At 69.1% G+C, this 57671-nt stretch carries 34 protein-coding genes and 1 pseudogene (1 of these 35 cut by a window edge); 19 read left to right on the plus strand and 16 right to left on the minus strand.

The genetic code is table 11. From position 1 onward, the window contains the following. Positions 1-92 precede the first annotated feature (92 nt). Both ABZY57_RS02850 and ABZY57_RS02855 read right to left on the minus strand, forming a co-directional pair. Positions 93-755, minus strand: a complete 663-nt coding sequence (locus tag ABZY57_RS02850; protein ID WP_214953432.1) for a TrkA family potassium uptake protein — start codon at positions 753-755, stop codon at positions 93-95. After that, on the minus strand, positions 752-1420 hold the full coding sequence (locus ABZY57_RS02855) for a TrkA family potassium uptake protein (protein ID WP_327255350.1): 669 nt from the start codon (positions 1418-1420) through the stop codon (positions 752-754). Before ABZY57_RS02855 ends, ABZY57_RS02850 begins: the two co-directional genes overlap by 4 nt. A 218-nt stretch (positions 1421-1638) precedes the next feature. On the opposite strand from ABZY57_RS02855, the gene ABZY57_RS02860 reads away from it, so the two are divergent. The 3 genes and pseudogenes from ABZY57_RS02860 to ABZY57_RS02870 all read left to right on the plus strand — a co-directional run. Next, positions 1639-3693 (plus strand): APC family permease, encoded by a 2055-nt coding sequence (locus ABZY57_RS02860; RefSeq protein ID WP_356507444.1) that lies wholly within the window; start codon positions 1639-1641, stop codon positions 3691-3693. A 118-nt stretch (positions 3694-3811) separates the two neighbouring features. Continuing rightward, positions 3812-5146, plus strand: coding sequence for a TRAM domain-containing protein (locus ABZY57_RS02865; RefSeq protein ID WP_356507446.1), 1335 nt, complete (start codon positions 3812-3814; stop codon positions 5144-5146). A gap of 449 nt (positions 5147-5595) precedes the next feature. After that, positions 5596-5697, plus strand: a pseudogene (locus tag ABZY57_RS02870) (IS481 family transposase); the annotation flags it as partial. Between the two features lie 731 nt (positions 5698-6428). Here ABZY57_RS02870 and ABZY57_RS02875 read toward each other — a convergent pair. After that, positions 6429-8660, minus strand: coding sequence for a DEAD/DEAH box helicase (locus tag ABZY57_RS02875; protein ID WP_356507448.1), 2232 nt, complete (start codon positions 8658-8660; stop codon positions 6429-6431). Then, complete coding sequence (gene brxD / locus ABZY57_RS02880; RefSeq protein ID WP_356507450.1) at positions 8660-9994, minus strand: BREX system ATP-binding protein BrxD; 1335 nt, start codon at positions 9992-9994, stop codon at positions 8660-8662. The genes ABZY57_RS02875 and brxD overlap by 1 nt, the downstream gene beginning before the upstream one ends. A gap of 149 nt (positions 9995-10143) precedes the next feature. On the opposite strand from brxD, the gene ABZY57_RS02885 reads away from it, so the two are divergent. Together ABZY57_RS02885 and ABZY57_RS02890 are read left to right on the plus strand one after the other, a co-directional pair. Continuing rightward, positions 10144-11967 (plus strand): DUF262 domain-containing protein, encoded by a 1824-nt coding sequence (locus tag ABZY57_RS02885; protein ID WP_356507452.1) that lies wholly within the window; start codon positions 10144-10146, stop codon positions 11965-11967. Continuing rightward, positions 11964-13010 (plus strand): CBS domain-containing protein, encoded by a 1047-nt coding sequence (locus ABZY57_RS02890; protein WP_356507454.1) that lies wholly within the window; start codon positions 11964-11966, stop codon positions 13008-13010. The genes ABZY57_RS02885 and ABZY57_RS02890 overlap by 4 nt, the downstream gene beginning before the upstream one ends. Positions 13011-13019: 9 nt before the next feature. Here ABZY57_RS02890 and pglZ read toward each other — a convergent pair whose 3' ends face one another. The 4 genes from pglZ to ABZY57_RS02910 all read right to left on the minus strand — a co-directional run bounded on the left by pglZ (position 13020) and on the right by ABZY57_RS02910 (position 20495). Next, positions 13020-15923: a BREX-2 system phosphatase PglZ gene (pglZ, locus tag ABZY57_RS02895; RefSeq protein WP_356507456.1), complete on the minus strand. Its 2904-nt coding sequence runs from the start codon at positions 15921-15923 to the stop codon at positions 13020-13022. Continuing rightward, entirely contained in the window at positions 15920-19816 is a 3897-nt protein-coding gene (locus ABZY57_RS02900; RefSeq protein WP_356507458.1) for a DUF6079 family protein, read from the minus strand. Before ABZY57_RS02900 ends, pglZ begins: the two co-directional genes overlap by 4 nt. Positions 19817-20001: 185 nt before the next feature. Further along, complete coding sequence (locus tag ABZY57_RS02905) at positions 20002-20265, minus strand: hypothetical protein (RefSeq protein ID WP_356507460.1); 264 nt, start codon at positions 20263-20265, stop codon at positions 20002-20004. Beyond that, a complete protein-coding gene (locus tag ABZY57_RS02910; RefSeq protein WP_356507462.1) occupies positions 20262-20495 on the minus strand; it encodes a hypothetical protein in 234 nt (77 codons plus the stop codon). Before ABZY57_RS02910 ends, ABZY57_RS02905 begins: the two co-directional genes overlap by 4 nt. A gap of 186 nt (positions 20496-20681) precedes the next feature. Between ABZY57_RS02910 and ABZY57_RS02915 the strand changes: the two genes are divergently transcribed. After that, positions 20682-21524: a helix-turn-helix transcriptional regulator gene (locus tag ABZY57_RS02915; RefSeq protein WP_356507464.1), complete on the plus strand. Its 843-nt coding sequence runs from the start codon at positions 20682-20684 to the stop codon at positions 21522-21524. After that, a complete protein-coding gene (locus ABZY57_RS02920; RefSeq protein WP_356507466.1) occupies positions 21506-21715 on the plus strand; it encodes a DUF397 domain-containing protein in 210 nt (69 codons plus the stop codon). The genes ABZY57_RS02915 and ABZY57_RS02920 overlap by 19 nt, the downstream gene beginning before the upstream one ends. 70 nt (positions 21716-21785) lie before the next feature. Here ABZY57_RS02920 and pglX read toward each other — a convergent pair whose 3' ends face one another. Then, on the minus strand, positions 21786-25415 hold the full coding sequence (gene pglX / locus ABZY57_RS02925) for a BREX-2 system adenine-specific DNA-methyltransferase PglX (protein WP_356507468.1): 3630 nt from the start codon (positions 25413-25415) through the stop codon (positions 21786-21788). Then, complete coding sequence (pglW, locus tag ABZY57_RS02930) at positions 25412-30067, minus strand: BREX system serine/threonine kinase PglW (protein ID WP_356507470.1); 4656 nt, start codon at positions 30065-30067, stop codon at positions 25412-25414. Before pglW ends, pglX begins: the two co-directional genes overlap by 4 nt. Positions 30068-30397: 330 nt before the next feature. Here pglW and ABZY57_RS02935 point away from each other — a divergent pair, with 330 nt between their 5' ends. After that, positions 30398-32521, plus strand: a complete 2124-nt coding sequence (locus ABZY57_RS02935) for a DUF2075 domain-containing protein (protein WP_356507606.1) — start codon at positions 30398-30400, stop codon at positions 32519-32521. 55 nt (positions 32522-32576) lie between these two features. Here ABZY57_RS02935 and ABZY57_RS02940 read toward each other — a convergent pair whose 3' ends face one another. Both ABZY57_RS02940 and ABZY57_RS02945 read right to left on the minus strand, forming a co-directional pair. Next, a complete protein-coding gene (locus tag ABZY57_RS02940) occupies positions 32577-32705 on the minus strand; it encodes a DUF6408 family protein (protein ID WP_234392375.1) in 129 nt (42 codons plus the stop codon). A gap of 190 nt (positions 32706-32895) precedes the next feature. Beyond that, positions 32896-34788, minus strand: a complete 1893-nt coding sequence (locus tag ABZY57_RS02945; protein ID WP_356507472.1) for a DUF2075 domain-containing protein — start codon at positions 34786-34788, stop codon at positions 32896-32898. 320 nt (positions 34789-35108) lie between these two features. On the opposite strand from ABZY57_RS02945, the gene ABZY57_RS02950 reads away from it, so the two are divergent. Beyond that, a complete protein-coding gene (locus tag ABZY57_RS02950; protein ID WP_356507474.1) occupies positions 35109-36149 on the plus strand; it encodes a beta family protein in 1041 nt (346 codons plus the stop codon). Positions 36150-36258: 109 nt separating this feature from the next. Here the strand turns inward: ABZY57_RS02950 and ABZY57_RS02955 are convergent, their stop codons facing one another. Together ABZY57_RS02955 and ABZY57_RS02960 are read right to left on the minus strand one after the other, a co-directional pair. Beyond that, positions 36259-37941 (minus strand): SWIM zinc finger family protein, encoded by a 1683-nt coding sequence (locus tag ABZY57_RS02955; protein WP_356507476.1) that lies wholly within the window; start codon positions 37939-37941, stop codon positions 36259-36261. Between the two features lie 479 nt (positions 37942-38420). Then, entirely contained in the window at positions 38421-39035 is a 615-nt protein-coding gene (locus tag ABZY57_RS02960; RefSeq protein ID WP_356507478.1) for a sigma-70 family RNA polymerase sigma factor, read from the minus strand. A 396-nt stretch (positions 39036-39431) separates the two neighbouring features. Here ABZY57_RS02960 and ABZY57_RS02965 point away from each other — a divergent pair, with 396 nt between their 5' ends. Further along, positions 39432-40271, plus strand: coding sequence for an alpha/beta hydrolase (locus tag ABZY57_RS02965; protein WP_356507480.1), 840 nt, complete (start codon positions 39432-39434; stop codon positions 40269-40271). A gap of 183 nt (positions 40272-40454) precedes the next feature. Continuing rightward, a complete protein-coding gene (locus ABZY57_RS02970; protein WP_356507482.1) occupies positions 40455-41288 on the plus strand; it encodes an alpha/beta hydrolase in 834 nt (277 codons plus the stop codon). Between the two features lie 95 nt (positions 41289-41383). Here ABZY57_RS02970 and ABZY57_RS02975 read toward each other — a convergent pair whose 3' ends face one another. After that, positions 41384-44530: a BTAD domain-containing putative transcriptional regulator gene (locus tag ABZY57_RS02975; RefSeq protein WP_356507484.1), complete on the minus strand. Its 3147-nt coding sequence runs from the start codon at positions 44528-44530 to the stop codon at positions 41384-41386. Positions 44531-44757: 227 nt separating this feature from the next. Between ABZY57_RS02975 and ABZY57_RS02980 the strand changes: the two genes are divergently transcribed. Next, positions 44758-45906 (plus strand): serine hydrolase domain-containing protein, encoded by a 1149-nt coding sequence (locus tag ABZY57_RS02980; protein ID WP_356507486.1) that lies wholly within the window; start codon positions 44758-44760, stop codon positions 45904-45906. A gap of 105 nt (positions 45907-46011) precedes the next feature. Here the strand turns inward: ABZY57_RS02980 and ABZY57_RS02985 are convergent, their stop codons facing one another. Then, positions 46012-46959: a methionyl-tRNA formyltransferase gene (locus tag ABZY57_RS02985; protein ID WP_356507488.1), complete on the minus strand. Its 948-nt coding sequence runs from the start codon at positions 46957-46959 to the stop codon at positions 46012-46014. Between the two features lie 260 nt (positions 46960-47219). Between ABZY57_RS02985 and ABZY57_RS02990 the strand changes: the two genes are divergently transcribed. The 7 genes from ABZY57_RS02990 to ABZY57_RS03020 all read left to right on the plus strand — a co-directional run. Next, positions 47220-48587, plus strand: coding sequence for a lysine N(6)-hydroxylase/L-ornithine N(5)-oxygenase family protein (locus ABZY57_RS02990; RefSeq protein WP_356507490.1), 1368 nt, complete (start codon positions 47220-47222; stop codon positions 48585-48587). Between the two features lie 263 nt (positions 48588-48850). Then, positions 48851-49912, plus strand: a complete 1062-nt coding sequence (locus tag ABZY57_RS02995) for an iron ABC transporter permease (RefSeq protein ID WP_356507492.1) — start codon at positions 48851-48853, stop codon at positions 49910-49912. Further along, complete coding sequence (locus ABZY57_RS03000) at positions 49909-50970, plus strand: iron chelate uptake ABC transporter family permease subunit (RefSeq protein WP_356507494.1); 1062 nt, start codon at positions 49909-49911, stop codon at positions 50968-50970. The genes ABZY57_RS02995 and ABZY57_RS03000 overlap by 4 nt, the downstream gene beginning before the upstream one ends. Positions 50971-51010: 40 nt before the next feature. Beyond that, the gene (locus ABZY57_RS03005; protein WP_356507496.1) at positions 51011-51871 is read left to right on the plus strand and encodes an ABC transporter ATP-binding protein; all 861 of its coding nucleotides are present in this window, start codon (positions 51011-51013) and stop codon (positions 51869-51871) included. A gap of 106 nt (positions 51872-51977) precedes the next feature. Beyond that, positions 51978-53039: an iron-siderophore ABC transporter substrate-binding protein gene (locus ABZY57_RS03010; RefSeq protein WP_356507498.1), complete on the plus strand. Its 1062-nt coding sequence runs from the start codon at positions 51978-51980 to the stop codon at positions 53037-53039. Between the two features lie 2 nt (positions 53040-53041). After that, the gene (locus ABZY57_RS03015; protein WP_356507500.1) at positions 53042-54829 is read left to right on the plus strand and encodes an ABC transporter ATP-binding protein; all 1788 of its coding nucleotides are present in this window, start codon (positions 53042-53044) and stop codon (positions 54827-54829) included. A 58-nt stretch (positions 54830-54887) separates the two neighbouring features. Continuing rightward, positions 54888-57671 carry the 5' portion of an amino acid adenylation domain-containing protein gene (locus tag ABZY57_RS03020; protein ID WP_356507502.1) on the plus strand. 8244 nt of this gene lie beyond the right edge of the window, so only the first 2784 of its 11028 coding nucleotides appear in the window; it begins with the start codon at positions 54888-54890; its stop codon lies off the right edge, out of view.

A 57671-nucleotide genomic window follows, 5' to 3' on the forward strand; every position in this document is an offset into this window, starting at 1 on the left:
CGCCGACGCCCCACGCCGGCCGCCGGCGCGGGGCCGGGGGCGGCCGCCGGTGGGGGCCGCCCCCCCCTTCGGCGGTTCAGCGGGACCCCGGGTCAGTCCGCGGCCTGGAGGAGGTCCTCCAGCTGCTCCTCACGGGCCTGGGCGGCCACGAAGAGGAGCTCGTCGCCCGGCTCCAGGGTCTCCTCGCCGTGCGGCGTGAGCACCCGGTTGCCCCGGATGATCGTGACCAGCGAGGTGTCCTCGGGCCAGGTGATCTCGCTGATCTGCTTGCCCGCGACCTGGGAGTCGGCGGGCAGGGTCAGCTCGACGAGGTTGGCGTCGCCGTGGCTGAAGCGCAGCAGCCGGACCAGGTCGCCGACGCTGACGGCCTCCTCGACCAGCGCCGACATCAGGCGCGGCGTGGAGACGGCGACGTCGACGCCCCAGGACTCGTTGAAGAGCCACTCGTTCTTCGGGTTGTTCACCCGCGCCACGACCCGGGGGACCCCGTACTCGGTCTTGGCGAGGAGGGAGACGACCAGGTTGACCTTGTCGTCACCGGTCGCGGCGATGACCACGTTGCAGCGCTGGAGCGCCGCCTCGTCGAGCGAGGTGATCTCGCAGGCGTCGGCCAGCAGCCATTCGGCCTGCGGCACCCGCTCCACCGAGATGGCGGTCGGGGCCTTGTCCACGAGGAGCACCTCGTGGCCGTTCTCCAGGAGCTCGCCCGCGATGGAACGGCCCACCGCGCCGGCTCCGGCGATCGCGACCCTCATGCGTGTGCCTCCTCAGGCCCCTCGGCGAAGGCGGCCTCCACCTTGTCGATCTCGTCCGTCCGCATCATCACGTGGACGAGGTCGCCCTCCTGGAGGACGGTCGCCGACGTCGGCAGCATGGCCTCGCCCAGCCGGGTGAGGAAGGCGACGCGGACGCCGGTCTCTTCCTGCAGCCGGCTGACCTTCTGGCCGATCCAGGCGGTGGAGGTGTGCACCTCCGCGAGCTGGACACCGCCGCTCGGATCGCGCCACAGCGGCTCGGCGCCGGAAGGCAGCAGCCGGCGCAGCATCTGGTCGGCCGTCCACCGCACGGTGGCGACGGTGGGGATGCCCAGGCGCTGGTAGACCTCGGCGCGCTTGGGGTCGTAGATGCGGGCGGCGACGTTCTCGACGCCGAACATCTCACGGGCCACCCTGGCGGCGATGATGTTGGAATTGTCACCACTGCTCACCGCGGCGAAGGCGCCCGCCTCCTCGATGCCGGCCTCGCGCAGCGTGTCCTGGTCGAAGCCGACTCCGGTGACGCGGCGGCCGCCGAATCCGGCTCCCAGCCGGCGGAATGCGGTGGGGTCCTGGTCGATGACCGCGACCGTATGCCCCTGCTGTTCCAGGGTCTGCGCGAGGGCGGAGCCCACTCTTCCGCAGCCCATAATGACGATGTGCACGGCCGTCCTTCCGGCTGTCAGCGGCTCGCTGGGTTCCAGCCTCATTGCTGCTCTGGCTTAACAGGGTCTCAGACCATGGCCCAAGCTACACACGGGCGGTCACCAGTGTGACCATTTGCGCGGGAGGTGGCGCTCCATTGCCCTGGATGCGGAGGGACTTCCCGTCGTAGTGGGGTGGGGGTTCGTCAGGCCGATTTCGAACGCTTACGATCCTCTGCGTGTCCAAACTGACCGACGTGCCCAAACGGATCCTGATCGGCCGGGCGCTACGAAGCGACCGCCTCGGGGAAACCCTCCTTCCCAAGCGGATCGCCCTCCCCGTGTTCGCGTCCGACCCGCTCTCCTCGGTGGCATATGCCCCGGGCGAGGTCCTGCTGGTCCTCTCGATCGCAGGCGTGTCGGCGTACCACTTCAGCCCCTGGATCGCCCTCGCGGTCGTCGTGCTGATGTTCACCGTGGTCGCCTCCTACCGGCAGAACGTCCACGCCTACCCCAGCGGCGGCGGTGACTACGAGGTCGCCAACACCAACCTCGGGCCGAAGGCCGGTCTCACCGTCGCGAGCGCCCTGCTCGTCGACTACGTCCTGACGGTCGCCGTGTCGATCTCCTCCGGAGTCGAGAACCTCGGCTCCGCCGTCGATTTCGTCATCGAGCACAAAGTGCTCTCCGCGATCCTCATGATCCTGCTCCTCACACTGATGAACCTGCGCGGCGTGAAGGAATCCGGGAACCTCTTCGCCATCCCCACCTACGTGTTCGTCGGCGCCGTCTTCGTGATGATCGCCTGGGGCGCCTGGCGCGGCCTGGTCCTGAACGACACCATGCAGGCCCCGACGGCCGACCTGGAGATCAAACCCGAGCACGAGGGGCTCGCCGGCTTCGCGCTGGTCTTCCTGCTGCTGCGCGCCTTCTCCTCCGGCTGCGCCGCGCTCACGGGCGTCGAGGCCATCAGCAACGGCGTGCCCGCCTTCCGCAAGCCCAAGAGCAAGAACGCGGCCACCACCCTCGCCCTCATGGGCGGCCTGGCCGTCACCATGTTCTGCGGGATCATCGCCCTGGCCATGGCGACCGACGTCAAGATGGCCGAGAACCCCTCCGAGGACCTCCTGGAGAACGGCACCCCGGTCGGCCCCGACTTCGTCCAGCACCCGGTCATCTCCCAGGTCGCCGAGGCCGTCTTCGGCAACGGCAGCTTCCTCTTCATCGTGCTCGCCGCGGCCACCGCGCTGGTCCTCTTCCTCGCCGCGAACACCGCGTACAACGGCTTCCCGCTGCTCGGCTCGATCCTCGCCCAGGACCGCTACCTGCCGCGCCAGCTGCACACCCGCGGCGACCGCCTCGCCTTCTCCAACGGCATCGTGCTGCTCGCGGGCGCCGCGATGCTGCTCGTGTGGATCTACGACGCCGACTCGACGAAGCTGATCCAGCTCTACATCGTCGGCGTGTTCGTCTCCTTCACGCTGAGCCAGATCGGCATGGTCCGGCACTGGAACCGCCACCTGCGCAAGGAGCGCGACCCGGCCGCGCGCCGCCGGATGCACCGCTCCCGGGCGATCAACACCTTCGGCGCCTTCTTCACCGGCATGGTGCTGGTGGTCGTCCTGGCCACCAAGTTCACCCACGGCGCCTGGGTCGCCCTGCTCGGCATGGTCATCTTCTACGGAACGATGACCGCGATCCGCAAGCACTACGACCGGGTCTCCGAGGAGATCGCGGCGGCCGAGGGCCCGAGCGACGACAGCGTGCGCCCCTCGCGGGTCCACTCCATCGTCCTGGTCTCCAAGGTCCACAAGCCCACCCTGCGCGCCCTGGCCTTCGCCAAGCTGACCCGCTCGGACCGGCTGGAGGCGCTCAGCATCAGCGTCGACCCGATCGAGACCAAGGCGCTGCGCGAGGAGTGGGAGCGGCGCGGCATCAACGTCCCGCTCAAGATCCTGGACTCCCCGTACCGCGAGATCACCCGCCCGGTCGTCGAGTACGTGAAGGGCCTGCGCAGCGAGAACCCGCGCGACGCCGTCAGCGTGTACATCCCCGAGTACGTGGTCGGACGCTGGTACGAGCACCTGCTGCACAACCAGAGCGCCCTGCGCCTCAAGGGCCGGCTCCTCTTCACCCCCGGCGTGATGGTCACCTCGGTGCCCTACCAGCTGGAGTCCTCGGAGCTGGCGAAGAAGCGGGCGAAGAAGCGCGCGGAGTGGAACGCCCCGGGCGCGGTGCGCCGCGGGCCGGTCGACACCCCGCGTCCGCGTCCGAAGGACCCCGCGGCGAAGTAGTCCGCAGCCCCGGAACCGGGGTGGCGAACGGCCGGACGAGATCCACGTAAACTGGTGGGTCGGTCGTCCGGCCGTTCCTTTTTGATCTTCTGATCCACATCCTTGGAGTCTCCCCACCATGACGAGCGAGCAGAACGAGAAGCAGTCACTGGTCGGGGAGGAGTACGAGGTCGAGGTCGGCCCCGTCGCGCACGGCGGGCACTGCATCGCCCGGACCGCCGAGGGCCGCGTCCTGTTCGTCCGGCACACGCTGCCCGGCGAGAAGATCGTCGCGCGCGTGACCGAGGGCGACGTCGACTCCCGCTTCCTGCGCGCCGACGCCATCACCGTCCTCGACCCCTCCAAGGACCGCACCCCGGCCCCCTGCCCGTACGCCGGCCCCGGCAAGTGCGGCGGCTGCGACTGGCAGCACGCCAAGCCGGGCGCCCAGCGCCGGCTCAAGGGCGAGGTCATCGCCGAGCAGCTGCTGCGGCTCGCCGGCCTCACCCCGGAGCAGGCCGGCTGGGACGGTACGGTCATGCCGGCCGAGGGCGACAAGGTGCCCGCAGGGCAGGTCCCGCAGTGGCGCACCCGCGTGCAGTACGCGATCGACGAGGACGGCGTCGTGGGCCTGCGCAAGCACCGCTCGCACGAGATCCAGCCGGTCGACCACTGCATGATCGCGGCGCCCGGCGTCACCGAGCTCGGCATCGAGGCGCAGGACTGGCCCCAGATGGAGACCGTCGAGGCCATCGCCGCCACCGGCTCGAGCGACCGCCAGGTCGTCCTGACCCCGCGCCCGGGCGGCCGCCTCCCGCTGGTCGAACTCGACAAGCCGGTCTCGGTCCTCCGGGTCGAGGAGAAGGACGGCGGGGTCCACCGCGTCCACGGCCGCCCCTTCGTGCGCGAGCGCGCGGACGGCCGCACGTACCGCGTGGGCATGGGCGGCTTCTGGCAGGTCCACCCCCAGGCCGCCGACACCCTGATCAAGGCCGTCATGCAGGGCCTGATGCCGCGCAAGGGCGAGATGGCCCTCGACCTCTACTGCGGCGTCGGCATCTTCGCCGGCGCCCTCGCGGAACGCCTCGGCGACACCGGCGCGGTGCTCGGCATCGAGTCCACGAAGCGCGCGGTCGAGGACGCCCGCCACAACCTCACCGACTTCCCCCGCGTCCGCATCGAGCAGGGCAAGGTCGAGCAGATCCTCCCGAAGACCGGCATCACCGAGTGCGACCTGGTCGTCCTGGACCCGCCCCGCGCGGGCGCCGGCAAGCAGACGGTCCGCCAGGTCGCCGGCCTCACCCCGCGCCGCATCGCCTACGTGGCCTGCGACCCGGCAGCCCTCGCCCGCGACCTGGGCTACTTCCAGGAGGCGGGCTACAAGGTCCGCACCCTGCGCGCCTTCGACCTCTTCCCGATGACGCACCACGTGGAGTGCGTGGCGATCCTGGAGCGGGTGGCGAAGGACGCCTGACCTGCGGTTTTTCGGAATTCTTCAGCTGCTCGACTTGTTTCCGCGCACGCGACGCGTGAAGGTCTGTTGGAGCTTGCGAGGACTGCTTGACCTGCGGTTTCAGTGCGGAGAGCCGCGGTCGTTGCTAGCGGTGCCCGGGCACTCCTCAAGCTTCTGACGTTCGAATGACGCACGTTCTGAAGCCCCATCACATCGGCCCGGCCACGTCCAAGCACGGGGCCGGGCCGATGTGATGGGGCTCGGGATTGGTAGGTAAGCAGCCCTTTGCTGTCCGAACATCTAAGTAGTAAGCGGTCCCCGTAACGGCATCTCTGAGTCAGTGCCCGACTGTGCAAGCCTTTCGAGACTGGGGAGTGGATGGCATCGTGGTCCATGGGACTCGTACTCCAAGCGAGGCGCCTCACGCTACGTGGGCATGCTGTGTCGGTTAGCAGCTGGGGACCTTCGGCCGGCCAACCGGCGAGCCGATCTGCCGCTTCGAACGCGCCCGGTCGGGCGAACTGGCCGATGTCGACATCAAGAAGCTCGGCAGCATCACCGGCGGCGGCGGGTGGTGACCGTCGGCAGGCGGGCCGGCGAACGCAACGGCCGGGCTACCACCTGGGAACGCAAGAGCTGCAAGCCGGTGATCGGCTACAGGAGAGTCCTCAACGACGAGCGCCAGGCACCGCCATCGCCTTCTGGCGTCGCACGAACTCCTTCTTCATTGGGTGCTCGTACGTCCGCCCGCTCCTGCTGGCCGTCAGTGCTGCCGCCGCCCGAACCGGGGTCCTCCCCGAAGCAATGATCAGGATGTGGGCCTCACTGTGGTGTACCCGGACTCGCGTAAGCACGCTGCACAGCGAGCTACAGCCGAGCGATCCACCCCTCTGTTCACCGTCGCACGGATCGCTCGAGGTACGGCCACGGACAATCCAAACCGCCGGAAGGATTGGCACCGTCCAACGCGGTTCGTTCGTCGTCCGTCAGAGGGGCAGCCGCGAGTATCTTCTGCGGGTTCATGAGACAGCCTGCGCCGCTCCGAGGCAGGAGCGTCCGGTATGCCGTACACGGAGCCGTCCTGAGCCTCACCAGGCCCTGTAGCCGAATCGTTGCCGACCCTGATCTCCGTGTCCGTGCCCTACGGATCTTCGGGGCCTTCGCCTACCGGAGCGAAGTCCCGTCTCTGTCTGAGGCGGCGAGCAGGGCACGACGTCCTGAGACGCCACCTCGACGGTGTGGTGCTTCGCGGCTGACGAATGCCAAACGGCGGCACTGACGACGTCAGACACCGTCGCCAGTATCAAGGCCTGCCGTCGTCTCGCGTGAGGGATCCGGTATGGAAACGGACTGGACCTTGCAGTGCCGTGCGCGCTCCGTCGAAGTCTGCCAGCCGCGCGGCAACGGTGGCCACCGCAAGGCGCTGGGGGAGCGCTGCTGAGAACTTCAGGCCGTGTACCGCCCGGTGGTCGACATCAGGTAGCACCAGGGCGTTTCCGTTGTCAGCATCCTGACGAGCCATTCGCCACATGTCGGCTGTCAGGTCTTCTCGTAGCCGCATGTAGCAGTCCGTCGGCCGTTGAACTGGGTCACTGATCGACGGAAGCGTGGCAGCGAGTGTCGCGTTCGCTCGGTAGCCGGCCCATGTCCACCACCGCACATCCGTTCCAAGTCGGGTGATCAGGGAGCCGTCAGCGTGGGCGATTTGAGGAGCTTCGTCCTCGCGCCACTCGGTCAGGCAACCCTCGGCCCGACGGGTGAGAGAAACCAGGGGGTCTGCTCCGAGAACTACGTCGCGCATCGAGCGGGTCAAGGCGTACGAGAGGCCGGCGAGCGACCCGCCCGTCCACTTGGCGATGCCGCCACCATCGGCAGGCTCGACGAAAGCCCGCTTGCGTCCCCAGTCGATGAACGTCACCTGCCAGCTGCGTCCGCCGAGGAGCAACCGGCGCGGGCCCGGCCGCTCCTCCGTCAACACGGAAGGGTCGGTCTGCCCGATCTCGGTACGACCGGACAGGACCGTGAACTGAGGGGGAGCGGTGAAGGAAGCGGTCAGCTCGATGAAGTGACGCCGGCCGAATCGCCGCTCCGCCTCGGGACCGATGAAGAGCATGCTGCCGTCCTCGTCGAGGAACCCCTCGTCCACCAGGTGTCGCAGGATGGGAGCCGCCGATCCGTCGAACGGGGCCAGCCCGTTCCACATTCCTTCCCATGTCCGGTTGCCGATGCGGTGTTGTTGGAGCGTGGCGGCGAGCAGCTGTTGTGCCACGAGGTGGCGCGGCTGTGGCGGAGGGATCACCGGCTCGACCCAGCCGCGGCCCCAGAGCAGCAGGAGAGCGGCGGCCTGTAGCAGGGTGTCCTTGGTGGTGGCGAGGAACAGGCAGTTGCGCGTGGTCCCCGAGCGCCGCCCGGTACGGCCGATGCGCTGGAGGAAGGACGCCACTGTACGGGGCGAGTCGATCTGGATGACGCGGTCCAAGTCGCCCACGTCGATGCCTAGCTCCAGTGTGGAGGTGGAGACGATGACGCAGTCGCGTGCCTCCGCGAAGGCCTGCTCCGACCGGGCTCTTTCCTCGGCCGAGAGCGAGGCGTGCGAGAGGAACACCGTCACTTCGCGTGCTCGCAGAGCGGCTCCCAGCTCCTCCACCTGTCGTCTGGACTCGCAGAACACCAGCCGCTTCTCACCCCTGTGCAGAGCTGCGATCAACTTGGACGCGTTGTCGAGGGAGCCCACGTAGTCCAGCTCCACCTCGCCCGGCGGCCGGAGGTTGCCGTTTGTGGCGGCCACGGTCGGGTCGGCAGCGGGCGAGAGCGCGAGGTCCGGGGCGACGACCCGGCCCGGGCGTTTGCCCGCACCGGAACCTTGAAGCCAGGTGAGGAGCTGCTCCGGGTTCCCGACGGTTGCGGAGAGACCGATCCGCTGGATGGGGCGTTCTGTTACCTGCTCCAGACGTTCCAGCACGGCGAGCAGGTGCCAGCCGCGATCGTCGCCCGCGAACGCGTGCACCTCGTCCACCACGACCGCCCGGACCCCGCTCAGAAGATGGGCGTGGTCGGTCTTCACCCCGATGAGCATGGCCTCGAGTGACTCGGGCGTGGTGAGGAGGATGTCGGGTGAATCCGTACGGATGCGCCTGCGCTGGGACTCCTTGGTGTCTCCGTGCCACAGCTCGGCCCTGCGGCCGAGCCATCGAGCGTAGGAGTCGACGCGGGTCACCAGGTTGTTGAGGAGTGCTTTGAGCGGGCACAGGTAGAGAACGGACGTTCCGGACCAGCGCTCGCGGGACATCGCAGAAAGAATGGGCAGGCATGCTGCCTCGGTCTTGCCACCCGCAGTGGGCGCGAGCAGCACGGCGTCTTCGCCGTCCATGAGGGGATCGATCGAGGCCCGTTGTAGAGGGCGTAGGTCAGGCCAGCCCAACGTGTTCACGACATGGTGGAGGACTACGGGGTCAAGTCGGTCGACGGGGTCCGCGCCGGGTCGGTGGGTGGTGGTGTGGGCGGACCCGGCATCCCCGGCCTCGTCTCGGCTCATCACACGTCCAGGTCGATGTCGTCGGCTGATCCGGATGCCGCGTGATTGCGCTCCACGTCCGTGAGTTCGCTGCTCGTCACGGTCAGCCGGTAGTGCTGACGGGGGTCGAAGTCCTCGAACTGGTCCACGCGGTCCAGGACGTCACCGACCAGCTTCTTGAGGAACAGTCGCGGCGCCACACCTGCCTTTCCCCCGAGGGCTCCGCCCACCGCCCGGGCGAGGTCGGCAACGTACGCATCGTCGGCGAGTGACTTCACACGGTCCGGCGAAGAGGCACCCTGCGCATACAGGTCGCGGATGGTCACTCCGAGGCCGACCAGAGACTCCTGGGTGAAGCCCGGCAGCCGGACTTGCACAGCACGCGGATTGTCGAAGCGCGGGTCGGTGGTGAAATCGGTGGCGAGGCGCTGGGCGAGAGGAGCGAGCCGCTGAACCCCCTGCTGTCCGTCGTAGAACGCCGGAGTTCCGGTGATCAGGAGATAGAGGCCGGGGAACCGGCCGGAGTGCACCTCGTCGATGAGCTGCCGAAGGGCGTTCAACGCCTTGTCCCGTGCATCCGAACGTACGCGCTGCAGGGTCTCGACCTCGTCCAGGACGACGAACAGACCGTTGTGTCCGGAGTCGCGCAGCACGGTGAGGAGGCCCTGCAGGAAGCCGAAGGCCCCGAAGTGATCGAGGTCGCCGCGGACTCCGGCGGAGCGCCGGGCTGCCGCAGCCACATGTGGCTGGCCGCCCAGCCAGGCGAGGACGGCCGCTGCCGTCGCCTCGTCGCCCCCGGCGAGGGCTGACTTGTAGCCGCGCAGTGCTGTGGCGAACGAGGGCGCGTGCCGTGACACCTCGGCCAATCGCGCCGTCAGCAGCTGCTCGACTGCCTGCGGGAGACCCTCCTCGTCGGCGCCGTCCGCGAGGGCATCCTCTTCCAAGGTGTAGAACCATGAGTCCACTACGGGCCGGAGCGCACTCGGGGGGAAGCTCGCGGTGGCCAGCCGCTCGGTGAGGCGCCGGTAGACGGTCTCCAGCTTGTGGAGCGGGGTCTCCGTCTCGGAGATCTGGATCTCCGCCAGCGCGAAGCCCCTCCGCTTGGCCCGTTCACCGAGCCACCGGGTGAAGAAGGTCTTGCCCGACCCGTACTCCCCGCGGACGGCCTTGAACACCGACGAACCGGAGGCGACCGTGTCGAGCTCGGCATCGAGCGCTGCCTCGAACCGGTCCAGGCCGGTAGCCAGGAGGTCGAGCCCGCTTTCGGGAACGGCACCGCGGCGCAGGGCGTCGATCACCGCACGGCGACGCGCCGCGCTGGCCGGGGAGGGGCGGGAGGAAGCAGCGATACTCACGTCACCAGTGTCCCATTCCGGCGGCGCACGGCGGTTGGCCGAAGTCGACTACTGGTGTGGACGATCTCGTTGACCTCCATGTCGCGTGATTGGTCTAATCGCCGCTTGCGTGATGAAGGCGCAGCACTGCGAGGGTGGGGAACAAGCACGTGGCCGGACTCGACAATGTGAAACTCAAGGCGCTCCTGGCAGATGTGGCGTCAGGCTCCCTTCAACTGCCCGATTTCCAGCGGGACTGGAAGTGGGATGACGATCGAATTCGCGCCATTGTTGCGACGGTGACGCTCGATTACCCCCTGGGCGTGGTGATGACGCTGGAGACGGGGGGCGACTCACCCTTCCGTGCCCGTGCCCTCACCGGTGCGCAGGTGGCGGAGGACGTGGCGCCCAGCTTGCTGCTCCTCGACGGACAGCAGCGTCTCACCTCGTTGTTCCAGGCTCTGTTCCAGGACAGTCCCGTCGAGACCACTGACGCGCGTGGCAACTCGGTCAGGCGCTGGTACTACGCGGACATCAAGAACGCCATCGGCTCGCCCGCGGACCGCGACGAGGCCATCGTGTCCGTACCGGAGGACAAGGTCCAGCGATCCAACTTCGCCCGGAACATCGTTCATGACCTGACCACGGCGGAAGGGGAGTGTGCTGCAGGACTCTTCCCCCTGAGCATCGTTTTCGACACCGCGAAGGTGAACGCCTGGCGGCGAGCGTACGAGAAGATGGACGACGGTCACTTCGACCGGTGGAGCCGCTTCGAAGAGCAGGTCCTCGAGCCGGTGCGCTCCTTCCAGGTACCCATGATCAAGCTGGCTGCCTCCACGTCCATGGACGCCGTGTGCGCAGTCTTCGAGCGGGTGAACACGGGGGGCGTACCTCTCAACGTCTTCGAGCTCCTGACGGCGACCTACGCCGGTGACCGGGCCTACCGTGAGCGGACCGACGACTACTACCAGCTGCCTCAGGTCTGGCGTGCGATCAAGGAGGACCTGGCCGGCCGCCACCCAGTGTTCGGACGGCTCGAGGCTGGCATCGACGACGGACTGAGCAGCAGCGACTTCCTCCAGGCCGTTGCACTCGTGCGCACGTGGTCCCGGAAGCAGGACGGGCTGGGCACCGGCGTCTCCTGCAAGCGTCGGGACCTCCTCGAGCTGCCCCTCGCGGACTTCGAGTTTCTCGCGCCGAGGCTTGCCAAGGCATTCGCCTGGGCCGGCGCCTTCCTCGAGAGGCAGTGCATCGTGCGCGCCGCCGAGCTGCCCTACCGCACCCAGCTTGTGCCTCTCGCCGCGGTCAGGGCCGTCCTCGGTGAGGCGACCGACACGCTCGGTGCGGAAGACATGATCACGCAGTGGTACTGGTGCGGCGTGCTCGGCGAGATGTACGGCGGGTCCACCGAGACCCGCTTCACGCGGGACGTCGAACAGCTGGTGGCATGGGTCCGTCGTGAAGGTACCGCCCCGGAGACCGTCACCGACGCCTACTTCTTCCCGGAGCGGCTGGACACGCTCACCACGCGGAACAGCGCCGCCTACAAGGGAATCTATGCGCTGCTGATCAAGCAGGGCGCTGTGGACTGGCACCACACGGAGACGCCGCTGAAACCCGCCCTGATGGACGAGTACGGCGTGGACGTCCGGCACATCTTCCCCCGGGCCTGGGTGCGCCGGCAGTACGACGGGGTCAAGACCCCCCCTGCCAACTCCATCGTCAACAAGACACCGCTGTCCCTGCGTGCGGCTCAGGCCCTCACGGGTGCGCCTGCCGCCTATATCGACTCACTCGCCGCTGCCTCCGACATGCGCCGGGAGTGGTTCGACGACGTCATCGCGACGCATCTGATCGATCCGTATTTCCTGAGGAAGAACGACTACGAGGCGTTCTACGCGGCCCGCGCCAAGCAGCTTGAGGACATGGTGTACGCAGCCATGGGCAAGCGGACGATCCTGCGTGACACGACCGACGGCAAGGCGGTCAAGTGAACCAGAAGCCGAGCACCGAGGAGCTTCTCGCGTTCAAGGGCACAGAGGTCCCCCTCGGGGAACTGCTGGACCTGTTCGGCGTGCGGGTGCGCAGGCCGTGGAACGTGCACGAGATCGAGCAGGCACTGACTGACGCGGGGCTCGCCACCCTTCCGGACTTCGCCAACTGCGCTCCGGGTGCCCGTGTCCAGATCGTCGCCTTCGCCACGGCGGCGCAGGCCATGCCCGAACCTGACGAAACCGACGAGGCGGAGCGGGATCCGCTTCCGTCGGCCGCGCTGCCGCAGCGGCTCCGGATCGGTGACCTGCCGTCCGCCCGCGGCGGGGTGCATTGTGTGTCCCTCACGGCGGAGCTGTCCCAGGCGACGTACTTGATGCGCCAGCGAGGCTATGCGCAGATACCCGTCACGACGGGCATGACGACACTCCACGGAGTGATCACCTGGCGTTCCCTGGCTCTCATGTACGAGCGGGGCAAGGAGAGCAGCCTGGAGAACGCGATGCAGCAGGAGTCGCTCCCGGTTGCCGATGCGCGGCAGGAGTTCTTCGCCTGCCTGCCGATGCTGTCGGAGCACGGCTACCTTCTGGTCCGAGGTGAGGACGGGAGCCTGTCCGGCATCGTGACGCAGACGCACGTGGTCGGCCGCTTCGAGAGCGCCGCCCGCCCCTTCTTCCTGCTCGGAGAGATCGAATCCCTCCTGCGCCGGTGGCTGGGAGCCAAGCTCGCAGAGGAGGCGATCAAGGCGGTCCAGACGAACAAGAAGGCGGAGCACCGCTCGGGCAGGGTCGAGGACCTGACGTTCGGCGACTACGTCTATCTCCTCAACGGGGAGCAGAAGAAGCAGGCCATGGCCCAGCAGGCGGACCTCAACTGGGCCGCGCTCCAGTGTGAATCCCTGGACCGCGGCCAGTTCGTCCGCCATCTGCAACGCGTGAAGGACGTTCGGAACCGCATCGCTCACTTCGATGCGGAGCCTTTGCCCCTCGAGTCGATGCGGGAGCTGACCGCCTTCACCACCTTGCTGCGGGACTACGCCGGCTGAGCCACCGCTTCACACCCCGAACTGCAGCTGCAAGAGATTCCTGTCGAGACGGAGCGTCCGTCCGTCCGGCAGGGTCTGCAGGACCTGCACTCCGTCGTAGTTGAGAACTTGCCGCAGTACTGCGGCAAAGCCGTCCGCACGGGTGGCCGGGTAATCGACGCGCTGCGCCACAGCCGTCACGGGCAGGGTACCTCCGGCCTCCAGGAGTGCCCGGATCGCCTTCTCCAGCTTGTCAATGGGAGGCTTGCGAGCCAGTAGCCCGACCTGATCCTGGAAGGCATCGGACACGAGCAATGCAGTGATCAGAGCATCGTCCGGCGCGACCAGAACGGGCGTGACGAGGGTCCCCTCGTGTTCGGCCGCCGGTACGAGAGCGACGTCGAACAGGGAGTCGTGCGTCTGGGCCAATTCGGCCTGTGCCTTCGTCGGCTTCTGCCGACTCTGTTTGTCCGGGAGAACGGGTGAAGCGGTGGTCTGGGCGCCGGTACGAAGCGGCGGCTGCTGCGCTTCCTCCAGGAACCACCACGCCGGACGCTGGTCGCCCAGCTCGCGCCAACTCTCGGGCGGCGTCGCTCCGAAGGGCAGGAAGGCGAGCACGGGGATCGTGAACTCCCGTAGGGATGCGCCTCCGTGGTAGCCCGCCTTGAGGGTGGTGTAGCGCGAGTCCGCATCCCACAGAGCGACGATCGAGCTGTTCGCCTCGGGCCAGACCACACGGGGGCCCGACAGCGTGATCTCCGCCTCCGACAGGGGTCCGCCGGGGGCGCGGTGCCGTGCCGAGTCCGGGGCCGCGGCATTCACCTTGACGTCGCGCCGGTCCACCACGTGGCCGTGGTCGCTGGTCAGGATCACTGCCATGCCCTGGGCGGCGGCCACCCGCAGCAGATCGCGCAGCCGCCCTATTTCATCGAGGTGCCAGGCGCCGTCACCGAGCTTCTGCTCCTTGGCGAGGCGGTCGTCGATGGTGTTGAGGACCACTGCGACATGGGTGCGCCCGTCGCCGAGGGCCTCGGTGAGGGCGGGCCCGAAGGTATCGCCGGAGCCCTCGGCACGCAGCTCGTCCTTGTGGAAGACCGCGGCGGGCGTTCCGTCCCAGAAGGCGTGGGTGGGGAAGAGCTTCTTCTCGTCGGCCTGCGTGCCCTTGGTCAGCCTTCCCGCGAACAGCGACGTACGACAGACCGTGGTCAGCGTGGGCAGAGCGGCGGCCATTGCGCGGCGGCGCGGGGCGCCCTCGTCCAGAGGATCGAACTCGGCCCAGGAGGCGCGCAGCTCCTCGGCCAGCTCGCCGGCGATCGCCGCGCTCATCCCGTCCAGGACCAGCAGGAGGACGCGGCGGTCGGTGCCCCGGCGTACGACCGGCTTCACGACCCGGTCGAGGAAGGTCTCCACCGTCAGCATCGAGCCCGGCCCGGTACCGGCGGAGGTCCAGATGGCCAAGGCGCGCGCGAAGGCGCCGTCGATCTCGTGCCGCTTGCGGCGCACCTGTTCACCGAGGGTGTCGTACGCCGACTTCAGGACGGGGGCCGGATCTCCACCCGCTTCGATGTGTTCGAGGGCGCTGTCCACCCACCCGGTCTCGGCGGTGTGCCGTTGGAGGGCGTCGGCGACGGTGTCCGAAGCGCCGGCCGGGTCGCCGGCCAACCACTGGGCCAACCGCTGTGCCATCCGGGCCCGTTCCACCCGCGCCAGTGCTTCCGGGCCTTCGGCGCGCTTGTGCTCTCCCAGAGCCCGTACGGCGTCCGAGACCGCGCGGGGCTGTCCATCGGCCAGCGCCCGGCCCACAGCCGCGAAGCGTGCCTCCAGACCTGCCGAGAGCAGTGCGCTGCTCTCGGCGGCATCTTCCGCACCGAATTGGCGGACCAGTACGGAGGCGCGGTCGAGGACGGTGTCGCTGAGCCGCCTGGCCTCACGCGAAGTCTCCGAGTCCCCGCCGCCGGTGCGGGCCGCGGACGTCAGCAGCGAGCCGACGTACTCCTCGGCGGCCACTCCGAACCGGGACACGAGCAGATCGAGCTCGTCGCCCTTGGCGAGCGGCTGCTCTCCGAACCACCGCTCGGCCCGCCCCCGGGCCCGGTAGGACACGGCGTCGGGCGCACAGTGGACCCACAGCGCGGCACAGACGAGACCGAAGGCCACCGCGTCCGCGCCGTGGTCGGCCGCGACGAGGGCGAGCAGCGCCCGCCCGGCGGGTCCGGCCTGGTCTTCTTCCCCCAGGAACGCGGTCAGTCCGTCCCGCTCGGGCCGCCGCAACTCCAGCAGGAGCTCGGGGCCGCCCGCGGCCAGGGACCAGGCGAACAGGGCGTGCGGGTCCAGGGCGTCACCCGCCGGCGCCCGGCCCGGGGCCTGCGTCTCGCTGTCGTACCTTCCGAGCCGGAGCCGGCGCAGGGCCAGGGAGGACAGGGCGGTGCGCCGGGAGAGCATGCCTCCGGCGACGGGCGGCCAGCCTCCTCCCTTCGGAGGGGTGGCGTCGAGGAGGGCTTCCGCGGCCCAGTTGGATTCCTTGAGCCGTGGGTCGACCTGCTGGGCGCGGAACGCGTCGCGGACCACGTCCCAGCTGTCGACGGTGTCGATGCGCTTCTTGTGGGCGCGCGCCAGGATGGCCGGGTCGAGCTCGTTCTGCTCGCGGTCGGTCAGGATGACGAGCACCGGCGGTCCGGCCGCCTTGTCGTCGAGGTGGTCGAGCAGGAGCTCGTGCACGGCGAGCGGCGAGGGCGCGGGCGCGATGCGAGCCCTCAGCCCGTCACTCCATGCGGGCTCGGCCGGGCCGTCCCACTGCGGCGCCGAGCGCAGCAGCACAGCGCGGCGGCGACCGCTCCCGGCCAGCGAGGTGGTGAGGGAGCTCTGTGACGACAGGTACTGGGTGACGGTCGCGAGGTTCAGCCGTACGGCGACCGTGGCGGAGGCGATGCTCATCCGCCGACGACCCGCCAGACGATCTCCACGGTGGCACCGGGCTCGGCCGCGGCCAGCTCGGCCAGCTCTGCCTGGAGTTCGGCCACCGCGCGCGAGGCCGTGGTCGTACGGGCGCCGCTCGTACGGCGCTTCTGCCCAGGGGCGGCAGACTTCTGCTGGGGGTCGAACGGGATCCGGGGATCGCTGGTGGTCGTGTTCAGCGAGACGTCGGAGGGTCCCGGGGCGGGGCTGGGAGATACGGGCGGCGCGGGCGGAGCGACTGCGCGGTTCCGCTTCACCAGGGCCAGGACCTCGCGCTGGGTGCGTACGAGGGCCTCCTCCAGCTTGTCCGTCCGCTGCTGCTCGCTGCGGGCCACATTGCGCAGGGAGTCAAGCAGCGCCTCGCCTTCGGGCCCCTCGGCCGAGGCCAGCTCCAGCGTGCTCCAGGACGCGGCGGCGAGCGCTTCGGCGACCTTGCGCGCCTGGGCGATGGACGTGCCGTACTGCTCGGCGCTCGGCTGCCCGAGGTCGAACCGGGCGAGGGCCTCCACCGTCTTCTTCGCACCGGCGGCGCCCTGACCCGACGCGGCGGTCACGGCCTTCAGCAGTTCCACGGCCTGCCGGGCGAGCGCGAGGCGACCGCTCTCGCCGGTCTGGTCGAGCTGCAGGAAACCGGCATGGGCCTCCAGCCGCTGGACCAGTTCGGCAGCGAACTCCTGGGCGCCGCGGGCCTGATCGGTGATCTGCCGGGCGAACTGGTTGACGATGCGGCCGCGCAGGATCGTCGGCGCCGGCCGTCCGAAGACGGCGGCGAAGCGCTCCCGGGCCATCTCCCAGTCCTCGGGGGAGGGCAAGGGCTGGCTGCGCAGGGCGTCGCGGTCCTTGATCTGCGTCAGTTCCGGGGCCGGGTCGAGGGGCATGCCCTCGCGCACCCAGACCCGGTCGTCCATCTCGGCGAAGGCCGCCACGACGAGCCGTGCGAGGAAGTCGGGCAGTCCCCGGGGGGACGGCTTGTCGATCCAGTCGGTGAGCGTGATCAGGGTCAGATCGCTGGTGACACCCTTGTCGCGGGCGAGCTGGCGGAAGTGGTCGGCCCAGAACGTCGACAGCTCGAAGTACGCCTCCTTCTGCTGCCCGAGGCGCATCGGACCGACGATCCGCCGCATCAGCGCCCGGTCTCCCGCCGGAACCTCGGTCCGGTGATCGCGCGCCTCGGCGGCGGCCCGGACGTGCCCGAAGACTTTCTTCGCGTCGGCGGCCTTGACGACCGTCCCGGTGTTCTCCGGGTCGAGCTCCGGGTGCTCCGGGAACTGGCTCGCGAGGAGCTTGCCGGCGATGTGGCGGACGCCGTCGCGCAGCGTCTGCCCGAAGGCGAGGGTGAGCCCCTCGACCTCACGCAAGGACTCCAGGTGGTCGCCGAAGCCCAGTTCCACGTCGGCAGGCTTCTTCTCGGCGAGTCCGTACGCCTGCTTGAAGGCCGCCTTGACGGTGGTGAGGAGCGTGTCGCGCTGGCTCTCCAGGAGTCCCTTGGCGCGGGCCCGGTTGTCGGCGTTCAGATGGCCGGCGTACTGGCTGTCGAAGCGCTGGTCGTCGGCCAGGGCCTTGTCGATGACGACGAGCCGGCAGAAGTCCGCGAACCGCTGGCTGGAGAGGTGGGTGGGCAGCCAGGCGACGGTGCGCGACCGCTCGTCCTGCTGCTTCTCGCGCAGGCGCCGGATGCGGTTGGCGTCCTCGACGGGCCCGTACTCGCCGTCGTCGAAGGGAAGGTCGATGGCGAGGCGCCAGCGTCCCTCCTCGCGGGGCACCAGGTCGTGGTCGGGGAGATCGTCCTCGTCCGCGAGGTTTCCGAAGATCACCTCGATGGCCCGGTCGGTGCCGCGCCAGACGAACTGCACTTCCTCGGTCAGCTTGCCGTGCGCGACGTCGAGCTCCTCGGCCAGTAGCCGCTTGGCGAGGGCCTGGCGGTTGCCCGGGTTGTTGTTGACGTTGGCGTTGGCGATGACCGAGTCGACGTCGACACCGGAGAGCTCCAGGCGGACGACCTGGTTGCCCTTGGGCCCAGTCACCTTGATCTCAGGGAAGCGCCCCGCCCAGTCGTCGACCTTGCTGCCGAGGATTCCGTACTCACGGCCGGGGATCGGGGCGACGACCGAGCCGTAGTTGAGCGCGGACAGCCGGCGGATCGTCAGATCGGCGAGGGCCGGGACGCTCGGGGCAAGTGCGGAGAGCAGTAGGGTCCCGACGATCCGGTTGTCGCCGACGAAGGTCTTCACCCGGCCGCGCAGCTCCTCGTCGGTGATGCTGCCGGAGCGCTGCGTGTACTGCTCGACGTCCTCCTCCGACACGTTGTACGTGGCGAGGAGGAACGGGCGGAGCTTGGTCCGGTACAGCTTGTCGGCGGCCTCGAAGACGACCTTGAGACTGTCGGTGAACGGCTTGTCGCCGCCCGCGGTGATCAGCGGGTACAGGTCGCCGACGGGGATCAGGTCGCCCAGGCGCAGCTCGTGGCGGTGGTCGGCGAGGAGCTGGCCCATCAGCTTCATACCGGTGCGGTTGCGCTGGAGCGCGGAGGAGACGTGGACGAGGGTGTCCATGAAAGCGGGGGAGAAGGGATAGGTGAGCCGGAAGCTCTCCTCGTCGGCCCCGACGCCGTCGGCCCCGCGGTCGGAGCCGAGGAGGGTGTCCCAGACTTCCTGGCGGACCTTACGGGTCTTCTCGAACTCGGTGGTGATGAGGCCGGCGGCCTCGGTGTCCTTGGGCTGGAGCAGGCGGGCGTGCGCGACCTGGGGGAGGTTGCGGTCCTCGAGCGTGATCTTGTCGAACCGGCCGGATGCCTGGTTGAGGGTGTCCTGGATGGAGGACTCGGCGGCCCCGGACAGCTCCTCGCCGACCAGCTCGCGCAGATCGCGCTGGCGGGCGATGAAGGACACGATCGGGATGGCCCGGCGGGCGTCGGCACCCTCCACGAAGTTGGTGATTTTGCCGGCCTCGCGGCCCACGAACTTCTGGTCGTGGATGAGGGTGGCCAGCCACAGGATCAGCTCGTCGAGGAAGAGGATGAGGCCGTCGTAGCCGATGGACTTCGCGTGCTCGGCGATCACGGACAGGCCGGCGTCGAGGGAGATGAAGCCGTGCTCGTTCTCGTGGGCGTTCTGCGTGAAGCCGGGCAGGAGATTGGTGCTGGCGTCCTGAACCAGGCGGGCGCGCAGCTCCACGGGGGTGGAGGGGGCGACGAGGTTGAGCGCGTACCCGGCCTCGTGGATCTCCTCGGCGGCGAGCGCGGTGTCGAGGAGGCTGGGCGTCCAGGCGAAGGACTCGCCCCACTCGTCGTCCTCGTCCGCCTCTCCGCCGATGGTGGCGAGCCCCTTGATGACGGCCTCATCGCCCATCCGCTCGCGCATGGCATGGATGTCGGCGAAGAGGGAGTCGGTGCGGTAGACCCGGGGGGTCGCCGCCTCGGGGTGAAGCTTCTTGACGTGGCTCACGTACGTCCCGAGGACCCGCTGCTCCAGGGCCTTCGCGCCGAGCATGTGGTACGGAACGAGGAGGAACTTCTTGCCGTCGGTGGTGAGCCACTCGTGCTTGGTGAGCACGGTGTCGAAGTCGGCGCGCTCGTGGGCGGCCGGGCTGCCGCTGAGGAGGGCGTGCAGGACGGCCATGAAGTGCGACTTACCGGAACCGAAGGAACCGTGGAGGTACGCGGCCTTGGAGGTGTGTCCGTCGAGGGAGGCCTTGATGAGGCCGAGGGCCTCGTCGAAGTTTTCCAGCAGCCGTTCCGTGACGACGTAGTCCTTGAGCGCGGCCTTGGCACCCTCGGGGGTGGTGGCCTCGGAGAGCTGCAGGACGAAGTCGGACGTGGAGATCGACTCCTTGATGTTGATCACATCGCGGAGGAGGGGCGGCTGCTGGGCCATTGCGCGTCTCGCTCACCTTCTGACGGCGTACGCCGTCGCAGTCCGTGCCGGTACGGGGAGGAAGTCCCCCGGGACATTGTCCGGCATCGGCGCTGGTTACGGGCCTGATGTGCGGAAACATCCCATGGAGCAGGATGGCGGCGACCACTGACAGCGAACGGCGGTCGCGGACCCGGCGGCCCGCTTCAGCCACCCGGACAGGGCCTGCTGCTCCGGGCGTTCACCTCCGCGAGGCGGGCACGGAGCACTTCGGGCGCGCTGACCGGCTCGGTGTCTTCCGATTCGGCTTCCCATGCCCGACCGCCGGTGAGGGGGCGGAGCCGGAGGTACGGGCCGATGCGGTCGGTGACGATGCCGAAGCGGTTGCGGCGGGTGTCCCGGACGGTGTCGCCGATGGCGGGGGTTGCGGCGTGCCCGGGGCTGGGGTGGGGGCCGTCGTCGGCCGTCACCGGGAGGCGCCCCGGGTGATCACTTCCGCGAGGGCGTGCGCCACGGGCGCGGAGCAGAGCCCGAGGTGGACGAGGGCGTAGCGGGTCTCGTCGGGATACGGGGTACGGACGTCCATGGCGGGCAACTGGATACCGGCCCGGGTGAGGGCGGTAGCGAGGGCGTCGCGGGCGTCCAGGGCTTCCTTGATCTTGCGATGGGCGGCGGTGGTGGAGGAGCGGGGAGTGGGCATGGCGGTCTCCTTCGGCTGACGGTGAGCTGTTTCCCGGGCCGGGGGGCTGGCGTGGATTACGGTGCGTAGCCCGGGCGCTACGAGCATGGACCCCGCGGGAGGCTTGCGACATCGTGGACGGGGTCTGGTTCCCCGGCCGGCGGCGGTAGTTCCACACCTTCCACGGAGACCAGGGAGGAAGCCGCGATGCCACCACGCCGGGTGATCACGGGCCGCAGCCAGGAGCCACGGCGACGGTTCGCGCAGGAGCTGCGGCAGCTGAGGGCGGGCAGCGGAGCGAGCCAGCGGCAGCTGGGGGAGCGGCTGGGGTGGGACTGGTCGCTCTTCGGGAAGATGGAGAAGGGCGAGACCCTGGGCGGGCCGGAGGTAGTCCAGGCGCTGGACCAGCATTACGGGACTGCCGGGATGCTGCTCGTTCTGTGGGAGCTGGCGCGCGGGGACAAGACTCAGTTCAAGGAGCGGTACCGGCGGTATATGACGCTCGAGGCCGAGGCGGTGAGCCTGTGGCACTTCGCGGTGAGTGTGCTGCCGGGGTTGCTGCAGACACGGGGCTATGCGGCGGAGTTGCTGGCATCAGGCGGACTCAGCGGGGGTGAGTTGGCGCAACAAGTGGAAGCGCGGATGGGGCGGCGGGACCTTCTGGAGGCGGAAGGTGCACCACCGTTCCGGACGATCCTTTCGGATGCGGTGCTCAGAACACTCCTCCGGGATCCGAAGGAGTGGCGGGAGCAACTGCAGCACTTGGTTGAGCTGTCGGGGCGGCCGAACCTGACGCTTCAAGTACTCCCACAGCAAGCCGGGTTGCACGGTCTATCGACCACGGACGTCATGTTCCTCCGGCTGCACAGCGGACGTACCGTGGCGTACACCGAGCACGGCTATGGAGGCGAGCTCATCGAGGACAACGCCGCAGTAGAGCGCATGCAGCGTGCGTGCGATGCGACGCGTGACCTGGCGCTTTCCCCGGCCGCGTCGCGGAAATCCATCCTGCGCATGTTGGAGGAAGTGCCGTGCGATCCATCGACCTGAGTGCCGTGACCTGGCGCAAGAGCAGCTACAGCAACCAGGACGGAGGCCAGTGTGTCGAGGTCTCAGATGACTTCGCCGCCGTCGTCCCCGTGCGGGACAGCAAGGCCCCGCACGGTCCGGTACTCGTGTTCCTGGCGGGAAGCTGGTCGGCCTTCGTCACCGCCGTCAAGGCCTACCAACTGCCCCGCTGAGGAGTGACCACAACCAGACGCTCTCCGAGAACCTTCGGGTTCTCGGAGAGCGTCAGTGTCACTGGTGTCTCTACCTCTCGGTGGTACGGCGTCCTCGGGTCGCGGCGGCCGGGCGCCAGACACGCAGATCGTCGTCGGTCAGCCCGTGCTCGCCCTGCACCATCTGCCGGTCGCCCCGGAAGAAGGCGGCCGGCGAGGCGCCGAAGTTCGCGTCGAACTCGTCGTGCCACTGCTCAAGCCAGGGCTGGAGCTCCAGCAGCCCGGCGAGGAACGGCGTCAGCTCCTCGGAGGTCAGTGCCTCGTGGGAGGCGATGTAGGCGTCGAGGGCGTACGCCTGCTCCCGGTGGTCCCAGCCGGCCCAGCCGTAGAGTTCGGGCGTGGGGGTGTTGGTCTGCCCGTACGAAATGAACCGCTCCTTGGGCACGTCGAGCTTGCCGCGGGCCTTCCAGTAGGAGGGCCGCAGGAAGTCCGCCGAGGTGTACTTCGGCGGTACGGGGATCGTGTCCCGGATCTTCCGCTTGGCCGGCTCGTCCGGGGCGGCGTCCTCCTGACGCTGGAGGTCCCAGACGTGCTCCCAGTCCTCGCGCTTCTTCAGCCCGGAGGGCTTGTAGCGCAGGGCGGAGAGAAAGGGCACGTGCTCCTCAGCCATCAGCTCGGAGACGACGGCGGGGAGTTCCTTGCGGGGCGCGTAGATCTTGGCGACGGAGACGAAGTCCTCATCGCGCGAGAGAACATCGGTGAGCCGCGAAATGCTGACAAGGGCGGGCATCCCGTTCTCATCGAACCAGTGGTCACGATTCTCGATCCGGTCAAGCAGCCAGGACCGAAGTGCCTTCTCCTGAAGCGCATCCCACCCCTCGGTGGCCCACCGCCGCTTGTACTCAGGCCGTTCGACCATCCCGATGGCGCGGCTGGACTCGATGGCGTCGATGCGCTTCTGCACGACTTTGCGGTAGGGAGCGGGCCAGTGGGAGGGGATATCAGTGATGGGTGTGGATCCGTGCCGCTTGAACCATTCACCACTAGCTTCGCCTGCGGCAACCCGTCGCGCAAGAGCGATCTCGAAGGCGCGCTCGCCGAGAGCGAGAGCGGGAATATCTCGCGAGTTGGGGTCCTCGGTGACGCGCAAGTCCTCGGGGTGAAGCTCGTAGAGCGAGTAGACCTGCCAGTCGAGTTCCTCTTGGAGCGCGATCATGCGTGCACGGATCGCGTGCCAGGTGGCACCGGTGTCGCGGAGGGCGGGGGAGTTAGGGATGGCCTCGGCTACGAGCGCGGAAGGGCTGGCGTGGGTGAGTTGTTGAGCGAGAGTATCTAGGGCGGTGGCGAGCGCGGTGGGGTAGGTCGAGGGAAGGGGGAACTGAAGAAGTGGTGTGCTGTTGTACTGGTAGAAGTCCTCAAATGGAAGAGTGCTCTGACGTGCTCCCTTCGCATCTACGGTGCTGCCCATGTTGTGACTTACCTGCTTCATCCAGAAACCAGTCGTGGAGCTGTTGAGCAATCCGAGCAGCCCCAAATGAGCTCCTTCAGTCGCCTCCTCTCGTAGCTTGATCACAGGCGCGGAACGGTTGAATGTTTTTCCGCCCCGATCCAGGACGAAATGATTATGTGTGGCTACGAATGAAAATGTGATCGTCCACCCGTGCGCCCCAGGGCTTGGAGTTGTCTGATGCCATTCGTACCACTGGCGTCCATCCGAGAAGTAGGTCCCTTTGGAGAATGTCGCTCGAGTTCCCAGTATGGTTCGCCCAGGCCAGAGCCATTTGAAGGTGCCAGATTTTTTCGGCAGCTCAAGGAGTGTGAGATCGCGGCTATACGGGAAAAAACTAAACGTATTTCCCGTGTACTCCCAGTCTCGAAGTTCGTCGCCTAGTACGAGATCTTTGCCAAAATCTTTTTCGGCTCCTCGTCGAGTCCATGAGGACTCTGTGGCGAACATAATGTCGTCGGCATTCGTCATGCCGAAGACTCCAAGGCGGCTGGTCAATGAGCCAAGGGTTGCCGCCCGGGCGCTGTTGAGCTGCTCAACCACCTCAAGGCCGCCGTTAGTCAAGATCCACGGGTGCTTGCCGAAGTAGCGGCTTCGGTTCAAATCGTCAACCGAGGCCCACTGGCTTACTGACCCCGGTTTTTCGATCTGCTCAACGATTGCACTCCATACCCTGCCATATTGCCCATCGGGGGGCGTGGATGGCTCACCCTGCACACTGCGCATAGTGCGGACGGTTTCAGACCGGCCGTTACCCCCTCGGGGTTTGCCGATCAGAATAACGGTTGGGGTTCCGTGTCCGGGAATGTACGCCCCGGACGTGTCGATGACTTCGGTAAGCTCTACTTCATGGCCGAAATAAGTCTCGAGTAGCTTTGTGCCGAACTCTCTCTTCATGAAGGAACTCGCCGTAATCTGACCGACGGTGCCGTACCCCTGCCCCTCGATGTCTCCTTGCTTGGCTAGTTCGAAGAATCGCTGAGCGAACGGAACTGACAGGGCGTACTTCCCGGCGCAAGCCTTGTACAGGTCCCGGTACAGCTCGTTTAGCTTCTTGTCCTTAACTGTGATGTACGGCGGGTTTCCTACCACTACGTGGTACCGCCCCTGGCGGAGGATCTCAGGGTGCTCGTGTACGTCCTCTGTCACGTACTTGAACTCGGCCAGTTCGTCAGCACCTTCGTCCTCCGAGCCTTCAAAGAGGTTTCCCTGCTGGTGCCGGTGCTTGATGAGCGAGTCTCCGACCGCCAAGTGCACTGGCCATTCGTACTTCGCGGCCTCCGGCATGGTCCGGACGCCACTCGAAGCCATCGCAGCGACCAGCAACCGGAATCGGGCAATGGCCACCGCGAACGGGTTCAGGTCCACCCCATGCACCGAGTCCAGTGCGGCGCGAACCCGCTCATAAACGTCCAAGCCCGGCTGCCCCTCGCTCCACAGCCGCACCAGCCGCCGGAACGCACCCAGCACGAAGTGGCCCGACCCGCACGTCGGGTCGATCATCTTCAGGTTCTCGTACCCGAACTCGCGGACCGCCGGGTCCATTGTTCGGTCGAGGATGAACTCCTCCACGAACTCTGGGGTCTGGAGGAGGGCGTACGTCTTCCGAGCTGCCTCGCTCAGGTCCTGGTACAGGTCGCCCAGGAAGCGCGTGTCCCAGCCCTCCGTGCCGTCTTCGTTCAGCTTGTCCGTGAAGTCGTGGACCAGGACTCCCGCTTCGTCGCGCTCGCGCCAGAACGCGATCAGGTCCCGCGCCCCATCGTGCGACAGCGGGATCTGGAAGAGCGGGTTGTGCTTGCGGTCGAAGAGGAGGCGGCCCGCCTGGCCGGCGCCCAGGTCTGCGAATGCGCGCTCCAGCCAGCCGCGGAAGGTCGGGTCCGTATCCTTCGCCACGTACTCCTCGTACCGGGCCAGCGCCAGGTCGCGGCGGTCCGGGTCCGGGGCCGTCAGGTACGGCTCCGAGATGAGCTCGTTGTCCTCGCAGAAGCGGACGAAGACCGTGCCCAGGACCCAGGCCACCGCGACCTGCGTGACCCGCTCGTCCAGCCAGGAGTTCCACGTTGCCGCCGTGCGGCCCAGCTTGCGGGCCTGGTCGTATTCGGCGCGCAGGCGGGTGCCTACCTCCGCCACGGCCTTGACCTGCTTGCCGAGGTCTGTCTCGACCGCTTTGACCTGCTGCTTCAGGTCGTTCAACAGGGCCTTGCGGTCGATCACTTGGTGTCTCCCTCGGTTCCGTCAGTTACTGCCGTCTTGCTCGTACTCGGGTCCTTGACCCATGAGTCCGGAAGTTCGATCCACTCGCCCAGCCCCGCCTGGTACGCCACCGCGACCTGGCTCAGCTTCGGCTCCCGTGCCGGGTCGCCCTGCGGGACCAGCAGCCACAGGCCGCGGCCGCCCTGGCGGGCTGCCTCCGCGAGGCGGTCCAGTACGCCCATCGCGTCGTAGCGGGCGAAGGCCGCGGCCTCTGTCAGGAGGACCGGGCCGGTGCCGGCAGCGGGGGCCAGGAGGCTGCGGATCTGCGGTTCGACCATGCCCCACGCCGTGCGGGCGTACTCCGCGAACTTCACCGCGCCCCGCGAGCCCGCCTCCGCAACGTCCGCCTTGAGGAGGGTTTCCCACGTCGGCTTCGAGCCCTCAGGGGCGAGCACGTGCATCGCCTCTAGGAACAGGGCCGTCACCGAGACGGCCTGGGCGCTGATGGGGGACGCGGCCAGGGCGCGCGTCGCTTCCTCCGGGCGGTGGTGGTGGACGGTGAGGACGCGGTAGCCGTCGCGGCGGGCGGATGCGGCCAGGCGTTCCTTCGCGCGGACGGCGCCCGCCAGGACCGGGTCGTCCGCGTAGAGGGTGACCGCACCCGGGTCCGTGGCCTGGCGCCAGGCGCCCGTGGTCAGGTAGCTGGAGGCGCTGTCCATCCGGGTCGGGAGGTAGCGCAGGGTCTTCGTGTCCTCGCGCGTGGACAGGGTGAGGTCGAACCCTGCGTCACGGAGGGCCTTCGTCAGGGGGCCGGCCGTCGGGAGGTCGTGGGTGAAGCCGCCGCGGGCGTCGGGCAGGACCAGTTCCGGGAAGCGGGCCCGGACGCGCTCGTGGACGTCTTCGCCGGTGACGCCGGGCTGGCGGGCCTCCGGGACGTTCGGAATGAGGCGGACCAGGCCGGCCTGGGTGAGGCGCAGCGCCCGGACGAGGGAGAGGTCGCGCGGGTAGATCTCCAGGCGGGGCGTGGCCGCCGCGTTGAGGGAGGCGGCCGCCGCCAGTTCCACCAGGCGGCGCTCGTCCCATTCCACCGACCCCGGGGGAGTGGTGAGGGCGCCCAGCTCGCTCAGGACCGTGGTAGCTGTGGGGAGGGTTTCCAAGCGGGCCAGCCGGTCGGCCGTCTTGCCCAGGCGAGTGGCGTAGTCGAGCAGGCCGGGGGCCGTCGGGGTGTCCGGGGCGTCGTCCTCGCGGACGTCCAGGGCCAGCAGGCCCGCACCCAGCGCCTCCTCCGTGGCCTTGCGGTTGGGCTGCTGCTGGAACTCGGCTTCCTCCGGGTCCAGTTGCTCCACCTCCACCACTGCCCGTACGGCCGCCAAGGCGAGGGCTCGGCGCTGCTCGCGCTCTGCCAGCTGAGTACCACGGCGTACGGCGAGCGCGTCGGCGATCTCGACGGCCGAGGCGACCCGGCCCAGGTCGGAGAGGAGGTCCATAATCTCGGCGCGCAGGGCCTGTACCGCCGGGTGCTTCTTCCAGCGCTTGCGCTCCTCCTTGAGGAGCTGCGGGATGCGTCCGGCCGACAGGCCGAGGGCGTCCGCCACGTCCTTCTGCTTCGGCCAGACCCCGATGTCCGGGAGGTCGCCGTGTGCGTTGGGCAGGCGCAGGAGGAGCCGGACGGTCTCGACCTTGTTGTGGTTCGAGCGGTTGTTGTTGAGCTCCGGGACGAAGATCGTGGCCAGGGTGTCCAGGCTTACGGCCCGCAGCGCGGAGCTGGTCAGGCCGCCGGCACCGGCCCCGGTGGCCAGCGGGCCGAGTAGTGCCGACTCCGTGGCGGACAGCTGGGCCAGTTCCTCCTTGGCCTCCGCCCGGCCCCGCGGGGTGAGCGGCGACACCGGAGTTTCGCGCAGGCGCTCGCCCCACTCCCGCTGGCGGCGCTGCACCTCGCTGCGGGTCTTCGCACCCAGGCCGGGCGCGTTGAGGAGCTTGCGGCGGCTGTAGTCCAGGAGTTCACCGACCGTGGTGACCTCGAGTCCGTACAGGAACGCCTCCGCGGCCGGGGTGAGACCGGCGGCCGACAGGTGGGTGTCCCGCGTGACCTCCGCCGCCAGCTGCTCGCGCTGCTGCTCCGCGGTCCGCGGTTCGGCGTCCGCGATGGAGGCCTGGCCGCCGGAGGTGCCGGCAGCGGCGGAAGCGTCCTCTGCCGGCTCCAGGTGGCGGGAACGGTGACTTGACGGGACGATCTGCGAGGCGTCCAGGAAGACCTTCTTCCAGGCGTCCCGCATCGGCTTCAGCTCGGGGTAGCGCTGGGAGGCGTCCCGGTGCAGGGCCTTCTCGAAGAAGGCGACCAGACCGTCGCGCACGCCCGGCTCAAGGGCGTCCTTCGCGATGGTCGGGTACGGGTGCTGCTTCGGGTCCGTCATCCGTGGCAGCACCGAGCCGTCACCCCACTTGGGGAGCTCGCCCGAGGCCATCTGGTGCAGGGTGACCGCGACGGCATATCGCTCGGCGTGGGAGTCGTAGGCGGTGCGGGTCAGCGTTCCGATGAACGGGTCGAGATAGCCCTCCGTACCGGCTTCGTAGTCCTTCGCCGGGTATCCGGCCAGGGAGAAGTCGATGAGGACGAGCTCGCGGGTGCGGTTCGGGCGGATGCGGATGGCAATGTTGTCCGGCTTGATGTCGCGGTGCCAGACGCTCTCGCCCTCCAGGAAGTCGACGGCGCCGAAGAGGTAGTCGCCATACGCCTCCAGCTGGTCGATCTGGAGTCGCCCGCTCTCCCGGAGCTGGCGGGCGACCGTCTCCTCGCGGCGGCGGGTACGGGGAGCCGCGGACTCCTCGTTCTCGCCGGACTCCTCCCGCTCGTCGCCCACGTACTCCAGGGCGAGGAGGGTGCGGTCGGCGATCTTCAGGGGTTCAGGTTCCACGAGCCGGATGACACGGGAGTCGGCGCGCAGACGCCCCATGATCTCCGCCTCGTGGGCGAGGATCTCGCCCCGGCTGTCGGAGAGCGCCACCTTGAGGACGGCCAGGGGGCGGGTCTTGCGAGCCTCGGCCTCCAGGTCGCGTACGAGGAAGGCGCGGCTGGTCGAGCCGGTGCCCAGACGGCGCCGGACCTGCCAGCGTCCGCCGAGTACGTCGCCGGCGACGGCTTCGAGCGGGTCCTTCTCGGGGGCTTCCGGGGGTGGGGGCGAGGCGGGTGCCGTGAGGGAGTCCTCTACGAGCTCCAGCATCTCCAGGAACTCGTCGACGGTGGAGAGTCGCTGGCCTGGCCGGTAGGCGGTGGCCGCCTGCACCAGGTCGTCGATGTCCTCGGAGAGGCCGTCCACCAGGGAACTGGGGCGCAGGCCCTCGCCCGCTTCGAGGCGGGTCAGGAGTTCTGCCTGGCTGGCGGCCGGGGCCTTGCCGGTGACTAGGAGGTAGGTGAGGACGCCGAGGCCGTAGACGTCAAGGTAGACCGGGTCGGCGTTGAGGGCGGTCAGCTCCGGGGCGAGGTAGGGGTCGGAGCCCTCCGGCAGGTGCATCGCCGACAGCGCGGTCGGGGCGAAGCGGGTCATGCCCTGCCCGGAGCTGCCCGTGCCGCTGCGCTGCGTGGCGATCTGCCAGTCGGAGATCTGCAGGTGCGGGGAGAGCCAGGCGGCGTCCTCGCCAATGCTCTGCCCGTCGCGACCGCGGTTGCGCGGCAGGACGTGCACGGAGCGGGCGGCGAGGGCCCGGTGGTGGATACGGCTGGAGTGTGCGGAACGCATCGTCTCGGCGAGCTGGCGGACCAGGGCCATGCGGCCGAGGATGTCGAGCTTCTCCCCGTACTGGAGGAGGTACTCGTCCAGGCGCAGGGTCTGCGGGTGGTAGTCGAAGATCAGGGCCGGGCCCCAGGAATGCCCTGACGGGTCGTACTGCTTGAGCTGGACGACGCCGGGGTGCCGGAAGCGGCGCAGGACTGCTGCCTCGCGGCGGGCGGCACTCTCCACGGACTGCCGGATGGAGCTGTCCGAGCCGCGCTCGCGCAGGTAGATGCGGACGCGGGCGACCTCCGGGAGCTCGGTGTGCTCGGCCAGGTAGTCCGCCCAGGTCTCGCCGGAGTCGAAGGCCTTGCGCTTCAGCTCGTACGGTCCGACCTTGTACTTGGCATCGCTGGGGCGGACACCGACCCGCTCCAGGGCCGTCTTGATCTCGCGGGAGTCGATGGCGGTGATGCGCCGGCGTTCGTCGCGCGGGGGATCGTTCAGCATCGCCACCAGCTCGGTGACGGTGTACACGCCGTTCTCGTCGTGGGCGGGGAGCCGTACGCGCAGGTCGTCGGCGGTGAAGCAGACGGCCTCGGCGACCCAGACGCGCTTGCCGTTCTGGCCGAGCAGCCCCGCCAGCTCCTTGGCCTTCTTGTTGACCAGGTGGAGGGGGTTGCCGTGTGAGACGCGGCGACCGTTGGGCGTGGTCTGGACCCAGGTGCCGTTCTCGCTGGTCAGAGAGCCGTGCCAGTTCTTCAGCTCGATCATGCAGACGCCGCCGGGGGCGATGACGAGGAGGTCGATCTCTCGTACGTGTCCGGTGTTCGCGGTGAAGGTGAAGTTCGACCAGGCGCGCCACGGGTCGGAGTCCGGAAGTTTCTCGCGGATGGACTCCAAGCCCCGGTGCTCGTGCTCGTACTCGGACTCGGTGACCGTGGTCCACCGGCCTTCCCGCATGTGCGGCCCCCGCTTCATCACTTCGTCGCTACGCGCTGAGAGCTGACCGGCTCGGCCATCCGGCGGTAGAGAAAGCTCTCCGGAGATCCTAACGGTGGGCGGTGACATCCGGGGCAGCTGCGACGAACCGGGCAGGGAGCTGCTGGGGGTGCGGCCCCGTGTGATCCGGCCATGATGGCTGTGGTTTCGGCCGACGGCCGTGGCGGTGTACCTGAGCGTTGGGCCGTTCCTTAAGATCACCGGAACCGAATGCGGCCCGACAGGCTTCCGACTAGGACATGCCCCCACCCGCACGAGTCACTCGTGCCCTGGGGGAACCACCTCGTGTCCATGCTCCTGCTGAAATTGTCGGCGCAAGATCTACTGACGCTGAACGCCCGACGCCGTATGGTCCCGCACCTTGCCGCCCGGTGGCGGCACTTCCGGGGGGCCGACGCCTCACTGTCGGAACGGTCCGCGTGGGCGGAGAGCCTGGTCAGCCTTGCGAACGACCTTGTGGCGGCAGGGCGAGGAAACGTGGAGATGATCGTCGAATGCGCAGCGACGATCGACGAGAGTGACCGGCCCGGTGATCCACGGCTCATCGACGTCGTCCTGGTGGGCCGGCATCCGGAGCGGAGCGGGCCGTCCGTGCAGTTGGTCGAGTTGAAGCGCTGGTCGATGGTGACCCGGGTGGAGAGGGCCACCGCGGAGCTGGTCCACGTGACGGGAATGGGCGAGAAGAAACACCCGGCCCTCCAATTGCGCGAGTACTACCGGGCGTTCACGAGCGAACGCGGCCCCTTCGGGAAGCTCGAGGTCGCGTGCGGCGGATTCGCCTACCTGCACAACGCCACGGACGATTCGGTGCGCCCCCTGATCGACGTGGATGCGCCGATGGGCGCCTACGCCCGCGTCTACACGCGTGACCGACGGGACCAGTTGCTGTCCGACCTCCGCAGCCACTTCGCGGAAGACGGTGCCATGTCCCAAGCGGAGACGATGCTGCAGAGGATGGGCCTGCGTAACACGCCCCTGCTCGACGCGATGATCGAGTCCCGCGGAGACGACACCGTATTCACCCTGCGGGGAACGCAGAAAGAGGTCGCTGATCAAGTCCTGGAGGCCGCGGCCAAGGTGCTCCCGGATCCCGAACGTCCTGCCCTCGTCCCGGACGAACGGCGAGTGGTCTTCCTGGTAACGGGTGGAGCTGGTACGGGCAAGAGCGCGATCGGCCTCCAGATCAAGGCGGAGCTGGAGGCGCAGGGACGGACGGTCAAGTACGCGAGCGGCAGCAGAGCCTTCAACGGAGCACTTCAGGAGCACGTCGGTTACGGAGACCGGGAGTTCAGGGAGTCCTTCACCTACTTCAGTAACTTCGTCACCCCTCCGGACCCGCCGCTGGACGTGTTGATCTGCGACGAGGCGCACCGTCTTCGTGATCGGTCCACGAACCGGTTCTGGAAGCCGGAGGACTGGGGCACCGGCCCGCAGGTCGACGAGCTCCTGGCGGCATCGCGGCTCACCGTCTTCTTCCTGGACGAGGGCCAGTCGGTCCGGCCGAACGAGGTAGGCACCGTAGCCCTCATCGAGGACGCGGCCCGGCGGCACGACGCCCGCCTCGTCCCGAGCAACCTCCGGGAGCAATTCCGGTGTGGCGGTAGCGACGAATACATCCGCTGGGTACGGGCGGTGCTCGGCGTCTCCGGCGAGCCCGTCGAGCAGTGGCGGCCGGACGGACTGATGCACATCGAGGTTGCCGACACTCCCGAGGAGCTCGAAGGGATCATCCGTACCGAAGCACTGGCCGGCGCCTCCGGACGTATGGTCGCGGGCTACTGCTGGCCCTGGACGAAGCCGCTCGGCAAGGAACGAAGGCTGGAGCCCGATGTGCGGATCGGCGACTGGCACCGACCGTGGAACGCCGACAGCGACAGCTACTGCGAGGACGGCCAGGCGCCACCGGCGAAGACCTGGTCCGTCGATGCGAACGGTCTCGGACAGATCGGCTGCGTGTACACGGCGCAAGGTCTCGAGTGGGACTGGTGTGGAGTGATCATGGGCGAGGACATGGTGCGCCGTGGGGACCAGTGGGTCTTTCGCCGGGGCAAGGAGCGCATGGAGGAGGGCTCGAAGATCAAGCGGGTGGGCCTGCCCGGCTCCTTCGACCCCAAGGTGCGTCCGGGCAGTGTCGACGACGACGAATTCGCCCGGCTGATCCGCCACGCCTACCACGTGCTCATGACCAGGGCCAGCCGCGCGACGGTGCTGTACTCCACCGATGCCGAAACGCGGGCGTACCTCAAGGAACTCGTCGGCGAGGTCGAGATCCACGACTTGCGCCCCACCTGGGCGAACCTGCCACCGGAGGCCCGCAAGCCGCATCTTCCGAGGCCGCGCCGAGGAGCGGGCAGTCGAGGCAAGCGGAAGCGGAAGGCGAGTGAAGTGAAGGGTCCGGATCTGAGGCTGTTCTGACATCGAACGTCGAGGAACTGGGCAGCGGGCTCGCCGGGCCCGCCACCCGCCTGCATCAGAAGAGCAGGCTCGCAATCGCGGCCAGAGTCGCCACCAGAAGGTTGGAAACGACTCCCGCAGCGATGTCGATCAGGATCTCGCGGATCCGCTCACGACGCGCAGACTTGTACTCGACCGAGGTCATGGCCACTCCAGAGCAGTGAGATGCGGAATGGAAGGGGGGACGCCCTACCGGGTATCCACGCTCACGTCGTGTGTCGCCACATGACGGGCACAACCATTCGCCACTCGCCGCCTGTTGGGGTCAGCGCACGAACCACCGCCTCGTACCCTCCGGGAAGGTGCGCAGCGCACTGATGCTAACCCGTTCGGGATCAATGTGCCGCGGAGATGAGCGAGCGGAGCTTCTGACGGGTTTCGGGGTCCGTCGAGTAGACGACCGTTCCGATCATGCCCCGGGTCAGGAGCACCTTGTACGTGTTGCGGATGAGTCGGTCGACGTCCTCGTCCGGCGTGGCCTTCGTGAAGGAGGGGTCCTTCGAGGCGGCGCGATCGACCACCCACCGGTCGGTCCGCCAGACCAGGTCCGGGCCCATGATCACGCCCGACCAGTCGTACTCGAAGCCCTGAGCCGTGTACACACAGCCGACCTGGCCGACGCCGGCCGGATCGGTGGCCCAGAGTGGAGCCGGCGGTGCCCCCAGAACGGATCGGTCCCCGTACAGGTTCCACGGCTTCGACCAGTCGCCGATGACCACATCAGCAGGCAGCGTCGTCATCGCCGAAGTGATCTTCGTGGTCCACCTCCAGCAGTAGCCGGCTGAAAGCCGGGCGCCGTACCCGTGCGCGCGCTTGCCGTCCAGGAAGGCATCCAACTCCTGAGGGCTGTCCACCGTCAGCAGCTGTACCTTGCCATCCGGCTCCCACTCGATCGGCCCCTCGCCCTCCAGGCCCAGGAGACCGGTCACCCAACGCAGATAGGCGTCGCTGCCTCCGCACCGGAACTGGCTGTCCAGCTCCACCAGCGTGAAGTCCACCTTCTGCTCGGCCGCGGCCTGCCTGATCTGCTCGACGGTACCCATCTCGCCGGGACGCACCACCTGGTGCTGGTCGAGGAGGAACACCGGGACACGAGCCGCGTCGATCAGCTCCGTTACCTGTGGGCGCCCGGAGCGCAGCGAGGCCTTGGTGTAGCGGTTGGCAGAGGTCTTGCGGAGCCGGTGCGCCTCGTCGCAGACGAGTACCTCGATATCGTTGGGCTCGGCCTCCATGAAGCTGTTGAAGTAGCGGAACAAGCGCTGGACCTCGGGCTTGCGGGCGCCCGCGACCTTGCGCATGGTTTTCGTGAACGACTGCGATCCGGTGGCGTGAAGAGCTGGCACACCGCGCCGGTACAGGTCGCCGAGCACGGACAGGGCGATCACGCTCTTGCCGGATCCGGGCCCGCCGGTCACGACGACGACCTGCTTGTGGTTGCCGCGTTGCGCTTTGCGGACGGCTGCCATCACCGTCTCGTAGGCGAGCCGCTGCTCGTCGAGCAGTACGAACTGTTCCCGGTCGCGGACCTCGTCCGCAGCCACGGCCATCAGCTGCTTGGACGGCCGGACCCTGGCTTGCAGGAGGTCGTCGGCGGCGGCAGCACCGGGTTTCGCGGCCAGCCTCAAGTGCAGGTAGTCGAGGAACGCACCGCGCTGATCGGCGGTGAACATGCGGCCGCGGTGGTCCTCTTCGACCTCGCGCAACCCGGCGACCCTGACCTCGGCTGCATTGTGCAGGAACGCCACTCCGGAGACGGATTCGGGGTTCTGCTCGAGAGCCCCGTTGAACGAAACCAGGTAGTCGCAGTAGCCCCGTACCTGCTCGATAGGGTTCAGCACGGGCTCGCCGTAGGAGGGCACGCTGCACCGCAGCGGATCGTCGTCCACGGGCTGGGCCTCGGTCCACTGCTTGAGTTCCACGACGATGTACGACGGCTCGCCGGAGACCGGATGCACCCCGGCCAGTATCACGTCCGCGCGCTTGCTCGTCAGCGGCAGCCCGTACTCCAGCAGCATCTCGACCTCACCGAGACCCGCTTCGACCAGAGCGTGTGTGAGCGCGGGAATGCTCCGCTCCCAGGAGCGAACCTCGGCAGCGTGTGGCTTGTAGCCGTGCCGGTGAAGGAAGTTCTCGCTGAGAAGCTCCGCCAGCCGTCCCTCAAGGGCAGTGCGGTTGGCCAAGGACGCGGCGGATTCACGGAACAGCAAGAAATCGCCCCCAGGCAGCATGGAGTAGCTCGTGCGGGTGGGGGCATGTCCTTCTGTTCCACGGAGGTGGAGCGGAAGCCCGGCGGGCCGCTGAGATTGTCTCCGTCATCTTATGACAGTGCGTGGATCATGCAGCCGGACGAGGAATCAAGGTCTGGGCCTTGGGAGCCCTGGGACGGCAGTGCTGTTCATGGCGCTGCGTGAAGGGCGAGCAAACAGAATCGGGCGCTTCTGCAGCGGCTTGGCCGATGGCCGAAACCGCGCTCTTTCCCGGCGTGCCATGACTGCTCACCCTGATGACAGAGGCGTAGGGCGTGAGAAGCGTCGAAGGGGGAACCGCCATGGCCGGACCGCTGTACGTTCCCGTTCTGCCAACCCGGCCGCATGCGGTCAGTGCCTATGCTCGGCTCCGGCCGGACGTCCAGAACGGGTTAACGCCCGTCTGGAATCTGCCGCCACACCCCGGGCTCTCACCGACCGAGCTGGCTGCGAAGGTACGCCAGGACCTGTCCGCTGTGTCCAGGGCCCAGAGGTACCGCCCCGCCTGGCTGGACGCCCCTTTCGCAGGTGAGGAGGAAATACCCGTACTCGCCGAGCTGATGTCGGAAGCGAGCGCGTTCGGGCTGCTGCGCCCGGTGACCGGGCCTGAAAGGCCCGAGGAACAGCAGGCCATGGCACTCGCGACGGCCCGGACGGCCGGTGACGGGCTGGGTGTACGCGTCCGGGTTCCGGGGGAATGGGACGGCCGTACCAGCGACGATGTACGCCATCTGCTCGAACGGGCCGATCCGGTAGTCCGGGTGGATCTCCTCCTGGACCTGGGCGCCGTACGGGCAGACAGGCCCGACGCCGGCAAGGAAGCACTGCGCGCGCTGGACTCCCTCATCCCGCTGGCGCCCTGGCGAACCGCCGCGGTGCTCAGCGGCGGCTTCCCCAACGTCACGGCCGACATGCTGGAGCACGGATTGTGTGAAGTTCCGCGAACGGATCGGAACACGTGGCACGAGATAGCTGCCGGCGGCCGCGCGTACCGTGAGCTGCTCAGCTACGGCGACTACGGAGTACAGCCCGCCGAAGCCATCAGCCGGCTCCCTCGCTCGGCCGGGGGTGGACCGTCCTGGGGCTTTCTGCGCTACACGCTCGACGAAGCCTTCGTCCTCGGGAGGGTGCTCGCGTCGGGCGATGGCCGGACCGTACACAACCGTGCAACTGCCCACGAGTTCTTGGTGTATCCGGGCTTCCGCGGGCCGACTGCCAGCAGTGGCGAAACCTGGCTGCGTGACTGCGCGCTCGGTCTCGGCGCACAGGGAACGGGCAACTTCGGCACGTGGCTGTGCGTGGGCAACGTGCAGCACATGACCTACGCAGCGCGGTACGTGTGACTTGCAGGAATCCTTGCTCCCAGCGTGGAGGGCATCATCGAGCTGCTCGTTGCGGATCACCTCGCGGGCGTGGCCGGGAGGCGTGAACAGGCGGCCCGCGACAGGGGAGCTACAAGCCGTGCTGGTCCAGCCGTATCGTGAGCTTTCGCTTGCGTTTTTGGACGGTGCGCAGAGTGGTCATGTAGGTGGTGAATGCGTCCTCCGTGCCGAGGGCTCGGTGGCAGGCGCGGGCGCTGAGGAGTAGTTCCGTCAGGTGCTCGTACGTGGTGTCGCCGGTCCGGGTGAGGAGCGGGCCGATCAGGCGGAGGTAGACGTCCAGGGCGTCGGCGGGGCGGTCGTCCCGGGTGAGGTCGGCGAGGGTGAGCCACTGGCTGCTGTCGGCGTAGCCCGCCGCGGCTGCTTCCCAGGCCGCGTCGTGGTCGCCGTCGTCGAGCAAGGCGTCGACCAGGGCCGAGCCTGTGGGGCCGAGGCTCTTGCGGGGCCGGGCATCCGCGCGAAGAGTCTCCAACGCCCGTGTCCGCTCGGTCTCGTTCCAGCAGCCGACCGCACGGGCTGTCGTACGCAGGTCCCGGTATGCCGCCAGAGTGCGACGGTGAAGCAGTGCGGTGCGGCGGATGGGGACCACGTCGGCTCCACGGCCGGCCCGGGTGTAGCGCTCGCACACGAAGTCCGGCAGGCGGCTGTCGGGGCCGTGTTCGGGGTCGGCCTCCCGCAGGCCGCGTTCGGCCCACTCCAGGGCCTCGGCCGGGCGGCCGGCCCGCTCCAGATCCTGGGCGATCAGCAGGTGCCTGGCGCCCGATGGGGCCAAGTCCGCCGCGTGGAGCGCGATCAGCGCGTCCACACTTCCTTCGGCGCGCATCAGCTGTTCCATGAGATACCTCTCCGCCCAGCCCTTCGGGTTGTCGCGCAGGGCCGCGGCGGCCCGTTCGTGAGCCTGTGCCAGGCCCGCCGCGCCCAAGGCGTCCGCGTAGTCGGGCAGCAGGACGCCGGTGACTTCGCCCAGGTCGCCAAGGAGATGGTCCACCAGCCAGTCGGCGGTCCGGACCGGGTCGGGGCGAGCTGTCCGGCAGGCTTCCAGGTGCGCTGCGGCCAGCTCGGTCGCCACGCTGCCAACGACCCCGTCCGAGTCGTCGATCCCTCCGTACGTCCGGGCGAGGGCCTCGATCGCGTCCCGTGCCACCTCCACTGCTTCCGTTGCCCGGCCGGTCTCCGTCAGGGTGCGCAGAGCTACCACCGCCTCTGCCGCCTGCAGCCCGTAGGCGTGGGCATCCGCGTACTCGACGTAGCCGTACCGGGCGAAGGGCCGGGTGTCGAGCAGACCAAGGATGTGCTCGCGGACGGCGCCGAAGTCGTCTCCAGCAGTGGCCGCGCGAAGTTCCAGTCGGTGGCGCAGGTCACGGTTGCCATCGATGTGCTCCTTCACCAGAGAGAGCAGTTCGTCCCGGCTGCGGGATTCCAGCCAGGCGGTGAGCTGCCTACCGCGAGACGTAGCGGCGGCCCGGTGCCTGGGAACCGAATCTGCCTGTTGCAGGACCGTCAGTGCCACCGCCACGCAGTGCTTGCAGAAGTTGCCCTCCTGCCCGTATGGGCAAGTACATCGGCCGGTGAGTCCGTTCGCCTGTTCCGTCAGCTCGACCTCGTACGCGTCGGTGCCGTCCACGATCGCGGTGATCGACCTCTGGCCGATTTCCATCGCGGACACCGAAGACACATAGGCGAGACCACGCTCGAACGACCGGGACCCCGCCAGTCGACGTAGCTCGTCTTCGTCGAACCCCAGCACGTTGTTCATGGCTCCCATTGAACGGGCTCGGGCACGTGCGCGGCCGCGGTAGGGGAACTTTCGTCGCAGCGCCTGCGGCGCCCTCGGCTTTCTCGCTCGTCACATCGGAGTGGCCCGTGACGCTCGTTTGACGCACGGACGCACCGGCCAAGTTGCAGAGTGCAGTCTGACCTGCGGGCTTCTTGACCTCCAGGCCTGTGTATTCCTTCCCGATGACCCACCAGGTGGAGTGCGTGGCGATCCTTGAACCGGTGGCGAAGGGCGCCTGACCTGTGGGTTTCCCGGCTCACCGGTCCCTCGGTGGGTCAGGAGGCCCGTCCGGGACGCCTCGTCCGCGGCCCGTGCCCGCTCCAAGGCCCTCCGTGGAGGTACGACGTCGCCGAACGGTCCGGCCCGACGCGGAGCGTGGGGCCGCCGACGCCTGCAACGGGGGTGGGCACGGCCGGGCGGTATCCGTGAGGGGGCGGCCGTCGAAGCTCGTGCCGTGACTACATGCCGCGTACCCCTTGCTTCTCCAAGGCCTTGCGCAGCGCACGCACGGCGTAGAAGGCACGGCTCTTGACGGTGCCGGGCGGGATGCCGAGGTGCTCGGCCGCCTGGGCCACGCTGCATTCCAGGTAGTACATGAGGCGGATGACGGTCCGGTGCTGCTCCTTCAGCTCGCGCAGTGCCTCCAGCACCGCGTGTGAGGTGAGCGTGGATTCCGTGCCGTCCCAGGATGTGTCCAGGTCCTCGGCCGCCATCAGATCCAGCGGCCGAACCTGCCGGGCCCGGTGGTGGTCGATGACCAGGTTCCTGGCCACCGTGAACAGCCAGGGCCGGACGTGTTCGCCGCGGGCGCTCAAGAGCCGGGCGTGTTTCCATGCGCGCGCAGCGGTCTCCTGGAGGATGTCCTCCGCCCTGTGCCAGTCGCCGTCCAGCAGCCGCGCGGCATACCGGACGAGCAGAGGGCCGTACTGCTCGTAGACGTCTCGTATGAAGGCGTCGCCATCGGTGTCGTCCCAAGGGATGGGCCGGTCAGGTGCCCGCGTCGGAGCGAGGGTCGGAGCGGGAGTCGGAGCGAGGGTGGCGGTCCCCGCCTCCATGATCGCGGTCGCGTTCATGGGTGTTCCCCATTTCGTTCGAGTGTGCTGTGGCGTGCTCGCCCACCTGCGCGGGGGAGTGGCACCACACTCGGCGGGACCTCTCCGCCAAACCTTGTCGTCTCCTTGTCGCGCCGCCTGTCCGCCCTTGCCGCCCCACCGAGATCACGCCGGCGGTGAACCGCGGCGCGGGGTTGCTCGTAGAAGCGGTGACGGCCGGGCACATGAGAGCCCTTGCCGGTCGTCGGCCGTGTCGGCATTTGGCGGCCGCCGGCAGGGCGCGGCAGGGCGTTTTCCATGCTGTGTCGCGTTTCCCGCGCCGCGCCGGGGTTTCCCAGCGGAGCCGGATCCGCCTCGCCGGCCCCATGCCCCCATACCTCCCCAGGGCGAAAGCCCTCACGCAGAAGGACATCGAAGATGCGCATCACCCGACCGACCAGGCCTGCCCGACTGCTCACCCTGCTCGGTGTCGCGGCAGTCGGCCTTTCCGTGACGGCCGCGGCCCTGCCCGGCCGGGCCGAGGCGTCGGACCGTCACCAGGGGACGCGGCCGACGATCGTGCTGGAGCACGGGGCGTTCGCCGATGCCTCCAGCTGGGACGGGGTCGTCGAGCGGCTGCAGCGGGCCGGCTACCCGGTGGTGGCCGCCGCCAACCCGCTGCGCGGACCGGCCACCGACGCCGCTTACCTGCGCAGCGTCGTCCAGCACATCGACGGCCCGGTGGTCCTGGTCGGCCACTCCTACGGCGGCACCGTCGTCAGCCAGGCCGCCGCGGGCCTGGAGGACAAGGTCAAGGCCCTCGTCTACATCGCCGCGTTCCTGCCCGACACGGGCGAGAGCTCGCTGGGGCTGACGAACAAGTTCCCCGGCAGCACCCTCGGCCAGGTCGTCGTTCCGGTGAACTACGAGCTTCCCGGCGGCGCCTCGGGCGCCGACGTCTTCATCAAGCCGGACAAGTTCCACCAGCAGTTCGCCGCCGACGTTCCGGCGGACCAGGCGAAGCTCATGGCCACCGGGCAGCGCCCGATCGCCGCCGCCGCGCTGGAGGAGAACTCCACCCAGGCCGCCTGGAAGACGATTCCCTCCTGGTCGCTGGTCACCACCGAGGACCGGAACATCCCCGTGGCGGCCCAGCGCTTCATGTCGGCCCGCGCCCACGCGCGTACGACTGAGATCGACGCCTCGCACGCCGTGTCCGTCTCACGTCCCGGCGCCGTCGCCCGCATCGTGGAGAAGGCGGCCCGTACGGTCCGCTGACCGGCCTCAGATCACGTCGCCAGTCCCTTTTCGGCCACACGGTGAACCGCGCCCACCCCGTCACCGTTTCCAGGGTGACGAGGTGCCGACGCCGGACACCCGTGGTCAAGGCCCGTACGGCCCGCCGACCGCAAGCGAGCCACCAGCGCGCAGTACACCCCTTATCGAGAGGCAGCAACCACCATGCCGTTCATCACCGTCGGCCAGCAGAACTCCACCGCCATCGACCTCTACTACGAGGACCACGGCGCCGGGCAGCCGGTCGTGCTGATCCACGGCTACCCGCTCGACGGCCACTCCTGGGAGAAGCAGGCCGCAGCCCTGCTGGAGGCCGGTTACCGGGTCATCACCTACGACCGGCGCGGATTCGGCCGCTCCAGCCAGCCCACCACCGGCTACGACTACGACACCTTCGCCGCCGACCTGAACACCGTCATGGAGACCCTCGACCTCGACGACGCCGTCCTCGTCGGCTTCTCCATGGGCACCGGCGAAGTCGGCCGCTACCTCGGTACCTACGGCTCCGCCCGGGTCGCCAAGGCCGCCTTCCTGGCTTCGCTGGAGCCGTTCCTGCTCAAGACCGACGACAACCCCGAGGGCGTCGACGGGAGCGTCTTCGAGGGCATCAAGCAGGCGGTCACCGCCGACCGGTACGCCTACTTCAGCGCGTTCTACCAGGACTTCTACAACCTGGACGAGAACCTCGGCACCCGGATCAGCGAGGAGGCGGTCCGCAACAGCTGGAACGTGGCCGCCGGTGCCTCCTGGTACGCCTCGCTGGCCTGCGTCTCCACGTGGACCACCGACTTCCGTGCCGACATCCGGAAGATCGACGTGCCGGCGCTGATCCTGCACGGCACCGCCGACCGCATCCTCCCCATCGAATCCACCGGTGAGCTCTTCCGCAAGGCGCTTCCTCAGGCCGACTACGTCGTCGTCGAGGGCGCCCCGCACGGCCTGCTGTGGACCCACGCCCAGGAGGTCACCGACGCCCTCCTCGCCTTCCTGGCCAAGTAGGGGGCGGCGGCCTCTCACCGGCCGTACGGCGCCCCTCACGCGCCCCGTCACCGTTCGACGGTGACGGGGCGCCGTCTTGGGAGCCCACCGGAGTCCTAGGGCCTGTCACTCCCGGGCACCGGGAGCTTGTGGCCGTGACTGGCGGCCGCCCTCTCCGGCACGGTGGGCGTGGGGTCCGCGTCCATGTCCAGGGCGGTGAGCCGGTCACGGACCTGCTGGGCGCTGTGGGACATGGCTCGCGCGCCGGCGCTTTCGAGGGCTTGGACCCAGTCCGCCCGTGCGCCTTCCCGGTCACCCATGGCCAGCCGGGTGTCGCCCAGTCGCATCAGTGTGCCGATGGCGTTCCTGTGGTCACCCAGTTCCTCGAACGCCCGCGTGGCCCGCAGATAGGTGGCCACCGAATCCTCGTAACGGCCGAGCAGACGGAGGTTGTACCCCAGAACGTCCCAGGCCTGCGCCAGTTGCCACGGTGCGTCCAGGCGCTGGAACAAGGCCATGCTCTCCTCGATGTACAGAAGGCTTACCTCGAGCTGACCCAGGTTGCAGCGGAACCAGGCGAGTTCGCCGAGACACTCGGCCAGCCACAACTCTTCGCCGGTCTCCCGGGACAGCTCCAGTCCCCGCTCGGAGAACGTCACGGCCTCCTGGATCCGGCCGAACAGGAACAGCGCGCACGCCGTGACGTAGTGGGCTCGGGCCTGATCACCGGTCGCGTCGAGCTCTTCGAAGATCGTGGTGGCGAGTCGCAGGTGGTGCAGGGCTTGTTCCTGGTGGCCGAGATAGCCCTGGACGCCGCCGAGGTGGCGCAGGCAACGGCCTTCTTCGAGGCGGTTGTTCTGGCGCCGGGCCACTTCGAGGGCTGGGGTCAGCGCGGCGATGGCTTCGGGCCAGAATTCCTGACGGTGGAGGTAGTCCTTGAGTGACCAGGCCAGCCCGGTGGTGTGGTGGTCCAGCTTCTGGCTGACGGCGGTGTGGAGCAGGCCGGCCAGCACCTGGTGTTCGGCGGCGAGCCATCGGGTCGCCTGCTTGACGGTGGTGAGGTTCTCCGGGGTGACGCCCGGGCCGGGGGTACCGAGGTCGAGTTCGGGTGTGGTGTCGTGCTTCAGGAGCTGGTTCGCCGCGTAGGCGGTGAACACGTAGTGGTCCAGGACCCGGAGCGTGGCGTGGTGGCGTTCTCCGGTGGTGTCGTGGGTGTGGGTCAGTTCGGTGGCGTAGCCGCGCAGGAGGTCGTGAAGGCTGTAGCGGCCGGGCAGCGGTTGCTCCACGAGGCAGGAGCCGACCAGGCCCGCGAGCGCGCGGCGGGTTGCGGGGAGTGGAAGGCCGGCGAGGCCGGCGGCGGCGGGGGCCGTGATGTGGGGACCGGGGTGCAGGGCCAGGAGGCGCAGGAGCCGGGCCGTGGGCTCGTCCAGTGACTGGTAGGACCAGGAGAAGACGGCGCGTACGTCGGTGGTGGAGTCGAAGCCGGTGAACGCGTCGAGGCCGCCGTGCGTGTCCCGCAGGTCGTCGACGATGGCCTGAAGGGGGAAGGAGGGATCGAGTTCGGCGCGGGCGGCGACCACCGCCAGCGCCAGGGGCAGCCGTCCGCACAGGCGGATGATGTCGGCCGTGGCGGTGGGCTCGGCGGCCAGTCGCTCGGTGCCCAGGCGTCGCTCGAGGGCCTGGTGGGCCTCCGCCTGCGAGGGCAGCGGGAGAGTGAGGGGTTTGGCACCGTCGGTGGTGATCAGGCCCGGAAGCTGGTTGCGGCTGGTGATCAGTGTGAGGCAGCCCGCTCCCCCGGGGAGCAGAGGGCGTACTTGTTCCTCGTCGCGGGCGTTGTCCAGGACGAGGAGGATCCGCCGGTCGGCGAGGAGACTGCGGAAGAGCGTGCTGCGGCCGGGAGTGTCCTCGGGGATGCGCTGGGGAGGAACGCCGAGGGCGGTGAGGAAGCCGTGGAGGGCGTTGCCGGGTTCGACGGCGGGCGCGTGGGGGTGGAAACCGCACAGGTTGACGAAGAGCTGTCCGTCGGGGAAGGAAGAGGCGATGCGGTGGGCGTGGTGGACGGTGAAGGTGGTCTTGCCGACACCGGGAGCACCGCTGACGACGACGGCGGCGGCAGCAGTCGTTCCGGGGCGGTCCGGTACACCGCTCACGGACGACAGCCATGCGCCCTCGGCCTCGCGCCCCGCGAACGCCGCCAGACTGCACGGCAGTTCGGCCGGACGTACCCGGTGCGGCGACGTGGTCCCTGCGGAATGCGCAGCCGGCTGGCGCCTCGCATCGGACCGGTCGGCGGCATCGGCCGGTTCGTCGTCGGCCGGGCCGACGGGTGCGGTCGCCTCGTCCTCCAGCGGTATCCCGGACGTGGGGGGTGCGAGCGGGTCGCGCCGGTGTCCGGTATCCCCGTCGGCGACGGACGCCCTGCCGGAGACGGATGCCGCGCCGAACCTGTTCGGCTCATCGGCTGGGCGAAGGGGTGGCAGGTCGTGGTGGAGGATGCCGTGGTGCAGCGCGCGCAGGGACGGGCCGGGTTCTAGGCCGAGTTCGTCGGCGAGGTGCCGGCGCAGGTCGGTATAGCGCTGCAGGGCTTCTGGGTGCCGGCCGGCAAGGTACAGGGCACGGAGCAGCAGGACCCAGCCGGTTTCCCGCAGGGGATGCTCCGTGGTCATCTCCTGTGCCGCGTCCAGGGCCTCGGTGATCCGTCCTTGCAGGAGCAGGGCAGTAGTGCGGATCTCGCGGGTGGACTGCCGCAGTTCTTCCAGGCGTGCCGCCTCGTTGACGGCGAACAGGTGGTGCGCGGCGTCGGCGAGGGCGGTGCCGCGCCACATCTCCAGCGCTTTTCGGGTCTCCTCCAGGACGCGTTCGGGCCGGCCCTGGTCCATGAACCGGTGTGTCTGGGCAAGGGCACGCTCGAAGCGCACGGTGTCACGGCTCTCGGGCGGCACCCGCAGGGCGTAGCCCAGGGGTTCGGTGACCAGTACCTGGCAGGTGCCCTGTCGGCGCAGGTGCCGCGGTTCCAGGACCGCGCGTATCGTGCTGACGTGGGCGTGCAGGGAGGCCATCGCTCCGCCCTGCGCCCGTCCCGGCTGCTGCGGCCACAGGTCCTCGCACAGCGTCTGCGGAGCGACCGCCCGGCCGTCGCCGAGCAGCAGGCGGACCAGCAGCAGCCGCTGCCTGCGCCGGCCCGGATCGAGTACCGCGCCCGCCCGTCGTACCACCAGCGGACCCAGCAGCCCGAAGTCGAGACCCTGCACCGGAGTTGTCACCGTACCCACCCAGAATCCCGCTCGAGGAGAGGCCCCCGTCGCCCGCTGCCCGCATACCGGACAGGACATTAGCAGGATGTCACTCCGTGTGATCGTTGGCGGTCGGCTCGAACCCCCGTCGCGGGGGCGTCCGGACCAGCGTCCCTCGCCTTCGACGGCGCGTGAACCGGCGTGACCTCCGTTCCGTTGACTGATCGAACAGTCGTCGTCAGGAGTGGGGAAGAGACATGGTCGATGTCGAGGGAACGAGCACCGCCCGGTTCGAGCCGGTTCGAGCGGCGCTGGCAGAACATCTGCGATCAGGGGAGGAGTTGGGGGCGTCGATCGCCGTCGACGTCGGCGGAGTCATGGAAGTCGATCTGTGGGGTGGGCACGCCGATGCGGCGCGGACCGCTCCCTGGCGCCGGGACACGCTGGTCAGCCTGTGGTCGACCACCAAGACCCTGACCAGTCTGGCGGCCTTCGTCCTCGTCGACCGGCAGGCACTGGACCTCCACCGCCCGGTCGCGCACTACTGGCCCGAATTCGCCGCTCAGGGCAAGCAGGACATCGAGGTGCGGCATGTCCTGGCGCACACATCGGGGCTCTCCGGCTGGCAGCAGCCCTTCACCATGGACGATCTGTACGACTGGCCGACCGCGAGCGCCCGACTGGCCGCGCAGGCGCCCTGGTGGGAGCCGGGCAGTGCCTCGGGCTATCACGTGCAGACCCAGGGACAGCTCGTGGGAGAGCTCGTCCGGCGGGTCAGCGGACGTACCCTGACCGAGTTCGTCGACACGGAGATCGCCAAGCCGTTGCGAGCCGACGTCCAGATCGGTGCGCGGCGGGCCGACTGGCCGCGCATCGCCGAGCTGGTGGCCCCGACGCGGCTCTCCGCAATACCCGCCGGGCTCGATCCCGAGGGAATCTTCACCAAGACCTTGCTCGGAAGTCCTGCCCGGGACGAGCACGTCGACACACCGCAGTGGCGCCGCGCGGAACTCGGCGCCGTCAACGGACACGGCAACGCACGGGGCATGGCCCGCGCCCTCTCCGTGATTTCAGGAGGCGGCCGGGTGAACGGCCACCGTCTCCTCTCCGAGGAGACGGTGGAGAAGGTCCTCGACGTACAGGCGGACGGAGTCGACCTGTTCCTGGGCGTTCCCGTGCGCTGGGGCGTCGGCTTCGCGCTCGCCGATGCGAGGACGATGCCGCACATGCCCACCGGAAGGGTCTGCTTCTGGGTCGGCCGGGGCGGTTCGATCGTCATGATGGACCTCGACCGGCACGTCACGTTCTCGTACACGATGAACAGGCTGGGCGACGGGCTCCTAGGCTCGGAGCGCACCCACAGCTACCTCAGGCACGTCTACGAAGTCCTGGACTCCACCGGCTGAGGCCCGGCCGCTCCATCGTCGAGCGTCCCTCAGGGGCGCCGGAGGGACGGCCGGCCCGCCCGGGGACCGTCCTGGGCGGGCCGGGGTTCAGGGAGTGTCGCCCGGTTACGGGCGGGACGTGAGGTAGCCGCCCATGGACTTGAAGTAGATCGAGGCCGGGAGTTCCGTGCCGTCTTCCGTGCGGACGCTCGTGATCGCCAGGCCGTGGTTCCGGCCCGTGCGGGCGTCCGCGCCGGCGACGATGACCACGCCTTCGCCCTCGCGGTAGAAGATGCGGCCCGGGGTGCCGCCGTAGCGGCCCTCGGAGACGACGGCCGTCAGGATCTCCAGGCGCTTGCCCTTGTGGAAGGTGAAGGCGGCGGGGTAGGGGGCCGACTGGGCGCGGATCAGGCGTTCCAGGGTCTCGGCGGGCCAGGACCAGTCGATCCGGATGTCCTCCTCGGCCCTCTTGTGGAAGAAGGTGGCCTGGGAGCGGTCCTGCTTCGTGAACTCGGTCCGGCCGGACGCGATGAGGTCGAGGGCGCCGATCGTCACCGGGGCGATCAGGTCGACCGTCTTGTGGAAGAGGTCCGTGGTCGTGTCCGTCGGGCCGACGGGGATCGAGCGCTGCATGACGATGTCTCCGGCGTCGAGCACCTCGTCCATCATGTGCGCGGTGACGCCGACTTCGGGCTCGCCGTTGATGAGGGCCCAGATGAGGGGGGAGAAGCCCGCGTACTTCGGGAGGAGGGAGTCGTGCACGTTGAGGGTGCCGTAGCGCGGAAGCGTGTAGATGCGCGGGGGGATCCAGGTGCGCCAGTTGTTCGCGACGAGGATGTCCGCGTCGGCTTCCTTGAGTTGCTGGAACAGTTCCTCGTCGTCGGGGCGGTTGCGGATGACGACCGGGACGCCGTGCTCCTCGGCGAGGTCGGCGACCGAGTCGCTCCAGATCTTCTCGTAGGCGTGCTCGCTCTTGGGGTGGGTCACGACCATGACGACGTCGTGCTCGGAGTCCAGGAGCGCCTTCAGGGTGCGATGGCCCCAGGTCTGATAACCGAACATGACGACCCGCATCGGGGTTCCTCCTCAGAGAGCGAATGAGCAAAGGCAAGTAAAGCAAGGCTTACCTAACGGCGCAACAGCCCCGATTCTGGGCTTGATTGACCCGACTGTGGGTTCGATGTCCGGTTTGTCTGGTCGACAGGTCGTCTGGATCAGGTTAGCTTTACCTAAGTTCCACTCGGCTGCCGGTCACCGGTGCGCCTGGACTCCCCTTTTCCCCCACCCCTGACAAGACGCCTGGCAGGCGGCTGTCCCGCACCAATGGGAGTGACATGTCACAGGCTCTTCCTGGCGACGCACCACTGATCCACGACCTGATCGGTATCGGCTTCGGGCCGTCGAACGTCGCCATGGCGATCGCGCTCAGCGAGCACAACGTGCGCGTCGGAAGGCAAGAGGCGGTCACCGCTCACTTCTTCGAGCAGCAGCCCCGCTTCGGGTGGCACCGCGGAATGCTCATCGACGACGCGACGATGCAAGTGTCCTTCATGAAGGACCTGGTGACGCTCCGGAACCCGACCAGCGAATACAGCTTCCTCTGCTACCTGCAGGAGAAGGGCCGGCTGATCGACTTCGTCAACCACAAGAACCTGTTCCCGCTGCGGGTCGAGTTCCACGACTACCTCGAGTGGGCCGCGGCCAAGGTCGACGACATGGTCTCGTACGGCCACCAGGTCGTCTCCGTCGAGCCCGTGCTGCGCGAAGGCGTCGTGGAGTACCTCGACGTGACGGCGCGCTCCGGCGACGAGGTCGTCGTCCACCGTGCGCGCAACCTCGTCATCTCCACCGGGCTGCGCCCGGTCATGCCGGAGGGCGTCGAGCGGACCGAGCACGTCTGGCACAACACCGACCTGCTGACGAAGGTCGACGCCCTCGAAGGCGGCGAGCCCAGCCGCTTCGTCGTGGTCGGCGCCGGCCAGAGCGCCGCCGAGAACGTGGCCTACCTGCACCGCCGTTTCCCGCAGGCCGAGGTCTGCGCGGTCTTCTCCCGCTACGGCTACAGCCCGGCGGACGACAGCAGCTTCGCCAACCGCATCTTCGACCCCCAGGCGGTGGACGAGTACTTCACCGCCCCGGAGGACGTCAAGCAGCGGCTGATGGGCTATCACGGCAACACCAACTACTCCGTGGTCGACATCGACCTCATCGACGACCTGTACCGGCAGTCGTACCAGGAGAAGGTGCTCGGCACCGAGCGGCTCCGCTTCCTGAACGTCTCGCGCCTGACGGGCGTCGAGGAGACGGCCGACGGCGTCCGTGCCACCGTCACGTCCCTGGTCACCGGCGAGGAGAGCGTGCTCGACGCCGACGTCGTGGTGTGCGCCACCGGTTACCAGCAGGCCGACGGCCTCGGGCTGCTCGGCGAGGTCGCGGACCGCTGCCACCGTGACGACCACGGCCGGGTCCGCGTCGAGCGCGACTACCGGGTGGCGACCGACCTCGACGTGAGCTGCGGCATCTACCTCCAGGGCGGAACCGAGCACACCCACGGCATCACCTCCTCCCTGCTGTCCAACACCGCGGTACGGGTCGGCGAGATACTCGACTCGATCCTCGACCGGAACCTCAAGGCCGTGCCCGACCAGGCCCGTCCGGTCGCCGGGGGAGCCGGGAACGGCGCCCGCCAGGCGGCCGTCTGACAGACCGGCTCCGGCCCGTTGCCGTGCCTGTGGTGCCTTCGCACCGGCAGGCACGGCAGTACTGTTTGCAAGCCGCAGATCCACGAAGAAGGAATGTCCGTGCCCCCTGGTACCCGTCGCCGCACCGGCAGCCCGCCCGTCAGCCGACGCGTGATACCCGGGGGGCCCGCCCCCGTACCCGGGCGTCCTGCCGCACGTATCGGATGCCCCGCACGTACCGGACACACCGCCCGCCCCGGACGCAAGGGATGAGCCGCGTCGACATGAGCACCACCACAGTCGAACGCCCGGCGCCCTCCCGGGTCGTCGCGCAGGCCCGGCGGCGCCGGGTCGTGGGGCTGGGAGCCCTCCTCGCCGTGCTCGTGGTCGCGGCGGTGGTGTCCCTCGCCGTCGGTGCGCGGGCGCTCAGCCCCGCCGAGGCGTGGCACGGGCTCTTCGCCGATCCCGACCCCGACCAGAAGCTCTCCGAAGCCAGGCTCATCATGAGGACCGTACGGGTGCCCCGTACGGTCCTCGCGATCGTGGCGGGCATCGCGCTGGGCGTCAGCGGGGCACTGATCCAGGGATACACGCGCAACCCCATCGCCGACACCGGCCTGCTCGGGGTGAACACCGGCGCCTCGTTCGCCGTGGTGTCGGCGATCGCCCTGTTCGGACTCACCAACCCGTTCGAGTACGTCTGGTTCGCCTTCCTGGGGGCGGCGCTCGCCGGAGTCGTCGTGTTCGGGCTGTCGAGCATCGGCCGGGGCGCGGGAAATCCGCTGACGCTCGCTCTGGCCGGGCAGGGGGTCACGGTGTTCCTGCTGGCGATGACGACGGCGGTCGCGCTGACGGACAAGGCGGCGCTGAACGCCCTGCGGTACTGGAACGCCGGGTCGGTGGCCGGCGTCGGGTTCGACGTCATCTGGCCGGTGACCGTATTCATCGGGGTCGGGCTGGTCCTGGCGCTGGCCACCCTGCCCTCCGTCAACCTGCTGAACCTGGGCGACGACGTGGCCCGGGGCCTGGGTGTGAACATCGCGCTGATCCGGACCGTCGGCATCACGGCCATCACGCTGATGGCCGGCGCGGCCACGGCGGCGTGCGGCCCCATCGCCTTCCTCGGACTCATGGTGGCGCACACGGCCCGGTACCTGGCAGGGCCCGACTACCGCTGGCTGGTGCCGTACGCGGGCCTGCTCGGCGCGGTCGTCCTTCTGGTCTGCGACATCGTGGGACGCGTCGTGGTGCGGCCGGGAGAGCTGGACGCGGGCGTCCTCGTCGCTCTCCTCGGCGCCCCGTTCTTCGCGGTCCTGGTGTGGCGGGGAAAGTTCAAGAGCGCATGAACGTGACAGTGGTGAAGCCGTCGGTGGCACCGGGTGTGCGGCTCGGCGGCATGTCGTTCGTCTGGCGGCCCAGGGTCGTGCTGGTCACGCTGCTGCTGATGGCGGCGGCCTTCCTGGTGTTCTGCCTGTCCATCGCCGTGGGGGACTTCCCCATCGGCCTGCCGCAGGTGGTGGCCACCCTCTTCGGCGGGGGCGAGCAGGTAGACCAGTTCGTGATCATGGACCTGCGCATGCCGCGGGCGCTGGCCGGGCTCGTCGTGGGCATCGCGCTCGGGATGTCCGGGGCGATCACCCAGTCCATCGCCCGCAATCCGCTGGCCAGTCCGGACATCCTGGGGATCACCGGCGGCGCCAGCGCGGTGGCGGTCTGCCTGGTGACGGTGTCGGGCGGGGCCACGGCCGCGGTCGTCAGCTCCGTGGGGCTGTCCGGGGCGGCGCTCGCGGGAGGCCTCGGCACCGGACTGCTGGTGTACTTCATGGCGTGGCGGCGCGGGGTCGACGGCTTCCGGCTCATCCTCATCGGCCTCTCCGTGAGCGCCGTGATGGAGGCGATCACGACCTGGCTGCTGGTCACCGCCGACATCAGGGACGTGGCGCGGGCCCAGGCGTGGCTGGTCGGCTCCCTGGACAACCGGTCGTGGGACGAGGTGGGGGTGGCCCTGTGGGGCACGCTCGTCCTCGCGGTGGTCGTGGCCTGCGTGGCCTTCCAGTTCAAGCCGCTGCACTTCGGCGACGACGTGGCCGCCGGCCTCGGCGTCCGGTACGGGCTGGTACGGGCCGTCCTGCTGCTGTGCGCGGTGCTCCTGGCCGGCTTCGCGGTGAGCGCGGCGGGACCGGTCCCGTTCGTGGCCATGGTGGCGCCGCAGGTGGCGATCCGTCTGACGAAGTTCCCCACGCCGCCGTTGGTGGCGTCCGCCGTGGTGGGTGCGCTGCTGCTGCTCGGCTCGGACCTGGTCGCCCGTACGGCGCTGCCGATCAGCCTGCCGGTCGGCGTGGTCACCGCCGCGATCGGCGGTCCCTTCCTCATCTACCTCCTGGTGCGGGCGAACCGCCGCTAGGTGATAGAAAGGTTAGGCAAGCCTAAATAGAGGGGGAGCCGTGGTCGCTCAGTCCATCACCGAGATCGAGGCCGGGGCCGAGGGCGTCCCGCGGCTGGTGGCCAGGGGCGTCACGGTCGGGTACGGCGACCGGACCGTCATCGACGCCCTCGACGTGTCGGTCCCGCCGGGGGTGGTGACCACGATCATCGGCCCCAACGGGTGCGGGAAGTCGACCCTGTTGCGGACCCTGTCACGGCTGCTCAAGCCGACCAGCGGATCCGTCGTGCTCGACGGCGAGGACATCGCCCGGCTGCGCACCCGGGACGTGGCGAAGAAGCTCGGCCTGCTGCCCCAGGCGCCGGTCGCGCCGGAAGGCCTGACCGTGGCCGACCTGGTCGCCAGGGGCCGGCATCCGCACCAGAGCTGGCTGCGCCAGTGGTCCTCGGACGACGCCTCCGTCGTGGAACGCGCGCTGGCCATGACGGGGGTGGCCGACCTGGCCGACCGTCCCGTCGACGCGCTCTCCGGCGGCCAGCGTCAACGCGTATGGATATCGATGACCCTTGCTCAGGGCACCGATCTGCTGCTGCTCGACGAGCCCACCACCTATCTGGACCTGGCGCACGCCATCGACGTGCTCGACCTGGTCGACGACCTGCACGAGTCGGGATGCACCGTGGTCATGGTGCTGCACGACCTCAACCTGGCCGCGCGCTACAGCGACAACCTGATCGTGATGAAGGCCGGTTCGGTCCTGGCGCAGGGTCATCCGCGCGAGGTGCTGACCGCCGAGCTGCTGCATGAGGCATTCGGCCTGCGTGCCATGGTGATTGACGATCCGGTGGGCGACCGGCCGCTCGTCGTGCCGATCGGGCGGACCCACGTCCGGAGCGAGGGCGTCCAGAGTGCGGGCAGCTGAAACGAGAGCCTCGTAACTTAGGCTAGGCTTACCTCACTTCCCCGGGGTACGGTTTGCCTGCCCTAAGTGGGGCCGCAGTGGACAGCACGAAAGCAAGGGATCCCGCATGCTCCTCGACCGAACGACACGTATGAAGCCCTGGCGGCAGCTGGCGGCAACCGTGTCCGCCGCGGCCCTCGGTGTAGGCCTCCTCGCTGGGTGCGGTTCCGACTCTGCGGACAAGGACAAGAAGAAGGACGACAGCGCCAACGCCCCCGCCGCGACCGGTGCGTTCCCCGTCACCGTCGAGCACTTCTTCGGCTCCACCGAGGTCAAGAAGGCCCCCCAGCGGGTCGTCACCGTCGGCTACACCGACGACCAGACCGTCCTCGCGTTCGGCATCAAGCCGGTCGGCATGACCGACCAGTACCCGAACCCGGCCGGTCAGAGCCCCGACATCAACACCCAGTGGCCCTGGGTGAAGGACAAGTGGGGCGAGACCAAGCCCGAGGTCATCATGAACAACGGTGACACCGGACCCAACTTCGAGAAGATCGCGGCTCTGCGCCCCGACCTGATCATCGCGGTCTACTCCGAGGTCGACCAGGCCGCCTACGACAAGCTCTCGAAGATCGCCCCGACGGTCGGCCGCACCAAGGCCGAGAAGGAGCCCTTCAGCGCCAAGTGGCAGGACAACGCCCTCCAGATCGCCAAGGCGGTCGGCAAGGCGACCGAGGGCAAGGCGATGGTCCAGGGTATCCAGGACAAGCTCGCCGCGGTCAAGAAGGCGCACCCCGAGTTCGCCAACCAGACGGCCGTCGCGGTGTCCTGGTACAAGGACGCGGTCAACCCCTTCACCACCACCGACGTGCGCGGCCAGCTCCTGACCGGCATGGGCTTCAAGGGCCAGACCGAGCTCGACAAGATCTCGGACGGCAAGTTCTCCTTCGCCCTCTCCCCGGAGCGCATGGACCTCATCGACGTCGACCGCGTCTTCGTCGTCAACGACAAGGCCGACACGGACGCGCTGAAGAAGTTCGACCTGTTCGCCAACCTGAAGGTCACCAAGGCCAACAAGGTGTCCTACCTGCTCGACAGCGAGGGCCCCGCGGCCGGTGCGGCCATGTCGCAGGCCACCCTGCCCGCCCTGCCCTTCGCCATCGACGAGCTCGTCAAGTCGGTCGGCTAGGTGTGAGCACCACGGACATTCGGGTCGCCCCGGCAACCCTGCGTACGACGACCGGACGTGAAGCAGCCCGATGGGTCGCGGCCAACTGCCGCACGATGCCCTGGCTGACGTCCGGCGCCGTACTCAGCACGGTCGCCGGGGCGGCTCTCCAGATGCTCCCCGTACTGCTGCTCGGCAAGGTGGTCGACGGAGTGGTCGGGGGCGAGCCGCGCTCGATCCTGATCACGATCGGGGCGTGGATGGTGGCCGCCGCGCTGCTCGGCGCGGCGGCCACCGCCCTGTCCGCCTACCTGATCGGCCGGCTCGGCGCCGACCTGCTCGCGCACCTGCGCGAAGGCGCCGTACGGGCCGTGCTGGGCATGCCCAGCGCCCGGGTCGAGCAGGTGGGCCGCGGAGACGTGCTCTCCCGGGTCGGCGACGACGTCGCCGTCCTGTCCAAGGGCATCCGGTCCGCCATTCCCACGGTGTTCTCCGCGGGAATCCTGGTGGCCATCGCCACGGTCGGCATGTTCGGCCTCGACTGGCGGCTCGGCCTGGCCGGCGCCTGTGCGCTGCCGGCCTACGCGCTGGCCCTGCGCTGGTACCTGCCCCGGTCCGCCCCCCTCTACCGCAAGCGCGCGGTGGCCCAGGCCGAGCGCGCGCAGGCGCTGATCAGCGGGCTCAACGGCATCGAGACGGTACGGGCGCACCGGCTGGAGGAGGCCTTCCGCGAGAAGGTCTCCGAGGATTCGCGGCGGGTGCGGGACCTCGGCATCGAGGTGTTCCACTTCTTCGGCCGGTTCGTCGGCAGGGAGAACCGGGCGGAGTTCATCGGCCTGGTCCTGATCCTCGTGGTGGGCTACGCCCTGCTGGAGACCGGCTCCGCGAGCCTCGGCGAAGTGGCGGCGGCGCCGCTGGTGTTCCACCGCCTGTTCACCCCGCTGGGCGCGATCATGTTCACCTTCGACGAAGCGCAGAAGTCGGGCGCGAGCCTGACCCGGCTCGTCGGGGTGCTGGCCGAGTCCACGCAGGACCGGCTGGTGGGCGACTCGTCCGCCGCGCCGGCGGACCGGGAGCCGTACCCGGTGACGGTGAAGGGGCTGACGTTCCGGTACCCCGGAGCCGATGAGCCGGTCCTGAGCGACGTCAGCCTGACGATCCCGGCCGGCGGCTCACTGGCCCTGGTGGGTGCGACGGGCGCGGGCAAGACGACCCTTGCCGCGCTCATCGCCGGCATCGGTACCCCGGAGGCCGGGTCGGTGCTGATCGGTTCGACCGACCTCGCCGAGCTGGACGAGGCCGGGGCGAGGGCGCTGGTGAGCATCCTGACCCAGGAGACGCACGTGTTCTCCGGTCCGCTCGCCGACGACCTGAGACTGGCCGCGCCGGAGGCGACCGACGCCGAACTGCTGGCCGCGCTGGGCACCGTAGGGGCGGCCGAGTGGGTCGAGGCGCTGCCCCAGGGTCTGGACACCGCGGTCGGCGAGGGCGGTGCGCGGCTGGACGGCACCAAGGTCGCCCAGGTGGCCCTGGCCCGGCTGGTGCTGGGCCGGGCGCCCGTGGTCGTGCTCGACGAGTCGACCGCGGAGGCGGGCAGTGAGGGCGCCGCCGAACTGGAGCGGGCCGTACTGGCCGCCTGCTCCGGCCGGACCACGCTGTTCGTGGCCCACCGGTTGACCCAGGCGGTGGCGGCGGACCGGATCGCCGTGCTGGATGCGGGACGCGTCGTGGAGCAGGGCACGCACGAGGAGTTGGTGGCCCTGGGCGGCCGCTACGCGCGACTCTGGCGGGCCTGGAGAGACGCTAGTTAGGTCACCCTAATTTAGGTTAGGCTAGCCTTCGTACCTTGGAAGGGTGTTGAGTCTTCAAATGATGGAACCGAGCGCTCGTCTCGTGCTGATCTCTCCTACGCGCCTGGCAGACGTGCGCCGGCGTACCGGCGGATACTCCGACCGGACCATCGCCGAGGCCTGTGCCATCGGACTGTCGTACTGGGCGACGGGCGAGAGCCCCGACGGAATCGACCTGGCCCCCGGGACGCTCTTCGCCGACGTCCTCGGATGGGTCGACAACGGCGGCACCGCACCCAGCGGCTGGGAGAGCGGCAAGGCCGCCCCGGACGGCTTCGCCATCGCCGTCCCCGAGGGCGTCCTGCCGTCCGACGCGCAGCTCGCGCTGGACGACCTGGCGGACTTCCCCGACCGGCCCCTCGGCACCATCAGCCCGTCCGGCGTGGCCGAGCGGCTGAAGACCCTGGCCGAGTGGAACGACACCGGGGCGGACCGGGTCCGGCCGACCATCGTGGAGATGTTCCGCGAACAGGCGAGGCTCCGGCCCGACGCGGTCGCCATCATCGACGAACACCGCTCGCTGACCTACCGCCAGGCGGCGGAGCTGTCCGCGCAGCTGGCCCACCACCTGATCGGCCGCGGACTCGGCTCCGAGCAGGTCGTGGGCATCTCGCTGGACCGCTCCGCCGACATGGTCATCGGCCTGCTCGGCGTGCTCCAGGCCGGCTGCGCGTTCGTCCCGCTCGACCCGCAGTGGCCCGCCGCGCGCCGCGCCGTCGTCATCGACGACGCGCGGGTCGTGCTGCAACTGAACGGATCCGGCGCGCACGACCCCGCGGAACCGGCCGCCGTCGCCGTCGACCTCGACGACTGGGGATACGCCGACCACTGCGCCGAGGGCACCGGAATCACCCCGCACGGCAACTCCCTGGCCTACGTGATCTTCACGTCCGGTTCGACCGGCCGCCCCAAGGGCGCGATGATCCGCCACGAGGCCATCAGCGAGCGCCTGCTGTGGCAGGTCGACGAGATCCTGGGCTTCGGACACGACGACGCCTCGCTGTTCAAGGCACCCCTGTCCTTCGACATATCCATCAACGAGATCTTCCTCCCGCTGGTGTGCGGCGGCCGGCTCGTGGTCCTGCGGCCCGGCGGCGAACGCGACCCGCACCACCTGCTCGGCGTGATCGCCGAGCACCGCGTCACCTTCACCTACCTCGTCTCCTCCATGCTGGACGTCCTGCTGGAGATCGCCGGCGACTCCGACCGCCTCGACAGCATGCGCCACGTGTGGTGCGGCGGCGAGGTGCTCACCCCCGAGCTGTACGAGCGCTACCGCACCCGGCTCGACATCCCCATGTACCACGGCTACGGCCCCGCCGAGACGACCATCGGCGTCTCCCACGTCATCTACCGGGGCGAGGCGGAACGCCTGTCGACCTCGATCGGCAAGGCCAACCCCAACACCCAGCTGTACGTCCTCGACGACGAGCTGCGCCCCGTGCCGGTCGGCGTCGGCGGCGAGCTCTACGTCGGCGGCTTCCTCCTGGGCCGCGGATACGTGGGCGCACCCGGACTGACCGCCTCCCGGTTCGTGGCCAACCCCTTCGCGAACGACGGCTCCCGCCTCTACCGCACCGGTGACCTCGCCCGGTTCGCCCCCGACGGCTCGCTGGACTTCCTCGGCCGCGCCGACAACCAGATCAAGATCCGCGGCATGCGGCTGGAACTGGAGGACGTGGAGGTCGGCCTCGCGGAGCACCCCGAGGTCCGGCACACCTGCGTCATCGCGAAGAAGAACAGCGCCGGCGGCACCTACCTCGTGGGGTACGTGATCCCGGCCGCAGGAGCCGCGGAGCTGCGGGCCGACGAGGTCAAGGCCTGGGCCACCGAGCACATGGTCGAGTACATGGTGCCCGCCCACATCGTCGTGATGACCGAGTTCCCGCTCACCGCGAACGGCAAGCTCGACCGGCGCGCACTGCCCGAACCCGAGGTCGTGACCGGAACGTTCCTGCGGCCCACCACCGACGAGGAGCGCGCCGTGTGCGCGGCCGTCGCCTCCGTGCTGCGGCTGGAGGAAGTCGGCGTCGACCAGGACTTCTTCCAGCTCGGCGGAGACAGCATCCTCGCCATCTCGCTGCTGAGCGCCCTGCGCGCGGAGGGCCTCTACGTCACCGCGGGACAGATCTTCGCCAACAGCGTCCTGGGCGCCCTGGCGGCCGTGGCCGGCCGCGAGGACGCGGCCCGGGTGGACCACGCCGACGTGGCGACCGGTCCCGTACAGGGATCGCCCATCGTCCAGTGGCTCGGCCGGACCACGAACGCGATCGACGGCTTCGTCCAGGCGGTCGTCCTGAACACCCCGGCGGACCTCACGGCCGACGCCCTCGGCCCCGTCCTCGACTCCGTCGTCACCCGGCACGACATGCTGCGCGCCCGGCTCGTCCGCGGGGACCGCTGGAGCTTCGACATCCCGGAGGCGGCCGGCGGAGCCACCGCCGACTGGCAGGAGAGCGACGGGCCGCTCGACGCGTGCGTGGCCCTCGCCACCGAAGGACTGGACCCGGACAACGGCGTGATGCTGCGGGCCGTCTGGCGCCGCGAAGCCCGCCAACTGGTCCTGGTCGCCCACCACGTGGTGGTCGACGGCGTGTCCTGGCGGGTCCTGATGGAGGACCTGGCCACGGCATGGCGCCAGTTCACCGCCGGTGAGGCGATCGAACTCCCCGCCGTGGGCACCTCGTTCCGGCGCTGGACCCAGCTCCTGGGTAGCGCGGAGTTCGACGCGGACCGCGCCTACTTCGAGCGCCCCCTGCCGGGCCCCGACGCGCCGCTCGGCAGGCGGGCCCCCTCCGAGGCC

Source organism: Streptomyces sp. NPDC006450, assembly GCF_040612195.1.
GTDB lineage: Bacteria > Actinomycetota > Actinomycetes > Streptomycetales > Streptomycetaceae > Streptomyces.

Excerpts from the sequence above, each read along its gene's own strand:
- ABZY57_RS02955 (WP_356507476.1), bottom strand. The coding sequence starts at position 37,941 with ATGAACAACGTGCTGGGGTTCGACGAAGACGAGCTACGTCGACTGGCG.
- ABZY57_RS03000 (WP_356507494.1), top strand. The coding sequence starts at position 49,909 with ATGAACGTGACAGTGGTGAAGCCGTCGGTGGCACCGGGTGTGCGGCTC.
- ABZY57_RS02950 (WP_356507474.1), top strand. The coding sequence starts at position 35,109 with ATGGCCGGACCGCTGTACGTTCCCGTTCTGCCAACCCGGCCGCATGCG.
- ABZY57_RS02980 (WP_356507486.1), top strand. The coding sequence starts at position 44,758 with ATGGTCGATGTCGAGGGAACGAGCACCGCCCGGTTCGAGCCGGTTCGA.
- ABZY57_RS02910 (WP_356507462.1), bottom strand. The coding sequence starts at position 20,495 with ATGCCCACTCCCCGCTCCTCCACCACCGCCGCCCATCGCAAGATCAAG.
- ABZY57_RS02970 (WP_356507482.1), top strand. The coding sequence starts at position 40,455 with ATGCCGTTCATCACCGTCGGCCAGCAGAACTCCACCGCCATCGACCTC.
- ABZY57_RS02995 (WP_356507492.1), top strand. The coding sequence starts at position 48,851 with ATGAGCACCACCACAGTCGAACGCCCGGCGCCCTCCCGGGTCGTCGCG.
- pglZ (WP_356507456.1), bottom strand. The coding sequence starts at position 15,923 with ATGAGCATCGCCTCCGCCACGGTCGCCGTACGGCTGAACCTCGCGACC.
- ABZY57_RS02850 (WP_214953432.1), bottom strand. The coding sequence starts at position 755 with ATGAGGGTCGCGATCGCCGGAGCCGGCGCGGTGGGCCGTTCCATCGCG.
- ABZY57_RS02915 (WP_356507464.1), top strand. The coding sequence starts at position 20,682 with ATGCCACCACGCCGGGTGATCACGGGCCGCAGCCAGGAGCCACGGCGA.
- ABZY57_RS02945 (WP_356507472.1), bottom strand. The coding sequence starts at position 34,788 with ATGCTGCCTGGGGGCGATTTCTTGCTGTTCCGTGAATCCGCCGCGTCC.
- ABZY57_RS03010 (WP_356507498.1), top strand. The coding sequence starts at position 51,978 with ATGCTCCTCGACCGAACGACACGTATGAAGCCCTGGCGGCAGCTGGCG.
- pglW (WP_356507470.1), bottom strand. The coding sequence starts at position 30,067 with ATGCGGGAAGGCCGGTGGACCACGGTCACCGAGTCCGAGTACGAGCAC.
- ABZY57_RS02960 (WP_356507478.1), bottom strand. The coding sequence starts at position 39,035 with ATGAACGCGACCGCGATCATGGAGGCGGGGACCGCCACCCTCGCTCCG.
- ABZY57_RS02940 (WP_234392375.1), bottom strand. The coding sequence starts at position 32,705 with ATGACCTCGGTCGAGTACAAGTCTGCGCGTCGTGAGCGGATCCGCGAG.
- ABZY57_RS02935 (WP_356507606.1), top strand. The coding sequence starts at position 30,398 with ATGCTCCTGCTGAAATTGTCGGCGCAAGATCTACTGACGCTGAACGCC.
- ABZY57_RS02965 (WP_356507480.1), top strand. The coding sequence starts at position 39,432 with ATGCGCATCACCCGACCGACCAGGCCTGCCCGACTGCTCACCCTGCTC.
- ABZY57_RS02985 (WP_356507488.1), bottom strand. The coding sequence starts at position 46,959 with ATGCGGGTCGTCATGTTCGGTTATCAGACCTGGGGCCATCGCACCCTG.
- ABZY57_RS02900 (WP_356507458.1), bottom strand. The coding sequence starts at position 19,816 with ATGGCCCAGCAGCCGCCCCTCCTCCGCGATGTGATCAACATCAAGGAG.
- ABZY57_RS02875 (WP_356507448.1), bottom strand. The coding sequence starts at position 8,660 with ATGAGCCGAGACGAGGCCGGGGATGCCGGGTCCGCCCACACCACCACC.
- ABZY57_RS02865 (WP_356507446.1), top strand. The coding sequence starts at position 3,812 with ATGACGAGCGAGCAGAACGAGAAGCAGTCACTGGTCGGGGAGGAGTAC.
- ABZY57_RS02990 (WP_356507490.1), top strand. The coding sequence starts at position 47,220 with ATGTCACAGGCTCTTCCTGGCGACGCACCACTGATCCACGACCTGATC.